Annotated in this window: 50 protein-coding genes, 2 tRNA genes and 1 pseudogene (1 of these 53 running past the window's edge); 17 read left to right on the plus strand and 36 right to left on the minus strand. The window is 62.6% G+C overall.

Going from position 1 to position 57,671, the window contains the following annotated elements; all coding sequences use genetic code 11:
• Positions 1–187 carry the end of a TetR/AcrR family transcriptional regulator gene (locus HWX91_RS19705; protein WP_028198115.1) on the plus strand. It extends 569 nt beyond the left edge of the window, so 187 of the gene's 756 nt are visible here — the last part of the coding sequence; the start codon falls outside the window, past its left edge; the stop codon is at positions 185–187.
• Here the strand turns inward: HWX91_RS19705 and HWX91_RS19710 are convergent.
• Complete coding sequence (locus tag HWX91_RS19710) at positions 143–1,789, minus strand: phytoene desaturase family protein (RefSeq protein ID WP_028198116.1); 1,647 nt, start codon at positions 1,787–1,789, stop codon at positions 143–145. The two genes, HWX91_RS19705 and HWX91_RS19710, sit on opposite strands and share 45 nt — an antisense overlap.
• 194 nt (positions 1,790–1,983) lie before the next feature.
• On the opposite strand from HWX91_RS19710, the gene HWX91_RS19715 reads away from it, so the two are divergent.
• Positions 1,984–3,261, plus strand: coding sequence for a cytochrome P450 (locus HWX91_RS19715; protein WP_028198117.1), 1,278 nt, complete (start codon positions 1,984–1,986; stop codon positions 3,259–3,261).
• An 85-nt stretch (positions 3,262–3,346) separates the two neighbouring features.
• Here the strand turns inward: HWX91_RS19715 and HWX91_RS19720 are convergent, their stop codons facing one another.
• The 7 genes from HWX91_RS19720 to HWX91_RS19750 all read right to left on the minus strand — a co-directional run bounded on the left by HWX91_RS19720 (position 3,347) and on the right by HWX91_RS19750 (position 10,548).
• Complete coding sequence (locus HWX91_RS19720) at positions 3,347–3,670, minus strand: 2Fe-2S iron-sulfur cluster-binding protein (RefSeq protein WP_028198118.1); 324 nt, start codon at positions 3,668–3,670, stop codon at positions 3,347–3,349.
• Positions 3,671–3,746: 76 nt separating this feature from the next.
• A complete protein-coding gene (locus HWX91_RS19725; protein ID WP_028198119.1) occupies positions 3,747–4,871 on the minus strand; it encodes an acyl-CoA dehydrogenase family protein in 1,125 nt (374 codons plus the stop codon).
• Positions 4,872–4,946: 75 nt separating this feature from the next.
• Positions 4,947–5,750 (minus strand): crotonase/enoyl-CoA hydratase family protein, encoded by an 804-nt coding sequence (locus tag HWX91_RS19730; RefSeq protein ID WP_028198120.1) that lies wholly within the window; start codon positions 5,748–5,750, stop codon positions 4,947–4,949.
• Entirely contained in the window at positions 5,747–6,838 is a 1,092-nt protein-coding gene (locus HWX91_RS19735) for an acyl-CoA dehydrogenase family protein (protein WP_028198121.1), read from the minus strand. The genes HWX91_RS19730 and HWX91_RS19735 overlap by 4 nt, the downstream gene beginning before the upstream one ends.
• Positions 6,839–6,843: 5 nt before the next feature.
• Entirely contained in the window at positions 6,844–7,992 is a 1,149-nt protein-coding gene (locus HWX91_RS19740) for an acyl-CoA dehydrogenase family protein (RefSeq protein ID WP_028198122.1), read from the minus strand.
• Between the two features lie 194 nt (positions 7,993–8,186).
• Entirely contained in the window at positions 8,187–9,500 is a 1,314-nt protein-coding gene (locus HWX91_RS19745; protein WP_028198123.1) for an amidohydrolase family protein, read from the minus strand.
• Between the two features lie 313 nt (positions 9,501–9,813).
• A complete protein-coding gene (locus HWX91_RS19750) occupies positions 9,814–10,548 on the minus strand; it encodes an IclR family transcriptional regulator (RefSeq protein ID WP_244144104.1) in 735 nt (244 codons plus the stop codon).
• Between the two features lie 472 nt (positions 10,549–11,020).
• Here HWX91_RS19750 and HWX91_RS19755 point away from each other — a divergent pair, with 472 nt between their 5' ends.
• Genes HWX91_RS19755 through HWX91_RS19770 form a run of 4 tightly spaced genes read left to right on the plus strand, consistent with a single transcriptional unit; the run spans position 11,021 to position 13,912 of the window.
• Complete coding sequence (locus HWX91_RS19755) at positions 11,021–11,251, plus strand: ferredoxin (protein WP_028198125.1); 231 nt, start codon at positions 11,021–11,023, stop codon at positions 11,249–11,251.
• Between the two features lie 21 nt (positions 11,252–11,272).
• Positions 11,273–12,031: an SDR family NAD(P)-dependent oxidoreductase gene (locus HWX91_RS19760; protein WP_028198126.1), complete on the plus strand. Its 759-nt coding sequence runs from the start codon at positions 11,273–11,275 to the stop codon at positions 12,029–12,031.
• 43 nt (positions 12,032–12,074) lie between these two features.
• A complete protein-coding gene (locus tag HWX91_RS19765) occupies positions 12,075–13,031 on the plus strand; it encodes a VOC family protein (RefSeq protein ID WP_028198127.1) in 957 nt (318 codons plus the stop codon).
• Positions 13,028–13,912 carry a fumarylacetoacetate hydrolase family protein gene (locus tag HWX91_RS19770; protein WP_028198128.1) on the plus strand — a complete coding sequence of 295 codons (885 nt, stop codon included), beginning with the start codon at positions 13,028–13,030 and terminating at the stop codon, positions 13,910–13,912. The genes HWX91_RS19765 and HWX91_RS19770 overlap by 4 nt, the downstream gene beginning before the upstream one ends.
• Before the next feature lie 86 nt (positions 13,913–13,998).
• On the opposite strand, the gene HWX91_RS19775 is transcribed toward HWX91_RS19770, so the two are convergent.
• The 3 genes from HWX91_RS19775 to HWX91_RS19785 all read right to left on the minus strand — a co-directional run bounded on the left by HWX91_RS19775 (position 13,999) and on the right by HWX91_RS19785 (position 18,066).
• Positions 13,999–15,411, minus strand: coding sequence for an MFS transporter (locus HWX91_RS19775; protein WP_052660789.1), 1,413 nt, complete (start codon positions 15,409–15,411; stop codon positions 13,999–14,001).
• 117 nt (positions 15,412–15,528) lie between these two features.
• The gene (locus tag HWX91_RS19780) at positions 15,529–16,383 is read right to left on the minus strand and encodes an SDR family oxidoreductase (protein ID WP_028198129.1); all 855 of its coding nucleotides are present in this window, start codon (positions 16,381–16,383) and stop codon (positions 15,529–15,531) included.
• 123 nt (positions 16,384–16,506) lie between these two features.
• Positions 16,507–18,066: a DHA2 family efflux MFS transporter permease subunit gene (locus tag HWX91_RS19785; protein WP_028198130.1), complete on the minus strand. Its 1,560-nt coding sequence runs from the start codon at positions 18,064–18,066 to the stop codon at positions 16,507–16,509.
• 115 nt (positions 18,067–18,181) lie between these two features.
• On the opposite strand from HWX91_RS19785, the gene HWX91_RS19790 reads away from it, so the two are divergent.
• On the plus strand, positions 18,182–18,643 hold the full coding sequence (locus HWX91_RS19790) for a MarR family winged helix-turn-helix transcriptional regulator (protein WP_028198131.1): 462 nt from the start codon (positions 18,182–18,184) through the stop codon (positions 18,641–18,643).
• Positions 18,644–18,710: 67 nt separating this feature from the next.
• Here HWX91_RS19790 and HWX91_RS19795 read toward each other — a convergent pair whose 3' ends face one another.
• From HWX91_RS19795 to HWX91_RS19835, 9 genes are all read right to left on the minus strand, one after another.
• The gene (locus tag HWX91_RS19795) at positions 18,711–19,502 is read right to left on the minus strand and encodes an alpha/beta fold hydrolase (protein ID WP_208459041.1); all 792 of its coding nucleotides are present in this window, start codon (positions 19,500–19,502) and stop codon (positions 18,711–18,713) included.
• Positions 19,499–20,368, minus strand: a complete 870-nt coding sequence (locus tag HWX91_RS19800) for an SDR family NAD(P)-dependent oxidoreductase (protein ID WP_042275783.1) — start codon at positions 20,366–20,368, stop codon at positions 19,499–19,501. Before HWX91_RS19800 ends, HWX91_RS19795 begins: the two co-directional genes overlap by 4 nt.
• A gap of 4 nt (positions 20,369–20,372) precedes the next feature.
• Positions 20,373–21,200 carry an enoyl-CoA hydratase/isomerase family protein gene (locus HWX91_RS19805; protein WP_244144105.1) on the minus strand — a complete coding sequence of 276 codons (828 nt, stop codon included), beginning with the start codon at positions 21,198–21,200 and terminating at the stop codon, positions 20,373–20,375.
• On the minus strand, positions 21,201–22,178 hold the full coding sequence (locus HWX91_RS19810) for a VOC family protein (RefSeq protein WP_028198135.1): 978 nt from the start codon (positions 22,176–22,178) through the stop codon (positions 21,201–21,203). It lies immediately after the preceding gene.
• A 38-nt stretch (positions 22,179–22,216) separates the two neighbouring features.
• A complete protein-coding gene (locus HWX91_RS19815; RefSeq protein ID WP_081833167.1) occupies positions 22,217–24,721 on the minus strand; it encodes an efflux RND transporter permease subunit in 2,505 nt (834 codons plus the stop codon).
• A gap of 88 nt (positions 24,722–24,809) precedes the next feature.
• Positions 24,810–25,916, minus strand: coding sequence for a WD40/YVTN/BNR-like repeat-containing protein (locus HWX91_RS19820; RefSeq protein WP_052660779.1), 1,107 nt, complete (start codon positions 25,914–25,916; stop codon positions 24,810–24,812).
• A gap of 121 nt (positions 25,917–26,037) precedes the next feature.
• Positions 26,038–27,402 (minus strand): DUF1329 domain-containing protein, encoded by a 1,365-nt coding sequence (locus HWX91_RS19825; RefSeq protein ID WP_028198136.1) that lies wholly within the window; start codon positions 27,400–27,402, stop codon positions 26,038–26,040.
• A gap of 106 nt (positions 27,403–27,508) precedes the next feature.
• Positions 27,509–29,209, minus strand: coding sequence for a DUF1302 domain-containing protein (locus HWX91_RS19830; RefSeq protein ID WP_030102809.1), 1,701 nt, complete (start codon positions 29,207–29,209; stop codon positions 27,509–27,511).
• A gap of 720 nt (positions 29,210–29,929) precedes the next feature.
• Positions 29,930–30,277 (minus strand): TetR/AcrR family transcriptional regulator, encoded by a 348-nt coding sequence (locus HWX91_RS19835; protein WP_028198138.1) that lies wholly within the window; start codon positions 30,275–30,277, stop codon positions 29,930–29,932.
• A 106-nt stretch (positions 30,278–30,383) separates the two neighbouring features.
• Between HWX91_RS19835 and HWX91_RS41365 the strand changes: the two genes are divergently transcribed.
• Positions 30,384–30,827: an AMP-binding protein gene (locus tag HWX91_RS41365; RefSeq protein WP_375792416.1), complete on the plus strand. Its 444-nt coding sequence runs from the start codon at positions 30,384–30,386 to the stop codon at positions 30,825–30,827.
• Here HWX91_RS41365 and HWX91_RS40825 read toward each other — a convergent pair.
• From HWX91_RS40825 to HWX91_RS19875, 8 genes and pseudogenes are all read right to left on the minus strand, one after another.
• A pseudogene (locus HWX91_RS40825) lies at positions 30,770–30,982 on the minus strand (Arm DNA-binding domain-containing protein); the annotation flags it as partial. The gene HWX91_RS41365 and the pseudogene HWX91_RS40825 sit on opposite strands and share 58 nt — an antisense overlap.
• Positions 30,983–31,526: 544 nt before the next feature.
• Positions 31,527–31,814 (minus strand): PAAR domain-containing protein, encoded by a 288-nt coding sequence (locus HWX91_RS19845; RefSeq protein ID WP_028198139.1) that lies wholly within the window; start codon positions 31,812–31,814, stop codon positions 31,527–31,529.
• Positions 31,815–31,823: 9 nt separating this feature from the next.
• Complete coding sequence (locus tag HWX91_RS19850) at positions 31,824–32,780, minus strand: T6SS immunity protein Tli4 family protein (protein WP_028359582.1); 957 nt, start codon at positions 32,778–32,780, stop codon at positions 31,824–31,826.
• Between the two features lie 95 nt (positions 32,781–32,875).
• Positions 32,876–34,813 carry a lipase family protein gene (locus HWX91_RS19855; protein WP_028198141.1) on the minus strand — a complete coding sequence of 646 codons (1,938 nt, stop codon included), beginning with the start codon at positions 34,811–34,813 and terminating at the stop codon, positions 32,876–32,878.
• Positions 34,814–34,823: 10 nt separating this feature from the next.
• Positions 34,824–37,511: a type VI secretion system Vgr family protein gene (locus HWX91_RS19860; protein WP_028198142.1), complete on the minus strand. Its 2,688-nt coding sequence runs from the start codon at positions 37,509–37,511 to the stop codon at positions 34,824–34,826.
• 210 nt (positions 37,512–37,721) lie between these two features.
• Positions 37,722–38,573, minus strand: coding sequence for a tyrosine-type recombinase/integrase (locus tag HWX91_RS19865; protein ID WP_244144106.1), 852 nt, complete (start codon positions 38,571–38,573; stop codon positions 37,722–37,724).
• Positions 38,574–38,778: 205 nt separating this feature from the next.
• Positions 38,779–38,865 (minus strand) — tRNA-Leu (locus HWX91_RS19870).
• Positions 38,866–39,126: 261 nt separating this feature from the next.
• Positions 39,127–39,213: transfer RNA gene (locus HWX91_RS19875), tRNA-Leu, on the minus strand.
• Positions 39,214–39,517: 304 nt separating this feature from the next.
• On the opposite strand from HWX91_RS19875, the gene rnr reads away from it, so the two are divergent.
• From rnr to HWX91_RS19905, 6 genes are all read left to right on the plus strand, one after another.
• Positions 39,518–42,034 (plus strand): ribonuclease R, encoded by a 2,517-nt coding sequence (gene rnr / locus HWX91_RS19880; protein WP_030102819.1) that lies wholly within the window; start codon positions 39,518–39,520, stop codon positions 42,032–42,034.
• Between the two features lie 182 nt (positions 42,035–42,216).
• Positions 42,217–42,960, plus strand: a complete 744-nt coding sequence (gene rlmB, locus HWX91_RS19885; protein WP_028198144.1) for a 23S rRNA (guanosine(2251)-2'-O)-methyltransferase RlmB — start codon at positions 42,217–42,219, stop codon at positions 42,958–42,960.
• A gap of 76 nt (positions 42,961–43,036) precedes the next feature.
• Complete coding sequence (gene rpiA / locus HWX91_RS19890; RefSeq protein WP_028198145.1) at positions 43,037–43,732, plus strand: ribose-5-phosphate isomerase RpiA; 696 nt, start codon at positions 43,037–43,039, stop codon at positions 43,730–43,732.
• A gap of 237 nt (positions 43,733–43,969) precedes the next feature.
• The gene (locus tag HWX91_RS19895; protein WP_028198146.1) at positions 43,970–45,154 is read left to right on the plus strand and encodes a glycosyltransferase; all 1,185 of its coding nucleotides are present in this window, start codon (positions 43,970–43,972) and stop codon (positions 45,152–45,154) included.
• Positions 45,155–45,243: 89 nt separating this feature from the next.
• Entirely contained in the window at positions 45,244–45,474 is a 231-nt protein-coding gene (locus tag HWX91_RS19900; RefSeq protein WP_244144107.1) for a type II toxin-antitoxin system HigB family toxin, read from the plus strand.
• Entirely contained in the window at positions 45,471–45,893 is a 423-nt protein-coding gene (locus HWX91_RS19905; RefSeq protein WP_028198148.1) for a helix-turn-helix domain-containing protein, read from the plus strand. The genes HWX91_RS19900 and HWX91_RS19905 overlap by 4 nt, the downstream gene beginning before the upstream one ends.
• Positions 45,894–45,937: 44 nt before the next feature.
• Here the strand turns inward: HWX91_RS19905 and HWX91_RS19910 are convergent, their stop codons facing one another.
• Genes HWX91_RS19910 through HWX91_RS19920 form a run of 3 tightly spaced genes read right to left on the minus strand, consistent with a single transcriptional unit; the run spans position 45,938 to position 49,076 of the window.
• The gene (locus tag HWX91_RS19910) at positions 45,938–46,888 is read right to left on the minus strand and encodes a glycosyltransferase family 2 protein (protein ID WP_028198149.1); all 951 of its coding nucleotides are present in this window, start codon (positions 46,886–46,888) and stop codon (positions 45,938–45,940) included.
• Between the two features lie 5 nt (positions 46,889–46,893).
• The gene (locus HWX91_RS19915) at positions 46,894–48,297 is read right to left on the minus strand and encodes an undecaprenyl-phosphate glucose phosphotransferase (protein WP_028198150.1); all 1,404 of its coding nucleotides are present in this window, start codon (positions 48,295–48,297) and stop codon (positions 46,894–46,896) included.
• A 44-nt stretch (positions 48,298–48,341) separates the two neighbouring features.
• Entirely contained in the window at positions 48,342–49,076 is a 735-nt protein-coding gene (locus HWX91_RS19920; RefSeq protein ID WP_028198151.1) for a Crp/Fnr family transcriptional regulator, read from the minus strand.
• 220 nt (positions 49,077–49,296) lie between these two features.
• Here HWX91_RS19920 and HWX91_RS19925 point away from each other — a divergent pair, with 220 nt between their 5' ends.
• Entirely contained in the window at positions 49,297–49,539 is a 243-nt protein-coding gene (locus HWX91_RS19925; RefSeq protein WP_127837927.1) for a hypothetical protein, read from the plus strand.
• A 165-nt stretch (positions 49,540–49,704) separates the two neighbouring features.
• Here HWX91_RS19925 and HWX91_RS19930 read toward each other — a convergent pair whose 3' ends face one another.
• The 5 genes from HWX91_RS19930 to HWX91_RS19950 are packed head-to-tail and all read right to left on the minus strand — an operon-like array spanning position 49,705 to position 55,942.
• Positions 49,705–52,248, minus strand: coding sequence for a glycosyl hydrolase 2 galactose-binding domain-containing protein (locus HWX91_RS19930; RefSeq protein WP_052660780.1), 2,544 nt, complete (start codon positions 52,246–52,248; stop codon positions 49,705–49,707).
• Positions 52,245–53,324, minus strand: coding sequence for a DUF1839 family protein (locus HWX91_RS19935; RefSeq protein WP_028198152.1), 1,080 nt, complete (start codon positions 53,322–53,324; stop codon positions 52,245–52,247). The genes HWX91_RS19930 and HWX91_RS19935 overlap by 4 nt, the downstream gene beginning before the upstream one ends.
• Positions 53,321–54,394 (minus strand): amino acid--[acyl-carrier-protein] ligase, encoded by a 1,074-nt coding sequence (locus HWX91_RS19940; RefSeq protein ID WP_028198153.1) that lies wholly within the window; start codon positions 54,392–54,394, stop codon positions 53,321–53,323. The genes HWX91_RS19935 and HWX91_RS19940 overlap by 4 nt, the downstream gene beginning before the upstream one ends.
• Position 54,395: 1 nt before the next feature.
• Positions 54,396–55,694, minus strand: coding sequence for an acyl-CoA dehydrogenase family protein (locus tag HWX91_RS19945; RefSeq protein WP_028198154.1), 1,299 nt, complete (start codon positions 55,692–55,694; stop codon positions 54,396–54,398).
• Positions 55,691–55,942, minus strand: coding sequence for an acyl carrier protein (locus HWX91_RS19950; RefSeq protein WP_028198155.1), 252 nt, complete (start codon positions 55,940–55,942; stop codon positions 55,691–55,693). Before HWX91_RS19950 ends, HWX91_RS19945 begins: the two co-directional genes overlap by 4 nt.
• 263 nt (positions 55,943–56,205) lie before the next feature.
• Here HWX91_RS19950 and HWX91_RS19955 point away from each other — a divergent pair, with 263 nt between their 5' ends.
• Together HWX91_RS19955 and HWX91_RS19960 are read left to right on the plus strand one after the other, a co-directional pair.
• Positions 56,206–56,739: a GNAT family N-acetyltransferase gene (locus tag HWX91_RS19955; RefSeq protein ID WP_028198156.1), complete on the plus strand. Its 534-nt coding sequence runs from the start codon at positions 56,206–56,208 to the stop codon at positions 56,737–56,739.
• Complete coding sequence (locus HWX91_RS19960) at positions 56,739–57,401, plus strand: flavin reductase family protein (protein WP_244144108.1); 663 nt, start codon at positions 56,739–56,741, stop codon at positions 57,399–57,401. The genes HWX91_RS19955 and HWX91_RS19960 overlap by 1 nt, the downstream gene beginning before the upstream one ends.
• Positions 57,402–57,671: the final 270 nt, after the last annotated feature.

Here is a 57,671-nt window from a genome sequence, read left to right on the forward strand (position 1 = left end):
CTACACCGTGTCCGCGGTGGCGGGTTTCGATACGACATCCGCTGCGGGTGCGGCGGCATGGCGTGAATTCTCGGTGGACTTCGTGCTTTCCACGTTGCTCGCCGGCGACCGGCCACCGCTCAAGCGGCCGGCTTCGACGGCTTTAGCAGACGCCCCACGCGGCCAGAATCGCCATCACGAAGCTTGATTGGGTTGTGCCGCGCCGCTCGGCTTTGCCGAGATAGCGTTGCACGCGTTGCGCGGCGATGCGTCCCGGCATGCCGTTCACGCCGCCGCCCGGATGAATGCCGGCGCCCCCGAAGTACAAACCGCGTACCGGCAACGTCGCGCCACCCAGCCCGTAGGCAGGCCGGAATTTGTTCGAGCGCATCGTGCTGGTGTCGATATGCACCACGCAACCGTTGACGGTGTTAAGCCGCTGCGTGAAGTCGGGCGCTGCCTCCATGCGGCGGGCAATCTCATACTCTTTCAGACCGTCCACGTACTCGCTCGCCTGGTCGATGACCTGCTGCGTGACGCGTTCGCGAATCGCATGCCAGCCTTCGCGTGGCTGGGTCGGCATGGCAGGCGGGTAAAGATACACCGTGTCCTGTCCAGCAGGCGCCTGTGACGGATCGACTGCGCTCGGCGCCGTGATCGTCAGATAGGGCAGGGTGGGAACTTCTCCACGCGCCGAAGCACGGAAGTTTTCCAGCACCGCCTCCGTGGTGCCGATCAGCAAGCAGCTCCTGCGCAGATCGAGGCCGTCGCCGCGCTTCGCCTCGAAGCGCTTGAGCGATATCTGGCCGCGCAGTGCCATGTCGACCTTCAGCGGCGACGCGCCGTGCGCATTGGCCGGTGCATGCGCCATGCGCGTCAGCAGGCGCTTGTCGACCCGGCCGGGCGTAACCAGTTCGAGCGCGACCTTGGGGTGACAGCTCGCGATGACCGCATGCGCATAGAACGTGCGGCCGTCGGCGAGACGTACGCCACGCGCCGCGTGGTCGTCCGCGATAATCTCCGCGACGCTTGCCGAGGTCATGACTTCGCCGCCCAGTTCGCGCAGCCGCGCGGCCATCGCATTGGACAAAGTCTGCATGCCGCCCACCACGCGGCCCACGCCGAAGCGGTGCAAAAAACCGAGCAGTGCGTAATAGATGCCGCTGCCGTCTGCCGTGATGGGACCGGCGAGGCCGGTCAGGCAACACATCGCGGAGATCGTCACCGGGTGTTCGAAATGCTCCTGCGCAGCCTGATAAGCCGAGCCGGTGAGCAGCGCCATCAGTTCGGGTTTCAGCTTGCGATTGCGCAGCGCCGCCTTGAAGGCCGCGAATTTCGCGCCGAGGTTTTTATCCGCCGGGTCGACGCGCATCATCGGCACCGCCATGTCGATGAAAGCGAATACGACCTTGATGAAGGAGAGAAACGCGTCGGCGTCTTTCGGGCTATAGCGGCGAATCTCGGCTGCGGTCTTTTCCGGGTCGCGCCAGAACACCAGCGAGGTGCCATCCGGATGCAAATAGACGTAACCCGGTGTCAGTTCGATCTGGCGAAAGCCGTGCCGTTCGAGCTGCAATTCGGCCGGCACGCGCGGATGCACGCGCATCGACATCATGTCGAGCGCACACGGATGAACCATGTGCTGTGGCGCGCCTTCCAGCAGATAACCCGACGAAGCCATGCCGCCCACCTTGTCGAGCGCTTCGAGCACCAGCACCTGCTTGCCCGCCTCGGCGAGATAGCAGCCCGCCGATAGTCCGTTGTGGCCGCCGCCGACGATCAACGCGTCATAAGTCTTTTCTGTTGCCATGTGTCTCCGTCCTTTTTGTTGTCAGGGTGCATGGGCGTTTGCGCCGATCGCAGTGCGCGCCTTTTGTCTTGCCTCCGTGCCTTAAGTGGATCACAATCGACAAATCTGTTCAATATAATGCGCTGACTGCGGGTCAAACGGTTATCAGGCCGATCCCTGGGTCCGCGCGCCGAATATCAACGATGGAGACAGGCATGAGCACACCCGCCGCAACAACTTCGCTCGAGAGCGCCTTCGCGGGCGTCGCGGATAACTACAAAGGTAGCGACGTCGATCTGCATGCGATTTATCGTGACATGCGCCGCAATTCGCCGGTCATCGCGGAAGACTTCATGGCGCGCCTCGGCGTACCCAACATTGCCGGTCTGGACGCAAACCGGCCGACGTTTACGCTGTTCAAGTACAAGGACGTGATGTCGGTGTTGCGCGACGCCACCCACTTCACGAGCGGCTTTATCGCCGAGGGGCTCGGTGCGTTTTTTGACGGCCTGATCCTGACCGGGATGGACGGTGAAGCGCATCGCCGCGCGCGCTCGCTGTTGCAGCCGGTCTTCATGCCCGACGTGGTGAACCGCTGGCGCGAGACGAAAATGGCGCCGATCGTGCGCAGCGAATATATCGAGCCGATGGTGCCGAAGCGCCGTGCCGATCTGATGGATTTCGGTCTGCATTTCCCGATCCGTTTGATCTATTCGCTGATCGGTTTTCCCGACAATCGTCCCGAGCAGATCGAGCAATACGCCGCATGGGCGCTGGCGATTCTGGCGGGCCCGCAGGTCGATGCCGAAAAGGCCGCCCAGGCGCGCAAGGCGGCGATGGAAGCCGCTCAGGCGCTCTACGACGCGGTCAAGCTCGAAGTGATTGAAGTGCGCAAGAACGGCGCGCAAGGCGACGATCTGATTAGCCGGCTGATCCGCGCGGAGTATGAAGGGCGCTCTCTGGATGACCACGAGGTAGCGACTTTCGTGCGCTCATTGCTGCCGGCGGCAGGTGAGACCACCACACGCACGTTCGGCTCGCTGATGGTGGCCTTGCTGGAACGGCCGGAACTGCTCGAACGGGTGCGGGCGGATCGCAGCCTCGTGCCGAAAGCGATCGACGAAGCCGTGCGTTTCGAGCCGGTCGCGACGTTCAAGGTGCGCCAGGCGGCACAGGACACGGAGATCGGCGGCTTTCGCATTCCGAAGGGCGCGATGGTGCAATGTATCGTGTCGTCGGCGAATCGCGACGAGGAGGTGTTCGAGAACAGTGAGAGCTTCGATATCGATCGCAAGCTCAAGCCGTCGTTTGGCTTCGGCTTTGGTCCGCATATGTGCATCGGGCAGTTCATCGCCAAGGTCGAACTCGCGGTGGCGGTGAATACCATCCTCGATCTGCTGCCGAACCTGCGGCTCGATCCGGAGATGCCGAGGCCGCGGATTGTCGGTGCCCAATTGCGTGGCCCGCACGCGCTGCATGTGATCTGGGATTGACGCAAGAATTGACGCAAGAACGCGCGTCGAAGCAAGAAAGGCGACCCTCAAGTCGCCTTTCTGACTGCCCAAAGAAGATCGCCGCTCAGATCTGCGAAGCGGGCAGATGCACGACAAGACCGTCGAGTTCCGCGCTCATGGTCAGCATGCACGACAGGCGGCTATTTGCCCTGCGCGGCTCGGCGGTGCTGTCGAGCATCGCATCTTCCATATCGTCGATCGGCGGCAATCTGTCTTGCCACGCCTGTTCGACGAACACGTGGCAGGTGCAGCATTGGCATGCACCGCCGCAGTCGCCGTTGATCCCGGCGATGTTGCGTTCGAGCGCGCTTTGCATCACCGTCGCGCCAACGGCTGCATCGACGTCGATGCGTGTGCCGTCATGCATGATGTACGAGAGTCTTGGCATGGTTGTCTCCTCTATAGCGTTGTTGATGCGCCGGTTTTCGATTCCTGCGGGTCCGCGTGCAACGTGAATGCCAGACCTATAGCGACCGGCTGATGATTTCCTTCATGATTTCCGAGGTGCCGCCGTAAATTCGCGCCACCCGCGCATCGACCCATGCCTTACCGATCCGGTACTCGCTCATATAGCCGTAACCACCGTGCAATTGCAGCATTTCGTCGAGCAGCTTGCCTTGCAATTCGGAGCCGACCAGTTTGCACATCGCGCCGACCTCGGCACTCAGTTCGCCGCGCATCGCGCGGGCGAGGCAATCGTCGACGAATGCGCGCAGCATGGTGGCTTGCGCCTTGACTTCGGCCAGCTTGAAGCGCGTGTTCTGAAAATCGAAGACGGGTTTGCCGAACACGCGCCGGTCACGGGTGTACTGGATGGTCTCTTCGAGCAAGGCCTCGATCGAAGCCGCCGCGCGAATCCCTATGATGGTGCGTTCCCATGCGAGCTGATGGGTCAGGTAACCGAAGCCCTTGTTTTCCTCACCGAGCCGGTTGCCGACCGGCACGCGCACGTTGTCGAAAAAGAGTTCGGACGTATCCTGTCCTTTGAGGCCGATCTTCTCCAGCAGCTTGCCTTTGGAAAAGCCTTCGGTGTCTTCTTCGACGCAGACAAGGGTGAGGTCGCGCGATTGCGGATCGAGCTTGGTCGCCGTGACGACAAGGCCGGCGTTGCCGCCGTTGGTGATGAACGTCTTCTGTCCGTTGATCACGTAGTGGTCGCCTTCGCGGCGCGCGCCGGTGCGCATCGAGCGCAGATCGCTGCCGATGCCCGGCTCGCTCATGGCGATCACGCCGATCAGTTCGCCGCTCGCCATGCGCGGCAGCCAGCGTTGTTTCTGTTCTTCGCTGCCATATGCGACGAGGTAGGGCGCGACGATCTCCGAGTGCGTCGTAAAACCGATGGCCGTGGCGTTGACGCGCGCCAGTTCCTCGATCATCACCGCGGAATGGCCGAAGTCGCCGCCGCTGCCGCCATACTCTTCGGGCACGGTCGAGCACAGCAAGCCGATTTCGCCGGCCTTGCGCCAGAGCGATTTCGGCACGATGCCGGCCTGTTCCCACGCGTGCAGATTCGGCACGATCTCGGTTTCGATAAAGCGCCGGGCCTGCTCGCGAAATAATTCGTGGTCTTCCCTGAAAACGGTCCGCATGGTCATGTCCTGCGATTGTCGCTCTGCGTTTGGATGGAGTGGGGGTGCGCTAGTGCGCGTGACGTGTCTGCCCGTTCATCTGTCCATGTAGCGGGGTGGGCGTTTGTCGAGAAACGCGTTGACCGCTTCCAGATGATCTTCGGTGTGATGCGCGAGCGCCTGATAGGCGGCGGACAACTCCAGCAACGAATCGAGCCGCATATGCTGGCCTTCGCGCAAGAGCCGTTTGGTCAGACGTAGCGCGTGCGACGGGTTGGCCGCGATGCGCTGCGCCATGGCCTGGCAATGCGCGACCAGCGAGTCAGCCGCGACGACCTCGGCCACCAGTCCCCATTCGAGCGCTTTGGCCGCATCGATCGTGTCGCCCGTGAACGACATCACGCTGGCGCGCTGCATGCCGATCACGCGCGGCAGCAACCAGGCGCCGCCATCGCCCGGCACGATGCCGACCTTCACGAAGCTCTCTGCGAACAGCGCTTTCTCCGAGGCGATGCGAATGTCGCACATGCAGGCGAGATCGAGCCCCGCGCCGATCGCGGGACCGTTGATGGCGGCGATCACCGGCACGTCGAGCTCATACAGCGCGAGCGGGATGCGCTGGATCGTATTGCGGTAGCTGTCGCGCACTTCCTGTGGTGAACCGGCGAAGATGCCGCCGCGCTCGCGCATGTCTTTTACGTTGCCACCGGCGCAAAACGCGCTGCCTGCGCCGGTCAGGACGAGTGCTTTGATGGTGCGATCGCGGCGCACCTGCCGGCACAGATCGACCAGCTCGTCCATCTGCGCGGGTTCGGACAGTGCATTGCGCGTCTCTGGACTATTCAGGCACACGGTCAGCACGGCGCCCTCGCGTTCGACCTTGAGAAAGGCTTCGCTCATGCCGCGACTCCTTGCAGTTGCACCGCTGCTGCGGGCCGCTCGAGCGTCGCGAGACGCCCTGCGCTCAGCGCCGGCCATAATCCTGCGGAGCCGGCCGCGCACACCGCGGCGCCGAGCCGTTGCGCCCACACGGTCGCGTTGCCGAATTCGCTGCGCCATGACCACAACCGCCGGGTCGAGTGATGCAGCGCATGTTCATGGGTGAAGCCGATCGCGCCATGCACCGTATGCGCCGCTGCCGCCGCGAAACTCGCTGCCTCGGCGCTGCACACTTTGGCTGCGGCGATCGGCAGCGCGGCGAAGCCGCCGGCGCCGTCGAGTGAGGCGCTGAACGCGCACTCGGCGGCCACCGCTGCCGCCGCTGCATGTTCGGAGAGGACGGCGATCTGTTGTTGCAGCGCCTGAAATGCGCCGATCGGCTTGCCGAACTGCACGCGTTCGGTGGCATAGAGAACCGTCTGGTCGAGCACGGTCTGCACTGCACCCGCGATCTGCGCGCTGCGCAGCATCGCCGCGCCCAACTGCAGCGCGTCGGCCTGCAGATCGGTGGCTAAGGGCACGCAGCTCACACAGGCGGCGCGCTCGAAATGCAGATCGTCGCGCGGTTCGCCGGCCGTGTTCAGCCGCAATGTCGTCCTTGCATCGGCAGCGTCGAGCAGCACAAGGGTCGGCTCCTTGCCTGCGGTGATTGCAACTACGTGGCCGACGTGGCGGCCCCAGGGTACGTCCACCAAGGTACCGCTCACGCGTGCCTGTTGCAGCGTCACCGAGCCGCCACCCGCGATGCCGAGCGGTGCGTTGATTGCTTCGAGCCCGCATTCGCCGAGCAGCGCATTGGCCAGCAGCGTTTCGGCGAACGGCAAGGGCAGGTTGTGACGGCCCGCCGCGCGCACGACCACGAACAGGTCGGCCCAGCTCGCGCCGGCGCCACCTTGCGCTTCTGAAGCGGCCGCCACGGCAAAACCGGATTCTTCGATGGCGCTCCACACAGGCGCCGGCCAGGCGCCTCCTTCACTGTCGCGCAGCACCTCGGGAGTGACGGTGTCACCGAGCAGGCGCTCGATAGTGGATTCGAAAATTTCTCTCATGGCGATTACCGCAGTCCAAGTCCGCGCGCGATGATGCCGCGCAGGATTTCGCGCGTGCCGCCGCGCAGTGAAAAGGAAGGCGCCATCTGCATCAGATAGGCGAGTACTTGTGCATGGTCGCTGCCGCCGCCGGTGCTGGGCAGCGTATCGAGCAGCAATTGCGCGACCTCGGGAATCTCCTGTTCGAAGGTCGTGCCGAGATCCTTGACGCACGACGCGGCCCACGCGGGGTTGTGCCCGGCCGCAAGTTCTGCCGTGACCGAGAGCGACATCTGCCGTAACGTAAAGAGCCGCGCTGTCAGGCGGCCGATTTCGCGCGCCTGCAACGCATCCGGCCGGCGGCCGATCGCATCGATCAGCGTATGCAGCAATGCGATGCTGCTGAGAAAGCGCTCGGGCCCACTGCGCTCGAACGCGAGTTCAGCGGTGACCTGGTCCCATCCCTGGCCCTCGGTGCCAACCAGCGCATCGGCGCCGAGCTCGACATCGTCGAAGAACACTTCGTTGAAGTGCTCGCCGCCGGCGAGGTCGCGGATCGGGCGGATCGTCACCCCCGGCGCTTTCAGGTCGATGATGAATTGCGACATGCCCTCGTGGCGTGCGCTGGATTTTTCGCCGGTGCGCACGAGCGCGATCATGTAGTGCGAGTAATGGGCGTTGGTGGTCCACAGTTTGTGGCCATTGAGCAGCCAGCCGTTGCCTTTGCGTTCGGCACGCGTGCGGATCGACGCGAGGTCCGAGCCGGAATTCGGCTCGCTCATGCCGATGCAAAAATAGCTTTCGCCGCGGCAGATCGCCGGCAGATAGCGCTCGCGCTGCGCTTCGGTCCCGTAGCGCAACAGCAGCGGAGCGCTCTGGCGATCGGCGATCCAATGCGCGGATACGGGCGCGCCTGCCGCGAGCAGTTCTTCGATCACGACATAGCGCGCAAACGGGCCGGCCTCGCTGCCGCCATAGCGTTTGGGCAGCGCCATGCCGAGCCAGCCGCGCCGGCCGAGCTCGCGGCTGAACTCGGGATCGGCGCCCATCCACGATTCGGCGCGCTTGAGCGGCGAGCGCGTTTTCAAGGTGTCGGCCAGGAACTCGCGCACCTGCTCGCGCAGCGGCTCGGCGTCGGTGGGAATGCGGTGATAACGAAAGGCGGTAGCGGACATAGTTCGGATGGGACGCAAAGGAGCGGGCAGCGGGTCGCGCCGATCATGGCCGAGGATTCGAGCGCATTCGAATACATGTGGCAGGCCGCACCGGCCGCATCGCTCGTCTGAACCCGAAGCCGATACGTGCGGCGCGGCCCGATTTGTGTTGCAGACGCCGCGGCGGCGTGCTGCCGCGGCGTGAGTGGACCGCTTTACAGCGCGGCCTGTGCGTCGGCGGCGGCGAACATCCGGTTGATGTCGCCGGAGGTCACCGGCTTGTTCGGATCGCGCACCGGCGCGGCGCCGCCCATGCCGAGCGCGGGCTCGATGCTCACGTGCTTCGCTTTGGCGCGCAGCGCACCGACCGTGCAGTTTTCGCGGCCGAGGATCGCGAACGGATCATAGGAGAACTCGCGCATCGCATTCAGGTGCGTGATCTTGTTGATCACTTCATCGGACACGTTTTGCGCCTGCGCCTGTTCCCAGAACACGTCGGCCGAATTCGGCCACGTGCAGTCGGAGTGCGGGTAATCGCATTCCCAGGTGACTTTGTCGAGGTTGATCGAATCGAGGTTCTTCAGGCCGAACTGATCTTCAATGAAGCAGGTGATGATGTGCTCGTTGAAGATGTCGCTCGGCATCTTGCCGCCGAAGTTCGACATGGTCCACGCATGGTGGTGACGATGCGTGAAATCAGCGCGTTCGAGCAGATACGGAATCCAGCCGATGCCGCCTTCCGACAGCGCCATGCGCAGCGTTGGGTATTTCTTCCACATCGGCCCCCAGATCCAGTCCGCGGCCGAATTGGCGATCGAGATCGGCATGGAGGTGATCCACGCGTCGATCGGCGATTCGTCGGAAGCGTGGTCGGCCTTCGCGCCGGTGCCGATATGGCAGCAGATCACCACGTTGTTGTCCGCACAGGCTTTGTAGACCGGATCCCAGTGGTCGTTGTGGATCGACGGGTAGCCGTGCAGCGACGGGTTGTCCGAAAGCGAGAGGGCATGTACGCCCTGTTTGGCCATCCGTTCGATTTCGGCTGCGGCGGCTTGCGGATCCCACCATGGCGTGATCATCAACGGCATGAAACGGCCCGGTGCGGCGTTGCACCAATCATGCAGATGCCAGTCGTTGTAGGCCTGAATGGCTGCGAGCGACACGCCGCGATCCGCATAGGTCTGAAAGCGCTGACCGGCGAAGCCGGGGAATGTCGGAAAGCACAGCGAGCCGAGAACGCCGTTGGCGTTCATGTCGTCGACGCGGGCTTTGATGTCCCAGGTGCCGCGGCGCATATGCTCATAGCCGAGCGGTTCCATGCCGTACTCTTCCTTCGGCCGGCCCACGACGGAATTGAGGCCCATATAGCCGGTGGCCTTTTCTTCGAATTCCCAAACATCGCGGCCACTGCGTTGCACGACTTTCGGTTCGCGGCCCTTGTATTTGGCGGGCATGTGGCGCGCGAAAGCGTTAGGCGGCTCGATCGCGTGATCGTCTACGCTGACGAGAATGAGGTCTTCCAGTTTCATCGGGGGTCCCCGTAGTGAAGGGCTCACCTGCGATTCGGCGAGCCGGGTTTGGAGCGAGTTGGTATTGAGATAGTAGATAACAAGTTGAACACAATCAACGATAATGTTCACTTAAAAGCCGTCGGCGTAGCTTTTTTAGGGTTTACAGGGAGAAGGATGAGGGGATTTCTCGCGAACGGCGTGCGCTGTCGGCGCGTTCGCGGCGCAGGGGCTGCGCTGAGTTTGTGTTGAGTTTGCGTGCAGAAAGTGCCGTTAGAGGCGAAGGTGACACGGGGAGGGGACTCGAACCCCTACACCTCGCGCAAATACAGAATCAGAACAGGACCGACTCCAGCCGGTGAGCCAGATCGCGAACCGCCTCGCCAAGCGCATCCACCTGCGCCTCGCTGCGATCACCTCGAATCATGACCGTAGAGACGGTAAACGCGATGTTGTCGCTCTTGTCGCAGACAGCAGCGGCAATCGCCATCACGCCGGTAGCGAAGTACCCATCGTCACTGGCCCAGCCGCGCCGCCGCGCGCGATTTACCTCGCGCAAATAGGTTTCGAGCGAGATGGGCCGCGCCCAGCGCAACTGTTCAAATTCCTCCCGCAACTGCTCATCGGTGAGCCCGAGGCGCGCGGCGAACAGGCGTCCGCTGGCCCCCATCAGAATGGGCAGCCGCTGGCCGGCCGGCATATCGATGTGCAAATCCGTCGGACTTGATTCCGAGCTCACCAGCACGATCCGGTCCGCGCCGAGCCGGCGCCATAAGGTCACGGTGACGCCGAATTCCGCGGCAAGATCCTGCATCAGCGGCGCGGCCAGTTGCAGCCGCTGCCCCTGCGTGACCAGCTGCTCGACCAGTCGCGCTAACCCGAGGCCTGCCGAATACGTTTTCGACAATGCGTTGAAATCGACCACGTCCTCGGCGACGAGTGTGCGCAGAATATTGAAGCAGGTGCTCGGATTGATCGACAGATGCCGTGCGATGTCAGCGGCTCGCTCCGGCGCACCTGTCTGCGTGAGATAACGCAGGATACGGATTGCATTCGCAACGGGCTTCACCGTGACTGCGCTCGTTGCGCCACGGCTTTTCGGCGCTGGATCAGCGGAGCGGCGCGCCACGCTCGCTCGGGTTCCTACGGACTCGCTTGCAGCAGTGTTCTTCTTTGTCGTCATGGGTGGCGGTCTCTTGGTTGCCGTCCGGGCACTGGCACGTGCCGTTCATTTTCTATTCTCGCCCGTAAAGAAACGCGGCGCCAAAGGGTGTTCACGGTGTTCCGGAAGCGCTCCGGAATCGTTCTACGGGCAGTGATTATATTCTGTAGCCAGAATAGTCCCGGCGCAAAGCCTTTGTTCATAGTGGCTTACCCGATCAAACCGGCGCGATCGCCGCTTCGATAATCGACGGCCCACGACCTCCATCTACTCTTGCAGCCAGGGTCAACCCGGACCATAAAATAAACACAATCATAAAATCTGTGCATATAATTTCCAGCCAATGGCCCCGGATGGCCAAGCGTCCAAAGGAGGAGACATGAATTCGGAAATCAAGGCATCAGTGGTGCTGCGCGTGAGCGCCGATCGGAGCCGCTGCTGCGGGTATGGCCTGTGCGCGCAACTGTGTCCGCAGGTCTACAAGCTCGATCAGGACGGCCTGGTTTATCTCGAAGCGGAGACGATTCCCGCCGAACTCGAGGCTGACGCACGCGAAGGCGCGGCCGCCTGTCCCGCCGAGGCGCTGAGCGTCGAAGCGATCGCGGGCTGAGCCAACCGGAGAACGCATCATATGGGACGGCTCGAAGGAAAGGTCGCGCTGATCAGCGGCACCGGCGGCGGCCAGGGCAGGGCAGCCGCGCTGCGCTTCGCACGCGAAGGCGCCAGGGTGTTCGGCTGCGATCTGAACGCGGCGGCGCAGCAGGAAACCCTCGCACTGCTGCACGGCGAGGGTCTCGACATGGCCGGCGTGGGCAGCGTCGATCTGGGTGATCCACAAGGCGCCCAGGCGTGGATCGAAGACGCGATTGCCACTTACGGGCGCATCGACATTCTGTACAACAACGCGTCGGCGGCGCGCTTCGGTCCGGTCAGCGAGATGTCGGTGGACGACTGGCGCTACACGCTGCGCAATGAACTGGACATCGTGTTCTATCCGACGCGCTTTGCGTGGCGCCATCTCGCGGAACGAGGTGGCGTGATCGTCAATATCTCGTCGGTGGCGGCCTGGGGCGCCTCGGCGGCGACCGGTATCGGTGCGCATTCGGCAGCGAAGGCCGGCGTGGTTGCCCTCACGCGGCAACTCGCCGTGGAAGGCGTCAAACACCGGATTCGCGCCGTGAGCATCAGCCCGGGTGTGGTCGTCACACCCGGCACCAGGCCGTTCCTCGATAACCCGGCCACGCGCTCGATGCTGCTCGCCGGCATCCCGATGGAACGCGCCGGCGAAGCGGAAGAAATCGTCGCCGCCGCTTTGTTCGTGGCATCGGACGAAGCCTCGTACATCACCGGCACCGACATCGTCGTGGACGGCGGCATGCTCGCGCTGTAGCAGCGCAACGCATGCCTGGCAGATCACCCTATCAGGAGACGTCGTGGATATTATCGGCATCGGCTACCTCGGCTTCGAGACGGCCAACATGGATGAGTGGCGCACGTACGGCCCCGAAGTATTGGGTTTGCAAATCGGCGCGTCGCCAGAAGCGGATCGCGATTCGCTGTACTTCCGGATGGACGACCGGCGTCACCGCTTCGCGTTTCATCCGGGCAAGGTCGACCGGCTCGCGTATATCGGCTGGGAAGCGCGCGGCAAGCTCGAATTTCAGGCGGCTGTCGCGCGGCTGCGCGAAGCGGGTGTTGAAGTAACGCAGGGCGACGCGGAACTGCGAGGCGTGCGCGACGTGGTGCGTTTTCGCGATCCGGTCGGCTATCAGCATGAACTGTTCTACGCGCAGAAATGGATGCCGCGCTCGTTCATTCCAGGCCGTCCGCACGGCGGCTTCAATGCCGGCGCGCGAGGTCTCGGCCACATCGTAGTGATCACGCCGGAGTTTCCGCCGGAGCTCGAACACTTTCTGACCGTAGTGATGGGCTTTCACTACTACGGCGCCGGAGCGGGCAAGGGCAAAACCGCGTTCTATCGCTCGAAACTGAACACCAGTACGAGTCACGACATTGCATACGGCCTCGGGCCGAACAAGATGGGCATCCAGCACATCGGGCTCTTCGTGAACAATCTGCGCGATGTGGGCGAGACCTACGACATCGTCAGGCAGCGCAAGCTACCGATGATGATGACACTCGGCCAGCACACGCAAGACCCGCACGTGTCGTTCTATCACTTCTCGCCGGGCGGTTTTGCGTTCGAGGTCATCACCGAGCTCGAGCCCTGGCACGGTGACGGCTTCGAGTTGAATCCGGAAAAACTGAGCACGTGGGGCCACGAACTGGTCGGCCCGATTCTGGGTCCCAGCGTGCGCACGCCGGAAGAAGTGATGGATGCCGAGGGTCTCGCGATTCTCGCCGCCAGACGTCAGTTGGCCGAATCGTGAAGCTCGCGAGAGTCCGCGACGCGGCGGGCGAGTGTTTCTGGGCTCAGGTCGATGAAAGCGCGCGCGAAGTGCAGCGCATTCGCGCGCCCTTCGAGGTATGGGCGCCGGTGGTCGCGGACCAGGGGGACGCGGCGCTCGAACTGGATGCACGCCGTTTGCCGCTCGCCGAATTGCAGCTGTGTCCACCGGTCAATCCCGGGGCTCGCGTGTTCGGTGTGGGTCTGAACTATCTGTCGCATCTGGTGCGGCTCGGCCGCAAGCAGGCGCCGCCGCATACGCTTGCCTATATCAAGCCGGCATCGGCGCTGGTGCCGCCGGGCGGCGAGATTCAGTATCCTGCCGTGACCAATCAGCTCGATTACGAAGTCGAACTGGTGGCGGTCGTCGCGCGTGCGTTCGGCGACGAGCCGCAGGCGAGCGCGTGTTTGCTCGGCTATACGGTGGGCAACGACATCAGCGCGCGGGATGCCGGCAAGCAGCTCGGTTCGCTCGACCTGTTCACGCAGAAAGCGCTCGACAGCACAGCGCCGATCGGTCCGTGGATCACCACACTCGATGAGTTCGGTGGCCCTGGCCAGCCGTGCGTAACGCTGAGCTTGCGTATCAACGGCGAGGAGCGCCAGCACGATACGACCGACCAGATGATTTTTCCGGTCGACGAATTGCTGAACTATGTGGATGCACGCATTGCCTTGCGTCCGGGCGATCTGGTCTTCACCGGCTCGACATGCGGGGTAGGGCTCGAAGACGGCCGCTTCCTGCAACCGGGGGACGTGATCGAAGCGCAGATCGAGCGCATCGGTGTGCTGCGCAACCGGATCGGAGCGAAGCGGGTACTCTCGCCGATGCGCGCTATTGGCCGGTTGGGGCGCGGTGAATAGACGAGTGCGATTGATCCGTGCATGAGGCAAGCGGAGCATCGCAACCGCACGGTGGCTGAGCACTTATGCCTGGCCGCCGTTTTCATTTACCGACGCTGTTGCGCATCGTGCAAAGCGGCGAGCGTTCGCGCATAGGGCTTGATGCCCGAGCCAATCAACCACAATCCAAACAGTGCTGCGGGGGCCGCCGTGCATGCTACTGCATAGCCCAAAGCGCCGTCGCGATGAAACACATGATCGGTGACGAGCGCGACGGCGGTCGGCCCCAGTCCGATACCCAGCAATCCCGCGAGCAGCAGATACACGGCGATAGCTTGGCCCCGCATGCGGTTGGGCACGACCGCCTGAATCGCCGCGGGCGCCGCCGATTGGGCAATGCCGAGGCCGAACACGCTGACGAATAGCAGCGCGAACGCGAGACGGGCGTCCGGCATCAGCGGCCACAGCACGCACGGCAGCGCGAACACCGCCGAGCCGAGCAGTGCGACGCGAAAGCGTGCCGCCGTCACGCCGCGCGCCATCCATGCATCGCTGAGAAAACCGCACGCCAGGGTGCCGCCCGCACCTGCAATGGCAATGATGAGACCGAGTACGGGTCCTGAGTGCATCGGCGGCATACCGAAGTTACGTTCGAACAACGCGGGTGCCCAGGCAAGCGCGCCATAGCCGATGATCGACAGCAAGGCCGGGTACGTCAGCACACGGAAAAACGTGGCGGCATGCAGGCGCAGATAACGCACGAAATCGCTTATGGAAGCGTTCTCGTCCGTCTCCATTCCGGTACTTGCCACCGCCACTTCCTGACGCGCCGGCTCGCGCACCGTCAGCAGCAACAGCAAGGCGAGCGGCGCGGCGGGCAACGCCGCCGCGACAAACGCGACGCGCCATGCCGGCACGCTGCCGATACCGGCAATCGCCAGACCGTGCGGCGGAATCGTGGCCAGCAACCAGCCGCCGAGCAGTAACGACGCACCTGAACCGATCGCAATCGAGACGTAATAGATGGCGATCGCCCGGCCACGCTGCGTCGGCGTGAAGCAGTCGGCGATCAGCGAATAGGCGGCCGGCGCGAGCACCGCTTCGCCAATGCCAACCCCGACCCGTGCGAGCAGCAGGTGCGTGTAACTCTGGCCGAACGCGAATAGCGCGGTGGCCGCACCCCAGAACAGCAACGCGACAAAGATCAGATTGCGACGGTTGCCACGATCCACGAGGCGGCCAAGCGGCAAACCGGCCAGCGTGTAAAAGATCGCGAACGCATAGCCCTGCAGCAGGCTGAATGCCGTATCCGAGATGCCGAACTCTTTGCGCAAAGGACGCACCAGCAGCGCGGGCAGTTGACGGTCCAGCTGAGACAGCAACGTGGCTGCGAATAGCACGGCGATGACATATCCGGCATAACGGGCCGACGGATAAACGGGTGTTGTGCCGGCTGACGCTGAAGTGGCCGCCGAGGTGGACGCGCTTTGCCGCGTCTGGGGCGTGAGGACGGTGGGCAAGCAGGACTCCCGGGGCGGATGGACAAGCGCCCGCGCGAGGCGGGCGATGTCGTTCGTCATGGCATACAGTGTGCTGAAAGAAGGGCGGCGCCGTTGCGTGGTGGCGTTCCCGCCCGCTTACTGCTCGACTGCGGCCTCGCCGCGCGCCTTCACTGCTTCGTAGAAATCGCGTTTGAGCGTCGGATAGTACGCAATCTGGCCGCCCATGCCGCCGGCGATATCGATCGATGCCGCGCTGATGAAACTCGCATAGTCGCTCGACAGAAACAGCGCCATGCCCGCGACGTCTTCCGGTTTGCCGAAGCGGCCGATCGGCACGACCTTCAGCACCATCTTGTCGAACTCCTCACGCGTGCAGCCGGGTGGCATCTCGCGATAGTGGCGGTCCCATTGGCCCGTGTCGATCCAGCCCATGTTCAGGGTGTTGACGAGGATGTTGTCTTTCGCGAGCGACATGCCGAGCGATTTCGACATCGCCACGCAGGCCGCGCGATTGACGACCGACGGAATGCCGTCCGGTGTCGGCACGACGCCCGCAAGTGCGTTGATCTCGATGATGCGGCCCCAGCGTTGCTTGCGCATATGCGGCACCACTGCCTGCACGAAGCGGAAATGCCCCATTTGCAGAATGTTGGCGTGTTCGAGGATCTGTTCGGGCGTCAGCGTTTCGAGGTTGCCGCCGCGACCCTGGCCGGCATTGTTGATCAGCACGTCGACGCCGCCCCAGCTTTGCGCCACCTGTTCCACGAACTGTTTGACGCCTTCGGTATCGGTCACGTCGACCGAATGCGCGATCACGGCCGCCGCGCCGCGCGCTTTCAGGTCTTCCGCAACGGCTTCAAGGTCGGCGCTGGTGCGCGCACAAATGGCGACGCGCGCGCCCTCGGCCGCAAAGGCCCGCGCGATTGCGCGGCCGATTCCGCGTGATGCGCCGGTGACGATCACGCGCTTGCTGCTCAGGTCGATCTGCATATGTCTCCTCATGTCGGGGCCCAGCAATGGCTCGCCCGCCGGGTGGTGTCTGATTTTTATAATTTAAACAGAATACAGATAAATGTACAGATAAAACGCAGCAAAGTTCGCCGCGCATGCGTGCTAGTCCATCGCTACATGCGCGTCCGCAGGCGAAGCGCGCGAGCGGCGGGCCGGGCGGATGATGGCGAGCAAGGGAATCACCAGCAGGGTAGCGATGAACATCAGCTTGAAGTCGTCGATATACGCGATCATCGCGGCCTGCTGGGTGATCTGCATATCCAGCAGCGCAATCGCGCCCGGCGAATGCAGATCGACCTGGCTCTGCACCACGGGGTCGTACACCGACACGTGCGCGACGAGCGATGCATGCGCCACCTGAGTGTTGCGCGTGATGAAGGTCTGGACCACCGAAATTCCGATGCTGCTGCCGATGTTGCGCATCAGGCTGTAGATCGCGGTGCCGTCGCTGCGCAGTTCGCCGGACAGCGTGGAGAAGGTGACGGAGCTGAGGGGCACGAACACGAGACCCAGGCCGAATCCCTGCACCACGCCCGGCCAGACAATATCCGACTTTGACAACACCAGCGAGTAGTGTGTCATCTGCCACAGCGCGAACGCCGAGATCAGAAAACCGGTGACGAGTAGCACACGCACATCGAACCGGCCGATCAGACGGCCCACGACCATCATGGCGATCATCGTGCCGACGCCGCTCGGCGCACTGACGAGACCCGCGGTGGCGGCATCGTAATTCATCAGCGATTGCAGCATTGGCGGCAGGAGTGCGCGCGTGGCGTACATCACGGCGCCGACCACGAAGATGAAGAACACGCCCGTGACGAAATTGCGGTCCTTCAACAACTGATAGCGGAAGAAAGAGCGCGGCCCGGCGGTCGCCGTATGGGCAATGAAGAAGGCAAAACTGATGACGGCCACCAGCGTTTCGGCGCGGATTTCCATCGAGCTGAACCAGTCGAGCTGCTCGCCGCGATCAAGGAGCGCCTGCAATGCGCCGACGGCCAGACTCAGGGTGGCAAAGCCGAAAAAATCGAAGCGCTCGCCGAGCTTGCGACGGTTTTCCGGCAAATAGGCGAGCGTGCCGAACAGCGCGAACGCGCCCACCGGCAGATTGATGAAGAACACCCAGCGCCAGTTGTAGCTTTCGGTCAGCCAGCCGCCGAGCGTGGGCCCGAGAATCGGCCCGACCATCACGCCCATGCCCCACACGGCCATTGCCTGCCCCTGCTTTTCGCGCGGGTTGATATCGAGCAGGATGGATTGCGACAGCGGCACCAGTGAGGCGCCGAAGATTCCTTGCAGCAACCGCGCGATGATGATCTGCGGCAGCGAGTCCGCCAGACCGCAGAGGCCGGAAGCGATGGTGAAGCCCGTGATCGACGCAGCCAGCAGATGCTTCACGCCGAAGCGGGTGGCAAGCCAGCCGGTGAGCGGCGTGGCAATCGCCGCGGACACGATATATGAGGTGAGAACCCAGGTGATTTCGTCCTGCGAAGCGGACAGCGCGCCCTGCATATGCGGCAGCGCCACGTTGGCGATCGTGCTGTCGAGCGATTGCATCAGCGTGGCCAGCATGATCGATACGGTGATGAGCGGCCGGTTGAGCGCCGCGCCGGGTTGCGGCGGTTGAGCCGATGCCGTGGCCGGTGAGTTGGCTGCCATAAAGTAGAGGTCCCAGTCGCATAGCGCGCAAGATTGATAAGCGTGCTTATTGTAATTGAGACACATATCAAATGTGTGTTCACATTAGAGGGATCTGGCTCGTATAATCGCCGGCATGGACAAAGGCTACGACAACCGCTTGGGCTTTCTGATCACGGACGCGGGCCGGCTGTGCGGCCGGCTTTTCGATGAACGGGCCAAGGCGAGCCTCGGCTTGACGCGTGCGCAGAGCCGCGTGCTGGCTTACCTGTCCTGGTATGGCGAGACGAATCAGGCGAGGCTCGCCGAGATGCTGGAGATTTCGCCGATTTCGTTGACGAGGCTGTTGGACAGAATGGCCAAAGGCGGCTGGGTGATACGGGTGGCGGATGCCAGCGACCGGCGGGCTTACTGCGTGAAAACGACCCGGAAAGCACGGACAGCACTTGTCCATGTTCTGGATGTCGGCGACCGGATTGCAGACGAAGCGTTAGCCGGCTTCGATGCTCGCGAGCGTGAAATGTTGATGGGGCTTTTGCATCGTATGCGGGCAAACCTGGCCCACGCGTTAGCGAGTTGCGGCACCACCGAAGTATGAGGCGTGCTGCTCCTGTCCAGCCCATGCAATGAGCAGGAAGAGCCGCGAGAAGAGCGGCTCGTCATGCTCAGCACCGGCTCAACAGAATCTCCGCCAGCTTCACCGGCTCGCTGATCATGGCGTTATGGCAGGTATCGAGTTCGATCACTTCGTCCACGCCGCCCAGGTTGCCGATGAATTCGCGTTGCACCTTCGGCCGCAACGCGCGGTCGCGTTGAGTGAGTACCCAGCTCATCGGCACGCGCGGCAATGCCGAGCGATCGACCGGTTCGGTCGTCACCCGGGTGCTTTCGGCGCACAGACCTGCCACGACGCGTTGCTTCTGCTCCCGCGTCATGCCGTTGGCAAATACCCAACGCGCGATAAACGCGGGGAACGGCGCACTGACGGCGGTGCGTCGCGCGGCTCGCGACGCGATCACGTTCATCGGCGCGTGCAGCGTATCGAGCACGGTCTTACCGTCGGGCGGGATGCAGCAGGCGATGAAAACCATCCGTTGCACGAGCGCGGATCCGAGCCGCGCAGCCACACCGGGTAACGTGATCCCCGCCATCGAATGACCGACCAGCATCACCCGCTCAGGCCGCGTCGCGAGAATCTGCGCCGTCACGCTCTCGACGCATTGCGCGATGGTCAGCGTTGCCAGGTTGCCCGGTTCGTTACCATGGCCGGGCAGATCGACGGCGAGCACCCGCGCTGACGGATCGCGCGCGCGCAACGCGTCGACGGTGGGCTGCCAGCAGGCACCGCTATGCTGGCCACCGTGCACCAGTACGATAGTCGGCTTGCCGGCGGTCTGCGTCTGCGCAATGGACGTATCGAAAACCGGCAGCGCCCGGGACGACGGTTGCGCGCTCAATATGCTTCTCTACCGCGCGCGGCGAACAGCGCACGCATCGGCGCCAGAGTGGGCGCATGGCTGGTGAAGCCGCCATCGACGGGCAGGGTTGCGCCGGTGATGAAGGCGGCTTCGTCCGACGCGAGGAAGCACACCACGTCCGCCACGTGCTTCGGTTCGCCGAGATAAGGCGTCAGGTGGCCGTCGAGAATCACCGCCTTGATATCGTCAGGCAGTGGATGCGCGCCACCGTTCTCCGCGACCACGAGACCGATCTGGATCGTGTTCGAGCGGATCCCCTGCTTGCCATACTGCGCGGCAATCGACTTGCTCAGAATCGTCAAGCCGGCCTTCGAAGCCGCATACGCGCTCAAGGTGAAATCGCCCTGCGCGCCGAAACCGGACGACGCATGAATGATCGAGCCGCCGCCCACCTTGAGCATCGCGGGAATCGCGTGCTTCGAACACAGCATCGGGCCGCGCAGATTGACCGCCATCGCGCGATCCCATGCTTCGACTTCGACGTTGCACACATCGCGATCGCCGCTGCGCTGCGCGGCGTCGAGCACGGCCGCGTTGTTGTGCAGGATGTCGATGCGTCCAAAGTGCTCCAGCACCGCCGCGATCATCGCCTTGACCTCGGCCTCGGACGAGACATCGGTGCGCAGGCCCAGCGCCCGTTCACCAATCGAAGCGGCCACCGCCACCGCAGCCTCGCCGTTGATATCCACCACTGCTACGCGCGCGCCCTGTGCCGCGAGGCCACGGGCGCAGGCCGCGCCGAGGCCGCCGCCCGCGCCGGTGACGATCGCGACCTTGCCTGCGAGTTTGCCGGCCGTCGTTTGCGTCGTGCCAGTTCCTCCAGAACCGCCGATATCGCTAGTCATCTGCTCAGTCTCCAGTGAAAACAGGGGTGCGCTTTTCCTTGAAGGCAAGCGCGGCTTCCTTCACGTCGTCGCTCGGGGCGAGCAGCGCGAACAGATCGAGCTCGCGATCCAGGCCGCGGCGCAGATCGAGTTCGAGCGCGGCGCGCGCCGCCTGCTTGACGTAGATTGTGGCCGCCGGCGATTTCGCGGCAAGCCGGTCCGCCAGCGTTTGCACTTCGGCGATCAGGCTCTCGGGCGTCGCCGAAATCCGCGTGACGAGTCCGATTTCCTTTGCTTGCTGCGCGCTCATCCGGTCGCCGGTCAGGAGAATGTCGAGCGCGCGGCCGTGGCCGACCACCCGCGCGAGACGTTGCGTGCCGCCGCCGCCCGGAATCAGGCCAAGGCCGGTTTCCGGCAGCGCAAGCAGGGTATCGGGCGACGCGAAGCGGATATCGCAGGCGAGCGCGATCTCCAGCCCGCCGCCCATGCAAAAGCCGTGCAGCGCGGCGAGCACCGGCTTCTGGACCTGATCGAGCGCCTCGATCCAGCGCGAGCGTTCCATGCGCCGCCGCACTTGCAGCGACGACTCGGAGCCGCGCTTTTCCTTGATGTCCGCGCCCGCGCAGAAGCCGCGCGTGCCTTCACCGCGCAGCACGATCACGTGAACGTCGGGATCGGAGTCGAGGAGCTGCAGCGCCTGCGGCACGCCACGGCGAATTTCGTCATTGATCGCGTTGATCTGTTCCGGCCGGTTCAGCACGATCCATGCGGTCTTGCCGCTGCGCTCGATGCGCACGGTAGGGTTGATCGTCAGCCCATTCATGGTGGAGGTCCCCTCGTGGGTAGTCAGCATTTAGCGGGGCGCCTGAAATTCTTCGAACTCGAACAACTGCCCGTCGAGCTCCGCGGGATGGATGCGAATCAGCGAACGGCCGCCCACGGCCTCGGACGATTCGACCCAGTCGAAGCCAATACCGCGCGCCTTCAGTTCTTCGGCCTTGACTTGCAGGCCGTTTACCGCGATTCGCACGAAATACGGGCCCGGCCCCCAGCTGTTCAGATAGCGGCCTGCCGCGCCGTCCCAGCGGGTCGCCTCGAGCACGTCGAGCGAGGCGCTGTTGGGCAGCGTGAAGCCCATGCGCGCGCGCCGGTAGCCTTCGCCGACCAGCATTTCCACTGCGCCGACCGGCTCCCAGTCGAGATTCGCCGAGCAACGGCGCAGCGTGTCGTCGAGATCGCGCACGAGAAAGCCACGAGCGGTGACGCGCACCAGTTGGCCCGGTTGCAGATCGCGTGGTTGCGGCGCGGGCGTCGCGAACGTTTCGGGCGGCAGTTGCAGCGGCTCCATCGGCATGATCTCGATGCACAGGCCGCCGTCCACGGAAGGTTCGTACTCGGGGCGCTCAGGTGTCACGCCGACCCACAGACGGTCGAAGGGCATTTCCGGCGTGCGCTGCGCCATCCGGAACGGCAGGCGGCGGCGCATCAGACGCTCGACGGTCTGTTCGAACTTCGGACCGTGCGCCGCCACCACGATCGAATGCGTGAGGATGGGCCGATGCTTGCCCTGAAATGCTTCGAGGCTCTTCAGAAAATGATGGAACGACGGGTCGCCGGGGTTCGGCCGATCCAGATGCACTTGCGGCTCGACGCGTGTCGGCGCCACCGCCAGCGACTTGTGCACGCGCAGAAAATGGGCGATGTACGGATGGTTGTCGAACGCCTGGCGCCAGTTCGGATGTTTGTGAATCCCCAGCTTACTGACCAGCAGTTCGGTCATTCCGTCCGGGTCCGGAACCATCATGTCGGCGGTCATTAGCAGATCGAACATATCGGTGAATCTCCAAAAGGTGTTGGATGAACGGCGTGTCAGGACGCCTGGCGAGGCACGGGTGCGGCGGCGCGCAGGCGAGTGGCGGAGGTGGCGTTGACGGGTTGCGCGGCCTCGGCCGGCTCGGTGCCGGAGCCGCCGCGCAGGCGCTCGGCCTTCGGCCGCAGCAGGAAATAGGAGAGCGCCGGAATCAGCACGAGGGCGCCGACCATGTTCCACAGGAACATGAAGGTGAGCAGGATGCCCATGTCGGCCTGGAATTTGATCGGCGACCAGACCCATGTGACCACGCCACCCGCGAGTGTGAAGCCGACCAGCATCACCACCTTGCCGGTGAACATCAGTGCGTCGCGGTAGGCCTCGCGCAGCGTGGCGCCGGCGCGTTGCCGCGCGAGTTGCACGGAGAGCAGATAGAGCGCGTAGTCGACGCCGATCCCGACCCCGAGTGCGATCACCGGCAGCGTGGCGACCTTCACGCCGATGCCGAGCAGCACCATCAACGCTTCGCACAACACCGAGGTGAGCATCAGCGGAATCAGCGCGACCACCACGGCGCGCCACGTACGGAAGGTGATGAAGCAGAGGATCGCCACCGACGCGTAGACCAGCAGCAGCATCTCGCGATTGGCCTGCTCGACCACGATATTGGTCGCCGCGTCGATGCCGGCCGACCCCGCGGCGAGCAGGAAATGCCGCTCGGGGGTGTCATGCGCCGCGGCGAAATCGTTCACCACTTGCACCACGCGCGTCAGCGTCTCGGCCTTGTGGTCGCTCAGGAAGACCAGTAGCGGTGCGACTGTCCGGTCGGCGTTGGTCAGCTCGGGCATGGCCACCACGACGTTGGAAAACGCGTCACCGGAGATGAACGGATCGCGGTTCAACGTCAGCCACTTGGGCGAGCCTTCGAAATTGCCGGCCGTGTATTGCCGCACCACGCTGGCCGCCGACACCGTGCCGCGCACGCCTTCGGTCTCGCGCAGCTTAGCTTCGAGGCGGTCCATCTCGGTCAGGGTAGGGAAGCTCTCCACGCCACCGGCCGGCGTCTTGACGATCACGGCGAAGACATCGCTCGACAGGTTGTAGTGCTGGTTGATGAACGCGTTGTCGCGGTTGTAGCGCGAGTTCGTCTTGAGTTCCGGCGCGCCGGAATCGAGGTCGCCCACCTGCAGATGCGTGCTGATCGCAAAACCGCCGACGAACAGCAGCAGCGCGCCGACCATCGCGCCAATGGCCCAGCGGCGCGTGGAAAAGCGGTCGAAGGCCTGGTAGCTGCGCACCACGAAACCGCGCTTTGCTTGCGGATCGGCACTCAGGCGCGCGCGGCGCACCGCGGAACGGCTCACGCCCGTGTACGACAGCAGCACCGGCAGCAGCACGAGGTTCGTGAAGATCAGCACGCCCACGCCGATGCTGGCAGCGAGCGCGAGATTGCGGATCACCGGCACGTCGATGATCATCAGCACCGCGAAGCCGACCACGTCGGCCAGTAAGGCGGTCAGGCCGGCGAGGAACAGGCGGCGGAACGTGTGGCGGGCGGCTGCATAGCGATGAACGCCGCGTGCGACGTCGCGGGTAATGCCGTTCATTTTCTGCGCACCGTGCGAGACGCCGATGGCGAAGACAAGGAACGGCACGAGAATCGAATAGGGGTCGATCGAAAAACCGAGCCACTGCACGATGCCGAGCTGCCAGATCACAGCGGCGGCCGAGCACAGCACGACCAGACCCGTGCTGCGCAGGCAGCGGGTGTAGGCGTAAAGCGCGAGCGCGGCGATCAGCGCGGAAATACCGAAGTAAATCAGCACGCCGTCGAGACCGTCGATCAGATCGCCCGCCAGCTTCGCAAAGCCGACGATGTGAATCTTGACATTGGGCGTTTCGAGCGAACGGATCTGTTTTTCCAGATCGTGCGACAACTCGCGATAGTTCAGCGGTGCGCCGGTAGCCGGGTCCTTGTCGAGCAAAGGCACGAACACCACGCTCGAACGTTCGTTGTTGGCAACCACCGAGCCGCCGATGCCGGCCCGCGCCACGTTGCGGCGCAGTTCATCGAGGCTTTTGGTGGAACCGTCGTAGGAATCGGGCATGACCGGGCCGCCGCGAAAGCCGTCCTCGGTGATTTCGGTCCAGCGTACTGACGGCGTCCATAACGACTTCATATACGCGCGGTCCACGCCGCGCATCAGGAAAACCTTGTCATTGATTTTCTGTAGTGTGCGCAGATAGTCGGCGTCGTAGATCGAGCCTTTGGTGTTTTCGACCGAGATCCGCAACGAGTTGCCGAGCGAGCGCAGCGAAGCGGCATTGTCGAGATAGTTGCGCACGAACGGATGCGACTGCGGAATCATGTTCAGGAAGTTCGCGTTGACTTCCAGACGCGTCGCGCGCACGCCGAATAGCGCCGTCAGAAACACGCAGACGATCACGATGAGCGCGCGATGATTGAAAATCAGCCGCTCGACCGGGCCGCCGGAGCGGCGGTCGAACGGCTGCGCCGGTTGCGGTTGATCCTTCGCCGCGGACTGATCGTGTGGGTTATCCATGTTGAACACCTGTAGTGATGCAATTCAATGGCGTCTCTCGCGCCCGCTGCACTTACTGCATGTACTGTGCTGATCGCGGCTGCCCGGCTCAGCGGCGTGGGCCGATCGCCTCGACGCTCATGCCGCTCGAACCGCCGAGCGCGACGCGATCCGCGCCGTCCGCGGCGATGCCGGCGAACAGCATCGGCGTATCGGCCGAGACGCGCTGGAAGGCGCCGCTAACCGGGTCGACAACCAGCAGCATCGCGCGGCTGCCGCAGATCACGATGCGGCCATCGCCCAGCACGGTGGCGCCGTTCAGCGTCGAATCGGTACCCGTGTCGGTTTTTTGCCAGCTGGCGCCCTGATCGGTGCTCTGATAAACGGTGCCGCGCAAACCGAAGGCAAAGAGCCGCTGGCCGCTGCCGACGATGCCGAAGAAGCTGCCGCTGTAGCCCGATTGCAGCCGCTTGAACTGGCCGCTCGCGCGATCGAGCCGGAACAGGGTGCCGCGTTCGCCCGCGATATAAACTTCGCCGCCAATGCCACGAATCGCGTTCAGGTTCAGGAAGTCCGGGTTGTCGATGTGTTCGAGACCGGGCTGCCAGGTCTTGCCGCCATCGGTCGTCATGGCGAACGCGCCGAACGAGCCGACCGCATAGCCTTGCATGGCGTTGTCGAACCACACATCGAGGTAGGGCAGTGACGGCCCCGCCTTGGCGTTGTTTTCTTCCTGCTTCTGATAGGCGGCGGCATGCGCGTCACCGCGTGCCGCGGCGTCCCGGTAGTAGGCGACGAAGCGCTCGTTGGAGATGCGTCCGTCGAGCTGTTTGCTCCAGCTCGTGCCGCCGTTCGACGTATGCAGAATCACGCCGTCCTGACCGACAGCCCAGCCTTGCGACGGTGTGGGGAAGCTCACCGCAGTCAGATCGCTCTGCACCGGACTGGGGACCTGGCGCCAGTTGTGCCCGTGGTCGTCGGACACGACGATCACGCCACGCTGGCCGACGCCGACGAGGCGTTGACCCGCGCTCGCCACCGCGGTCATCGGCCGGGTGGCGGGTGAGACGGCGGTTTCGGCGGCCGCGTCGAGCGGATCGACAAAGCGCGACGCGTGGGCCGCCGGCGGCTCCGTGCCGGCCGTCGCGGCGAGCGCCGCCGCACCCGTTAGCGTCGCGACGATGGCCGCCAGACATTGCACTGACCGGAAAGTCATGGGTAAGTCTCCGCACACACAGGTTGCCAATGCATTGGCAACGTATTGACCATTCTTCGACCATGCAGGCAGCTTGCTCGCCGGATCGATGTCCTGTTCCAGCGAGCCCGCGCCGCGCCGTTTAACGCACGCCCGCGCTTTGCAGTGCTTGCGGCGTGTAGTACGCCTGGTTCGGCAATTCGTCGTACGGGATCATGTGGGTGACCGGATCGCCCTGGTCGGCGATCACTGCGTAGTTGCCCTTGGTCAGGTCGTAGACCACCTGGATCGGCTGGCCGACGCGCGGCTTGTCGTAAGGAATGATGTCCAGCGTATAGGCGGTGCGATAGAGCGCATTGCTCTGGTCGTACGCGTCGTATGCCACGATCAGCCACGTGTCTTCGTCGATGTAATACGTGCGATGGCTGTAGACATCACGCTGGCCCGGCTTGAGGGTCGCCTCGACCACCCATACCCGGTGCTTCTCCCAGCGTACGACGTCCGGATTGGCAAACTTGTCGCCCACCAGATTCGGCGACTGATACGCGCGGTAGTTGTTGTACGGCACAATGATTTCCTTCTTGCCCGCCAGCTTGAAATCGAAGCGGTCCATGCGCCCCTGGAAGCCGCCGATTTCGTCGAACAGCAGCGTACCGCCGATGCCCGCCATCGGCGTGTCGTACTTCAGTTCGGGCGCCACACGCACACGCCGCTGGCCCGGCATGTAGATCCAGGTGGTGTCGTCCTGCTCGCCGTTATTGACGCTGTATTTCGCCAGATACAACTGGCCGACCTGCGACGAAGGGCCGAAAAAGTTGGTGTAAGTGAGGCGGAAGTACGGTTCGTTCAGTTTGGTCGCATTGCGGTCGTAGAACGGATAGATGAACTTCGATTCCTGATCGCCCATCAGCGTCTTGTGACCGGCTTCGTCCACGAAGATGGTGCGGAAGCGGAAATCGGTGCGCACGCCCTGGTAGCGCATATTCTGATTCCACATCACTTCATAGCCGTCTTTCGGGATCGGGAACGGAATGCAGCCGAATGCGCCTTCCACGCCATCGCCCTTGATCTTGCCGACCAGCTTCGCCGTGGTTGCGCAGCCCACCGTGTTCTTCAGCACCCAGTCCGGATAGCTCATCGTGCGCCGCGTCTTGTAGACGTCGACGCGAAAACCCGGGAAGCGGTCGAGCAGCGCCTTGGTGCCGGGCGTCAACGCATCGGCGTACTTCGCCTGATTGGCCTTGGTGATCGATTCGATCGGCTTGTCATCCTTGAACGGATCGGGATAGCGGCCGCTGCCGGGCTTGAAATCGGCGGGGATGGTCAGATCCTTGACGCCGCCTGTGTAGGCGGGGATCGAACCGTCCGCGCTGGCGGCTTGCTGTGCGCCGAATTCGGTGAGCTTGCCGCCCAGCTCTTTGGCTTCGTCGGCGCTGACCGCCGCGAGCACGGGCCCACTGGCGGCGACTGCCGCCGCCATCGTTGCCAGTACCATTGCGAATTTCATGCTTGTCTCCAGAATGTGTGTCGGAAAAACCAGCTGGTGCGAGACGGCTTTTTATCCGGCGCCCGCGAGGGCGTCCGTGACAGAAAGCGGGCGCGACCGTCGCCCGTCAGAATGAAGAAGAAAACGTCAGCGAAACCCAATTCTTGTCGTTGTAGAAGTACGGACCGTTGCCCGTTGCGTAATACGAAGGGCCGCCGCTCGGCAAACCGTTGGCGGCACCGAAGTTGGTCTGGCCGCCCGTGTGCGAGTGATAGCCGTTGTATTGCAGCGTGACGTTGTATTTGTTCTGGATCAGCGCGTGCAGGCCGAAGGTGTAGATCATCGAACCCTGGTTGGTGCCGCCCAGACTCGGCGTATTGCCCCACAGGCCGTACTGGATGAACATCGGCGCGTCTATGTCGACGCCCGGGAACACCTGCAGCCATTGCGGATCGAATTGCACCGCCAGCGCCACCGAATTGTTCGTCGAGCAACCGGCCCACTTACTGCCGCTCGGACATTCGGCCGAGTTGTTCACGCCGTTGTAGAGCGCGCCGTTACTGGTGGTCTTGACCTTCTGCGTGAAAGCGATTTCGGCCAGCGCGCTGCCGGTGTTCCAGAACGGTGTGCGCGACAAGCCCGCCAGCACGTTGCCGATTACGTTGACGACGTCCCCGCGCGCGCCTTGCTGGCCGCTCAGGTCGCTCGCAAGGGGACCGGTGCCGCTGTTCAACGCGGTGTTATGCCGGTACGACACTTCGAAACCCGTGCTGAAATCGCCGATCTGCCGGTCAAGGCTCATGCCGTACAGCTTCACGTTGGAGCCATAGGCCAGGTGATAGTTGGCCGCGCCGGTTGCCGGATTCACGCCCATCAGCACCCACGGCTGCGTTTCCGTCAGATTGCGGTAGTAGAAGCCGAACGTGCCGCCGAGCCATTGCGGCGCCCATGTGACCTTTGCGCCGTAGTCGTTATGAAAACCGTTATTGGGCATCACGTCGTTGCCGCGCGGAATCGAGCCCTCCAGGAGATTCGGCCCCTGGAAGCCGAAGCCAACCGTGCCGAGATAAGTGCCGCCTTCGGGCAGACGGGTGGGCATGTATTCGGCGAAATACTGCGCGGCGAGTCCGACCGTCGGTGTGAGCTGCGTCTCGAACAGGATCTGGGCGCGCGGAATCGCCAGTTCCTTGGCCTGGGTGCCCGGCGAGGCGGCGCCCTTGATGTTGTCCGAGGCGTTCTGACCGTAGTTGATCCCCTCCGTGCCGAAGATCAGCGCGTTGCCCCAGTACTGGGTCAGACGCCCGACCTTGATTGCACTCGGTTGGCCGTTGATCTCGAACTTGTAGAACACGAACGCATCCAGCAGATCCGCGCCTTGCTGGTAATAGCGTTCGGTGTAGCTGCTGTAGTGATTGCCGCTATACGAGTTCAGGCTCGAGTAGGGCACCCCGGGGTAAGCCATTCCCGGGTTGTTGTTCACGCCGCCGCCGTAGGCGAAGTCCTTCCACAGCGAAGCGCTCACGCGGAAACCGAATTTGTCCCGATAGACCGCATCGAATTCGCTCAGGTCGGACACGCGGTTGGTCACGATGTCGCCCGCGTGCCTGAACTTGTAGTCCGATTCGCTGTAGAGCGGATTGTTGCCGATCCCGTCGTTGATGCCCTGCGCACGCATGCCCAGGTTGTAGCTGATCGTGTTGTCCCAATTGATGTTCAGATCGGGGTTCGAACTGAGTTGCACGGCGCTGGCCGATGCGGCCCAGCATCCCAGAGCCATCGCGATACCGAGGCTCATCCGGCTTTTTTCGAATCTGGCGCAGCTGCTCATTCCCTTCATCTCCTTGTCTCCTTAGCTCCCTGGCGGGGCTGGGTTTTTGTCTGACGCTGGTGACGGCACGGTGCTGCTGGCCTCGTGGGTTCCACGCTGCCGCCCAGGGAATTACACACAGTGTTCAACTCTGTGCAGTCTGCTCGTCGGGACTCGTTAGATTCGCCTGGATTCGGAATTGAATTCTATAGATAGAATTTCGACTCCGACTCTCTCGTTTTCCCCTATTCGAGACAAATTTGACGAAGTTGTTCATATCCATGTCGATGACAAGGGTAAGAACACTGTGTGGCATAACGTCAGAAGACGAAGCGTCGACCCTTTTTCGCCGGTGAAAGATGCGCCGGCAGGCAAGGAAAAGGGACGGGAATTTTTGATCGGATCATTCTGTGACAAGGCATTCCGGGCGATGACGGGCATCGGATGCACGCGCGCGGGGGCCGCGTAGCGCGCAACCTGGCGCAGGGCATCAACGGGTCGACGCACGGAACAGACAGCGGGAAGTGTGATGATGCGTGGGGGTTGCATGCTCGACAGTCGGGAGGTAACGCCGGCCAGCCGGTCTGTCCGCTGGCGTTTTCTTAAATTGATCACCAGAATCGAACCTGTTCAACTTATCCGCTATCAGGAGTTACCCGGCCCCGCCGGAGCCTCGTGAGCCCAACCTCCAGAGTTACCCTGGAGATGCCTCTGAGTACGAGACACATTGTCGATATGTGTTCATAATATTTCGGGTGCTGACCGTGTGAGTTCGAAACGGCATGATCGCGGCACCGTACAAACGGATGGTCCTGGAACGGGGGCGCACAAGTGCAGCGCGAGCACGATCTTCGCATCGGCCGTCGTGTCGACCCATGTGTCGACGACGGCGTCGATACCTTGGCCCTCGACCGCCAGGAATGCCTGGCCGTACAGATTCATCAGGTGTTCGCAATGGCGCTTGATCAGTTTTTCGATCAATGCATCCTTGCTGGTGAAATACTCGTAGAGCGAGCCGATGCTGACGCCGGCCGGGTCGGCGATGCGCGTGGTGCTCGTCGCTTCGAACCCGTCTCGTGCAAACAGCATCTTTGCCGCTTAGAGGATCGCGTCGACCGTCATCACAAAGCGACTTTGGCGCGGCCGGCGTCTGATCGCGATCTGTGAAGTCATGCGCGTGTTTTTGCCGAATGACATGACTGGCTCCTTTTATCTATCCCGTCTTTCCCGCGATGCCGTCTGGCCGTGCATCAACGAGGACCAGATTTGCGGCCGTAGCTATACGTCGGGCACGACTGGCGACACGAAAGGCGTGTGCTATTCGAATCGCTCGACCGTGCTGCATGCGTTCGCGGCCGCGCTACCCGATTCCTTCGGCCTGCCGGCGCGCGACTGCGTGATGCCGGTCGTGCCGATGTTTCATGTCAATGCGTGGGGGGGGCGCCGTATGCAGCGCCGATGGTCGGCGCGAAGCTTGTGCTGCCTAAGACGTCTTTTGCGACGGCACGAGACGCGGATGCGGTGTGCGCAGACAGATACACAGATCATCGCTCAGTGCCAACTGCGGGCCGTCTGGTTCTGTCAGGTTTCGGCCGCCGCCTTGAACGTGTCGTCCTCGACGGCCTGGTCGGATTGCTGAACCTTGGGATTGATGCCGCTGGCGAGCAGGAGCTGGGCTTGTGCGCTCAACTCGCGTGCCTTTGCCGGGGAGATTTTCGGGAACATACCGAATGAAATGCGCGCCTGCTGCTTCTCGTCGAAGCTATGCCGAAAGTGCCAACTGGTACCGGTCTTCGCAACGAAGAGACGCTGCTGCCGGTTTTAGGTAATCTTCGGCGGAGCCGGATGAAAGCTCAGAAAACAAAAAAGCCCGCAGTAGCGGGCTTTTCCGGCGGGTCAGAGGACTTTGATGGAAGTCTCTGGAAGCTTAGATGGTGCCCAGGAGAGGCGCCGAACTAACGATGTAATGTATTGTTTTTATTGGATTTATATATTTTTAATTCCAATGATGTACTAGCCAATGGACTAGTTTGATCCAAGTGCAGGAACGTGAATGCCGGTGGCCTTTGATGGAATTCGAATTGACGACGGCGGAATGTTGCACCACTACAACAAAGGAGTCCACGGAAGTTTGGGGCCCTTGCGGGGCACCAATATCTGGGACGATGCCGGCAGCGTGCCTCAGAACGTCAACAGGTCGGAATGCATTTCAGCGACGCACAACCCGCCGTGGTTGCCACGATCGCCAGCAGCAGCATCAGGCTGTATATTCGCTTCCTCATCACGTCACCCTCCCTGATATTCGTTATCGGTTCGCTGCGTCAGCGTGCCGCGGCGCCTACACGTCCGCGTAAGACGTGGTTTGCGACGGCACAAGACGCGGATGCGGCGTGCACAGACAGACACACAGATCATCGCTCAGTGCCGCCTGCCGTCCGTCCGGTCCGGTCGTGGAAATGCGCGCGCCGTCGCACTTGATCAACCCGACGGTCTTGCAGACCGGGCACAGGACGGGATCAGTTTCGTAGGCTTGCTCGCGCCCGCCGACCAGGTCGTTACCGTCACCCGCCTGCACGATGCCACCCACCGTCGTTTTGTCGCCTTTCACAATGTCGTAACGCCGCATCTTACGCTCCTACACTGCCCCCGGTCGCGGCCGGAGGCTATTCAGCAGGGCGTCCCATGCCTGCAGCGCTCCCGCCTCATCGACCGGCGACGTTGCCTGATCCGGCGGCAGGTCACTTCGTGAAGACGTGCCCAGCAGCAACTCCACCGAGGTATGCGGTTGTGCCAGCGTGGCCGGATTGCCCGGCGCCAGCAGATAGAAACGGTAGACCGTAATCGGACCGTCCTGAAGCGCAAACAGGACCTCTTCAGCGTCCATGCCAGCCACCACGCGCTTGCCCTTGCGCAGGATGCGATAGCTGCCAGGCATTCGATCGAGTTGTGCGCGAAGCTCGGACAGATTCTTGGTGAGCGGCTGACCTTGATCCTGCTCGACCGCATCTCGCATCTTGATCAGGAGTAGGGCAGGTCGGCCCGGCAGCAGCGCAAACGACTGGCTGACTTCTTCCGTGTAGGTCGACGATCCGGTGACGATCCCGCCGTCGAAGCAAAACCCCGACTCCGTCGGCACGGCCCAGTTGTCTCGCGCCTTGATGCGCCTGTAGGTGTCGCTGTAGATATTCTCGGAGTTACCGAGAGCAGACGCTCCCATGAGGCCGGCGGTGTGAAAGAGTGTGTGGTCCGCAAAGAGGTAGCCATCCGTTCTGAAAGGCATCTCGACTTTCGCCACGCCTTCCTGGTAGATAAAAAACCGCGAATCGTTGACCGGCGAAAATGCCTTCTCAAGCCAGGCCTTCCCAGTTTTCTCATCCAGGTTGACGGGGTTATAGCGTTGCTTCGTACGCAACTCATTCTCCCGGGCCTCGACTTTGGTGCGATAGGCATCAAGTGAGACATTGTGAGTTGTTTCGAGTTTGTCTCCCCTGTACGCGTAATGTTGATTCGAAATCTCGCTCGACGCGGGCCGGTCGAATACGAGGCGGCCGATGCACCACGGGCGCATTTTGGACAGCAGCGGATTGTTCATCGTTGGTTCCACGGAAAGCGCAAGAGAGCAGGCGCAAAGACCTGCCAGTAGAATAAGGGGGCGAAAGAGGCGAGCCATTAATTTGTTCCCGGCACCTAGATGTCGTTGACGATCTGGACCACACTGTAAAGTATCGCCCAGTGCGTCCATGGGTGCGCATAGCTGGTCATGTGCTGGTATCCGCCCTGCACGAACGCCATCTGAACTCCTTTGGCCGGGTCGCCAGGCACATCCGGCTTTAAGCCACGCGCCTGCGCATCGGCCGACCACGCGGGCACCGTACCGTCGCCGCGAATGATCCCCGTTTTGGTCGCGACCTGTGACCAGTCCGTCTTGGCATTCACGTCCGGCAACGTGTTCGTCTTCTGGACGGTGAACGTGATGCTCAGTTTGCGTTGCTCGAGAAGCACGCGGATCTCGCCCTTGCCCGAGTCGTGCAGCAACGTTGCGGCCTGAAGTTCAGGCGCCTGCACGTCCGATGGCACATCTCCGGTCCAGATTGCGTTGCCCCACGTCAACAGATTCTTCGTCGGGTCTCCTTTTTCGATGCCAGGCTTGCTCTTGTCGCTGGCCTCGGTCGTCGTGCTCGACTGTGGTGGCCTGAAGTCGAGGCCGCCCTCGCCGTAGGCTACATATGTCTTGCCATGGTAACGATTCTTCAATTGGCTCTGGTTCTTTACGACGGTCTCCATCGTCGATCGATAATAATCCGATAGGCTTGTCTGAAGCCCGCCAGCATTGAGCCGCGTCTTGACGATCCCAGCGGGATCGAGCTGTTTGTCGGGCGGCTGCAAACCGTACCACTTGGGATTCACATATAAATCGTTATACGGATCGCCGTGCTCCGGGAACTGCATGACCACCTGTCCGTCGGGCCGCGCAAAAATCCACCACGGCGCGCCATTGTGATAATCCGGCATCGGTGTCAGCTCCATCGGTCCCGGCGCGTTCGCCATTACCGCCATGAATTCATCTGCGTCGCGCCCCAGCAGACTGCCATTGATGAAACCATTCATACCGCCTTCGGGACTGCCCCCTGTCTTGAAACGCTTGGCCGCCAGCGGAGCACCGGTGGCCGGTTGACATCCATGAAATACGCCGTGCGCAAGACCTTCGAGCCCATGGTTTAACACCGCGAAGCGGGCCACCAGCCCACCCATCGAGTGCGTCAGAATAATCGCCTTGCCCGTATCGTTTTCCTTGCAGATCTCGGTGACGCCCATCAACCGTGTCGTCTTCTTTGTCTGCGGATCGGGGACATCCAGACCATTCACCACGTCACGCCCCGAAAGGTCATTCGACTGCAGCCAGTTGTATCCAATCGCATAGACGCGATAGCGAAACTTGGCGAATTTCTTGAATTCCGCGGAGTCCGGTGCGATCACCTGGCCTTTACCTGCAGCAGCAATGGCGCCGTAGGTCTTTGGGTCGGTGCCGAGCACCGGATGGAGTGCCCATTTCTCGCCCTCGGGGTCGGGGTTGATCCACGCGCCTTCGGGCTTGCCGAGCAGCATCGGGTTGTTCAACTGTTGCTCGAGCCAAAGCAGGACAGGTTGATAGCCGGTCCTATAGACCGAACCCCAGCCGCGGCGTCGCGCCTCCTTCTCGGTAATCGGGTCTTTCTCCCCAAGGTCGACGATCGGGCCGAGCGGCGTCACCATGACGCTCTCGGGATCGAAAAGTGTTTCGCGCGACGACGCGCTGCGAAACCATCCCGCGATGAGCGAACACAACGCGCCGAGTGATGCACCTATCGTGTCTGTATTTGGTGCGGACCATGCCGCGTCGCCACTGTCCTTGGCGGCCAGTGGCGAGCCCATCACGCCCGGTATGAAAATCACGGGAATGATGGGGCGCAGATCGTGCAAGGTCTCCTTGGCGCGAGTGTCGTTGGCCGGCGTTAAGGGCGCCTGGGCGGAAGAGTGGCCGTCCTCATCGGTCTGCGACGCGAGGCGGACGACTTCCTGTTCGGCATCATCGTCGCCGGACGTCTGGCCCGACGTACCCGAATTGTCGGGCTGATTTTCGCTCATGGATTCTCGCTTATGCGTTGCTCGTGCCCGGCCGCAGCGCCCGGATCACCACAGTTTCGATATCGTCGCTTTTCTGCTCGACCGTATGGCCCAGCTCGTCCGTGACACCGCTCAGGCGTGTGCCATCCCCACGCACGATCTCGTAAGGGTGGTTCTTGAGTGGGTCGCCGGTGATCCGGTCGCGCAAGAGATACTTGTCGTTGAACGCCGGCTTCTCAAGGCTATTCATATGCTCGGCCACCGAACTCGGACCTTGCCGGCTGAATGACGCCGACTTGATCGTGCGTGCGCCGCGCGTGCCGTCCTCAATTCCTTGGGGGGTAATACGGATGTATGAGCCCCCGCACTTGAGCATCAACTCGGTCTTCGCGTCGATCTCAATGCTGCCGTTATTGCTCTTGAGCGTCAGGCCGAGTTCGGAGAGTAATCGCAGCTGATCGGTGAGCGCCTGGATGTCGATCGCACCTTTCCCGGCGATCAGTTTCATACCGGCACGTTGGACGAATACGCTGATTTTTTCTGCGACGCTTGCAACCAGCGATTTGCCCACGGCCCAGTAGGTGTCCTTGCCGCTGACGAAATTCAGATGGTCGTCCGCGACCATCTGCGCCGACGCGTGCGTGGTAAAACCCATGCTCTCTGGACTCGATCCGAGCATGACGGGTTTGGCAAAGGCATTGGCGTTTCCTGTCCCACCGCCTGCCGTATTGCCGCCTTTGGCCACGCCCGCCTTGCTGTGCTGGGTCGCCTTCGCGAACTGTGAAAGCGCTTCGCGGCCAGGCTTCATATCCTCGGCCTTGGCGGTCGAACTTGCGGAGGACAACGACTCGACGAGCAGATCCGCACGCGCCAGGATCTCGCGCGGCGCGGTGGTATCGAGCGGCTGACCGTCGGCACTGATTTGATGTGTGCTGAAATACAGTCCCTCACCCGCATGGACCGCACCTGCATAGTCGGTGCGCAAGGTAAAGCCGCTGCCGGTGTACGCGCCACGCGAATTGCCGTCTTGGACGATCTGGTAGCCGAGATGGAGACCGCTCATGCCGTGGCTGCTCATGATCCGCATGCGAGGCTGCCCCGTGGAATCATCCATGACGTACTGGTTATAGCCGCCGCCGCCGTACTCCCGGGACTGATAGCCAGAAAGCAGGCCGTTCGAATGCCACTGCGGTTTCGCCGCGCCGTTGTACACACGATGAAGCGCAATCGGGCGGTCGATGTCATTGCCGATGTGGCCGATCAGGAGTTCTTCGCCCGCGCGCGGCATGTGGACGCCACCATATCCATCGCCGGTATCGGACTGCGCCACGCGCACCCAGCACGATGCACGTTCGTCACCTTCATTGAGCCGGTCCCAGATGAAGAGCACCTTCACCCGGTTCAGTTCATCGGTGTAGCACTCCTGTCCCTTCGGTCCGGCCACAATCGCCGATTCCAGTTTCGCTTCGGGCTTGTGATGTTCGAACGGGCTCCGGTACGGCACCGTCGTACGCTGCGCTTCGATGGCGACCCGGTAGAACCCCGTGGAGCCGTCTACGTGGCTCGCGCTGAAAATCTGACCAGAGTCGTCGGCGCGGGCCTGTGCGAGCTGATGATTCAGGCTGTGTGGGTAGTTCGCTTCGTGCCCGGCGAGCGGAAGATTGTTCTCGATGACCCACTCGACCTCGATGCTCGCGAATTCGTTCTGGTCGGCGGCGTCGTGGTCATGTTCGGGATGACCGGTCAGTGTGAAGCGCCGGCCCGCGTCCATGGCGCGTAGGCTACCCACGCCGTGAAAGCGCTTGGCCTGCGACTCCCATTCCTCCATGCGAATCTTCGACAACTGATCACCCCGGTCCTGTTCCGGGTACGTATAGCCACCGGTATATTCGTAGACTTCGGTTTGCGCGGGCAGCGCGCCTTGATTCGCCATCGTCGGTATCGACGTACCTTTGGGGCTGGAGGGCGTCGGCGGGCTTTTGTAGTCGAAGGTACGCGTCGACAGCAGCACGGACTGCAGCGTCCGCGCGCCTGACCACTGGGTGAGCGCATCGGCTTCCCTGCTCACGCCGGCACGATAGAATCCGACCGTTGCAGGTGAGAGCGGTTCGAGCGTCTCAAGGCGATCGGTGATGACCAGCGTGTGTGATTTGCCGTCCGCCGCCTGCTGCCAGATGCCATACAGGCCCTCGGACTCGAGAAGCCGGTGCACGAAGTTCCAGTCGGTCTCGTCCTGCCGGCAGTAGGAACGCTTCGGCAGCGGCTTCGAGAGCGCGAAGCGGTACATGCCTTTTGCCTGCGGATGCTGGTTGAATGCGTCCGAGACGATTTCGTCCGCTGCCTTGTCCTGCCAGTGTCGCTGGTCACGCCGGAACTTCAGAAAGTGCATCCACGAGGAAAATCCCAACTGGTAACTTGTGAGATTTCCGTCGGCTCCCAGCCGACGCGCTGTATGTATATAGCCATGGTGGGGCAGGTAAGACCGATCGGCCTGTTGGATCCAGAGCGTAACGGTCTGGGCGATCAGCGTTTTGAGCTGCACGTCGCCCTGAGTCGACACGCAGTCGAGCAGAAAGGAGAAGTCACGACCGATCCGCGAGCACCCGGTGACACGGTGGGGCAGCAAGACGTTATTGCCGGCCGACGTATCCAGTTTCAGAAGGCGGTCCTGCTGCGACAGTCCACCCGCAATCGCCCCGATTATGTCCTGCGTGCCCATGCCGCCTCTCGATCTGATTAATCCTCTTTCCCGCGCGATTTTACTTCGAAAGCAATCTGATAATGATCTGAAATTGAAAAGCGGAAATCGATTTAATGCGAAATGGATATTCGGATGAATATCGAATCTCAAAACATGATGCGGCATGGGCCGCAGGCGGACGGCCGCGAACAACATCAAATTAGCGATTCGATCATCTTTGTCCGGCCCCTAGGGCCGAACTGCAGCGCTTTTACTCTGCTTGGTTGACTTGGAGCGTAGAGGAGTGCCCGGTGTTCTCGAATAGACATTGACCCGAGCCGCAAATTGCGCCGTCAATTTCGGAGTAATCCCTGTCGTTTTTAAAGCGTCCAGATAGTCGGCACACCATTGCATCATCGCGATTCGTTGAGCCAGGTACTTGGCTTGATTGTAGTCACCCGCTGTACCTTCTTCGATGTGAGCGAGCTGCATTTCGACGTGGTCCTTTTCCCAGCCATGTTCGCGCAGCAAGGTGCTCGCGGTGTGTCGTGTGCCATGACCGACCATGCGGCCCTTGTATCCGATCCTTGCAAATACACCGTTGATAGTGTTCTCGCTGATGACATCGTTCTTCCAGCCAATGCCGGGGTAGAGATATCTTTGCTTACCGGTTTGCTTGTACAGTTCCCGCAGTTGTGCCACGAGTTGCGCCGGAAGAGAAATGACGATGTCTCGGCGCATCTTCATCTTTTCTCTAGAAATTTTCCACAGGGCGGAGTCGAAATCAATTTCTGTCCATTTGGCAAAACGGACCATGCTAGGGCGGCTTGCCGTCCAGATAGTCATCCATGCGGCAGTGCGTTGTATGAACCGGCTCGTTGATCGGTCGAGAGCCTTTAGAAAATCGGGAAGTTCAGGTTCAAGCAGATGCGGATAGGGCTTGGCCTTAGGCGCTTCCTTGGCAATGACTTTCAGTTCTGACGCAGGGTTGTTTTCGCATTTGCCTCGGGCAATGGCCTGGCTGAAGATCTCGCGTAACCATCCGCGTACCTTTTTCGATACGTTCAGTGCGTTGCGCTTTTGATGGCTTGGCTGACTCAACCTGCTTGATTGTCAGTGGCATGACCGTCACCTAGTACATTGGAGGAACTCGAACTTTCAATGTACTGGCTAATGTACTACTTTGCTGCTGGTTTTTAGGTAATCTTCGGTGGAACCGGATGGAAGCTCAGAAAACAAAAAGCCCGCAGTAGCGGGCTTTTCCGGCGGGTCAGAGGACTTTGATGGAAGTCTCTGGAAGCTTAGATGGTGCCCAGGAGAGGACTCGAACCTCCACGGTGTTGCCACCGCTAGGACCTGAACCTAGTGCGTCTACCAATTCCGCCACCTGGGCACGTCTTCAAGCTAGACCGACATTTTAGCGTGATGATGCAGCGTGTCAATCCCTACATGCAAACAAACTATCGCTTCATCAACCGCCCGGTTGTGCCATGCAGCAGAGCAAAACTCTACTGCCCGACAATGGCCGATTCACATCAACCCAACCGTCCTGCTAACCACGTTATCCGCTCGAAAAAACTGAACCGGATCACGTAGCCTCACACAAAAAGTAAAGCCGCCTATGTGAAACATCAGGCGGCTTTACTTTTGAATCTGGTGCCCAAGAGAGGACTCGAACCTCCACAGTGTTGCCACCGCTAGGACCTGAACCTAGTGCGTCTACCAATTTCGCCACCTGGGCAGGTGATGAACAGCAAAGACCGCCATTATAGCGACAGATTCAGGGCTGTCAAGCCTTTCTCAAAAGTCGCTTAAACATTGCCGCGGCGAGTCTGCAGGCGGCTCACAGCGATTCTCGACGGGCCGCTTGGCGCGCGAGACGGGTGTTAGAATGCCTCGCAGTAGTTCGTTGGCACGGTGCACACGCCCGTCGGACTCAGATTTGAACGAGCCGGACCCGAGCAGCCCTTTCAGTGCAATCGCAAGTGCAACTTAAGCGCAACCCAAACGCTTCTTAAGCCGAGCCACATCGCCGACCGACGTCCATGCAACGAGAAAAAATCATCGATAAGCCCTTGAGCAAATTCCCGTATCCGATCCCAAGCCGCGAAGAAATCCTGGGCGTCCTGCGCACGAGTGAAGCGCCGCTTGCCGCGAACGACATCGCCGAAGCCCTGTCGATCAAGCGCCAGGAGCGCGAAGGATTTTTCAAGCGGCTGGGCGCCATGGAGCGCGACGGCCAGATCCGGCTCGATCAGCGCAATCTCTACCAGCTGACCCATCCGTCCAACTTTGTCGCGGGCCGCGTACAGGGCCATCGCGACGGCTACGGTTTTCTCATTCGCGACGACGGCCAGGACGACCTGTTCCTGCCCACCGGCGAGATGCAGAAGGTCATGCACAACGATCGCGTGCTGGCGCGCATCGTCGGCTACGACCGCCGCGGCAGGCCGGAAGGGCACATCGTCGAAGTCACTGATCGCGCCAACAAGCGGGTGATCGGCCGGCTGCTCAACGAGAACGGCGCATTGATCGTGGCGCCCGAAGACAAGCGCATCGGTCACGATATCCTGATCGCGCAGAACACCAAGAAGGCCAAGGTCGGCCAGGTGGTGGTGGTCGAACTGACCGATTTCCCGAGCCGTCATTCGCAGCCGCTCGGCCGCGTGGTGGAAGTGCTCGGCGATATCGACGACCCCGGCATGGAAATCGAAATCGCGGTGCGCAAGTACGGTGTGCCGCATGAATTCAGCCAGGCCGCGCTCGACGAAGCCGCCAAGCTTCCGGACGAAGTACGCCCGGCCGACGCGCGTCATCGCATCGATCTGCGCGATGTGCCGCTCGTCACGATCGACGGTGAAGATGCCCGCGACTTCGACGACGCGGTCTACTGCGAACCGGTTCAGGTCGGCCGCGGCGAAGGCTTCCGCCTGATCGTCGCGATCGCGGACGTCTCGCACTATGTGCATCCGCAGAGCGGGCTCGACGCCGATGCGCTCGAGCGCAGCACCTCGGTGTACTTCCCGCGCCGCGTGATTCCCATGCTGCCGGAAAAGCTGTCGAACGGACTGTGTTCGCTGAATCCGCACGTCGATCGTTGCGTGCTGGTGTGCGACATGATCGTCACCACCCGTGGCGAAGTGAAGGCGTATCAGTTCTATCCGGGCGTCATCAACTCGGCCGCGCGCCTGACCTACACGGAAGTGGCGGCGGTGCTCAAGAACACCAAGGGCCCGGAGGCGGCGCGCCGCGCGGCGTTGCTGCCGCAACTGCAGAATCTGTACGGCGTCTACAAGTCGCTGTTCGCCGCGCGCCAGAAGCGCGGTGCGATCGACTTCGATACGACCGAGACGTACATCGTCTGCAATGCGCAGGGCAAGATCGAACAGATCATTCCGCGCACCCGCAACGACGCACACAAGCTGATTGAGGAATGCATGCTGGCCGCGAATGTCTGCGCGGCCGACTTCCTCAAGCGCAACAAGCACCCGGGGCTGTTCCGCGTGCACGCGGGGCCGACTGCCGAGAAGCTCGAGAATCTGCGTACCTTCCTGCGCGGCATGGGCCTTACGCTGGCCGGCGGCGACAAGCCGCACGCCAGCGACTACGCCGCGCTGATGGCGCAGATCCGCGATCGGCCGGACGCGCAGATGCTGCAGACCATGCTGCTGCGCTCGATGCAACAGGCCGTCTATAGTCCGGACAACATCGGCCACTTCGGTCTCGCATACGAGGCGTATGCGCACTTCACGAGTCCGATCCGCCGCTATCCCGACCTGCTTACGCACCGCGCGATCTACGCGATTCTGCAAGGCCGCAAGTATCAGCCGGAGCCGCCGCAGGGCGTCGAGTTGAATACGGCGCTGTCGCCGCGCGCCCGCGCGATGCAGCAGGCCGACGACGAAAAGCGCGGCCGCCAGCGTGGCAACAACGTGGCGATCTGGGAAGAGCTCGGTCTGCACTGCTCGGCCAACGAGCGCCGCGCCGACGAAGCCTCGCGCGACGTCGAAGCCTGGCTCAAGTGCTACTTCATGCGCGACAAGCTCGGCGAAGAGTACGGCGGCATGGTTAACGGCGTGACGTCGTTCGGCATTTTTGTGCAGCTCGACTCGCTCTTCATCGAAGGCCTCGTGCACGTTACCGAACTGGGCTCGGACTACTTCCAGTACGACGAAATCAAGAACGAGCTGCGCGGCGAGCGCACCGGCATTCGCTACCGCCTGTCGGATCGCGTGCGGGTGCAGGTGAGCCGCGTCGATCTCGACGCGCGCAAGATCGACTTCCGCCTCGTGCGCGATACGCCGATCAAGCCGCCCACGGGCCGACCGGCGCTTGCCGACAAAGCTTCAAGCGAAAGCGGCGGGGCGCGCGTGCGTTCGTTGCCGCCGGTGGACGGCGGGGCAGGCGGCGCCGCGGCGGGCGCGGGTGGCCGGCGCAAGAAGGCTGCGCCGGCACAAACCGCGGCCGTCAAGGAAGCGCGCGCGGCACGCGGCGCGGCGAAGAAGCACGGCGGCGCGGCGGCCAAGGCGGCCTCGAAACCGCAGGCCCGCAAGAAGCGCTGAAGTCGCCTGGCGGCTTGAACCGCGCGCATCGGGTACGTGCCAACGTATCGGGTGCGCGCGGTCTTCGTTTCATCGCAATCAATCCGGGTATCGAAGCAGATACGCCGGCAATGCAGTAAGCAGACTCGTATTCATCACCGTAGCGCGTATTCCAGGGCGCGCTCAATCAAAGGTTTTCAGTCATGTCACGTCTCAAGGTTCTATACGGTTTCCACGCAGTGACCGCGCGTATGCGGCACGACGCGTCGTCGGTCGAAGAGGTTTATTACGACGCTACGCGCAAAGACCGGCGCATGACCGAATTCCTGCATGCGGCGAAAGAGGCCGGTGTGCGTCTGATCGCTGCCGACGAAACGCGTTTGTGGGGGCTCGCGCATACCGAGCGTCACCAGGGCGTGGTCGCGCGTGCGGGCGACATGCCGCTTGCGCAGAATCTGGCCGAACTGCTCGACGGTATCAATGGTTCGCCGTTGATTCTGGTGCTGGACGGCGTGACCGATCCGCACAATCTCGGCGCCTGCCTGCGTGTGGCCGATGCGGCCGGCGCGCACGCGGTGATCGCGCCGCGCGACCGCGCGGTGGGTTTGAACGCGACCGCGGCAAAGGTGGCGAGTGGCGCAGCCGACACCGTGCCGTACATCACCGTGACGAATCTGGCGCGCGCGCTGCGTGAGTTGAAGGACGCGGGGGTGTGGGTGGTCGGCACTGCCGGCGAAGCCACCAAGAGCCTCTACGAGACCGAGCTCGACGGTCCGGTCGCGCTGGTGATGGGCGCCGAAGGCGAGGGCATGCGGCGCCTCACGCGCGATACCTGCGACGTGGTCATGCAGATTCCGATGGCGGGTACGGTCGAAAGCCTGAATGTTTCGGTGGCGAGCGGCGTGTGTCTGTTCGAAGCCGTGCGGCAGCGTTCGGTGAAGAAGTAAGCGCCAATAAGCGAAAACCGGCGACCGCTCCCGACTCCGGTAAACTTGTCGTTTTTTACGCTCGCCAGCATTCCCCATGACTCAAGACGAACTCAAGCAACTGGTCGGCCAGGCCGCCGCCGACTATGTGAACGCCAACGTGCCGGAGGGCTCCGTGATCGGCGTCGGCACCGGCTCCACCGCGAACTGTTTCATCGACGCGCTGGCCGCCAGCAAAACCCGTTATCGCGGCGCGGTGTCGAGCTCGCTCGCCACCACCGCGCGTTTGCAAGCGCACGGTTTCAAGGTGCTCGATCTCAACGAAATCGATTCGCTGCCGGTGTATGTGGACGGCGCCGATGAGATCGACCACGGCGGCGCGATGATCAAGGGCGGCGGCGGCGCGCTGACGCGCGAGAAGATCGTCGCCTCGGTGTCGGATGTATTCGTTTGCATCGCCGACGCGAGCAAGCTGGTCGACACGCTCGGCAACTTCCCGCTGCCGATCGAAGTCGTGCCGATGGCGCGCACGGCGATCGGCCGCCGAGTGACGGCGCTCGGCGGCGTGCCGGTGGTGCGCGTGACCAAAGAGGGCGTGCCGTTCATCACCGATAACGGCAACGAGATCATCGACGTCAAGGGTCTGCGCATCAGCGACCCGCGCACGCTGGAAATGCACATCAATGCATGGCCGGGCGTAGTGACGGTGGGCCTGTTCGCGGGCCGCGGCGCCAATCTGTGCATGCTCGGCACGGACACCGGCGTCGAGACGATCGACTACAACAAGAACTGAGCACGGCGCTTCCGCCAGCCGTTTTGTCGTCGGTTTTATCGTCTTACGCGAGCCCGCCGCAGCGGGCTCGCTCTCCCTCCCTTGCGCATCCCCCCAGTTCACAATAAGCGAATCGCGAAGCGCGGCGATTCGCCGACTGTCGCGCGTCGAATGTGGGCATACGCACGCACAGTCGGTGATCTGGCACATACACTCGTCGATATGGCCGTTGGGCGTTTATCTACAGGTGGGAAGATCATGAGAGTGGCGATCGTGCACGACTGGCTCGTCGCGCCCGGCGGCGCTGAAAGGGTGCTCGAGCAGATCATTGCGTGTTTTCCCGATGCTGATCTCTTTAGTCTCGTCGATTTTCTCGAAGACCGCCGGTTTCTGGGCGGCAAACCCGTTACGACGTCGTTCATTCAGAGTCTGCCGTTTGCACGGCGGCGCCATCGCGCGTATTTGCCGCTGATTCCGCTGGCGATCGGGCAGTTCGATCTTTCGGATTACGACCTGATCGTCTCGAGTTCGCCGCTGGCTGCCAGGGGCATATTGACAGGCCCCGCTCAGATACACGTGAGCTACGTGCATTCGCCAATGCGCTACGCGTGGGATCTGCAACATGAATACCTGCGCGAAGCGAATCTGACGCGCGGGCCGAAATCATGGATCGTGCGGGCATGGTTCCATTATCTGCGCGGATGGGATTCGCATTCGGCGAACAGCGCCGATCGTCTGATCGCAAGCTCGCGTTTGGTGGCGCGCCATGTGATGAAAACCTGCCGGCGCGACGCAGCGGTGATTCCGCCTCCGGTCGACGTGCACAGGTTCGAACCGCGCATGCAAAAGGAAGACTTCTACCTGAGCGTCTCGCGGATGGTGCCTGACAAGCGCATCGAACTGATCGTCGAAACCTTCAACGCAACACCGCACCGCAAGCTGGTCGTGATCGGAGACGGGCCGGAGATGGGGGCGATTCGCACCAAGGCCGGTTCGAACGTGACGATTCTCGGCGCGCAGCCGTCCGAGGTTGTCGAAGATCACCTGCAACGCGCGCGCGCCTTCGTTCTCGCCGCCGAAGAGGACTTCGGCACCGTCGCGCTCGATGCGCAGGCGTGCGGCACGCCGGTCATTGCATTCGGCAAGGGCGAAGCACTCGAGACCGTGGTGCCGCTCGGCGATATGCGTCCTACCGGCGTGTACTTCGCCTGCCAGACGGTCGCGTCGCTGCTCGGCGCGATTAACCGCTTCGAGCGGCACAGCGGGCGGATTACGCCGGCGGCATGCCGCGCGAATGCAGAGCGGTTTTCCACGACGGTATTCCGCCGCGCCTTCATGGCCGAAGTGACCCGCACGATCGCGACATCGGGCGGGCGGACGCGAATAGCGGGCGAGCGGCTCGAGCACGATCTGGCAACCCGGGATATCGCATGGCCAGGCTAGCGCCTGCCAGGGCGCGGCCGGAGATGCTCGCAGAAGCGAATAAATAGCTGTTCTATATAAAGCAACATCCGGGGGCGCGCAGTGCGCTGTTGACGTGGTATGCGCTGGCGCAGGCTTGCCTCGCATATGGCTATAACGACCTGAAGAAAACGCTCGCGGGCGTGGACTGCGTGCCGCCGCCAGACACTGTATTCGAGGTGGGCGGCAAGCGGTTCTGGATTATCGCGGCGATTCACTACAACAGGCAGTCGTGGTTCGTTCGTCATGTGTTGACGCATGCGGAATCCGACCTTTGGACGAGGAAGAATTTAAATTCATGAATGCCGATCGCCTTCCGGGAACCTTTCCCGACATCGCTCAAACCTGGGCCACACTGCAAGCCCAGTTGCCGATCACGCCTATTCGTAATGAGCAGGATTATCAGACGATGGCGCGGCTCGCCAGCGCACTCGCCGATCACCTGAACGGTAGCGGGGAAAATCCGCTAACCGATCTGTTTGCGATCGTCAACGATCTGATCGAAAACTGGGAAGCGAGCAACGTGACGATCCCGAAAGCGGAGCCGCGCGAGGTGCTGCGGCATCTGCTGGAGACGCACGGACTCAAGCAGAAGGATCTGATCGGTATCGCATCACCCACGGTGGTGAGCGATATCCTCGCGGGCCGGCGCGCCATCAGCAAAAAGGTGGCGAAGGCGCTGGCGCTGCGTTTTCATACTGACGTCAGCGCGTTTCTATAAGCACGCCGCAGCGCACAGCCCCGTGCTGAGCGCTGTGACCGTGTCTAGCGCATCGCCGCCCGCCACGCTCCGCGCATCGCGCGCAAACCGACTCGCCATTTGCGAAGCGCGAGCGCCATGCCGCCAACCTCGAATACTTGCGACAAGGCGCGCAGAAACCCCGGATCGGCACGCTCGCCGATCAGCGTCGAATACACGATGAACGCCCAACGGCCGGGGGGCGTCAGGTATTCGCACATGATGAGCCGGAGGTTGAATGACGCGTTATAGAAGGCGGCGTCGTTAAACGCGAGGCGCGGGCTTTCGTGGTACGCGCGGGCGGGGAAGTGCTCCACTAGCAGCGACGGGTCGTAAATCAGGGTCCAGCCGCGCCGTTCTATTTTCAGACTGAAGGCCATCTCGCAGTGAACCTGCGCGCCGGTGCCGCGCAAGCGCCTGTCAAAGCGCAGCGTGCCGATCGCGTCGCGGCGAAACGCCATGTTGACGCCCTTGAGCACCTGGACTTTGCGCGCCGCGCCGCAACCGATATGGTGATTTCCAATGGCCCGGCCATACCAGCGCACGAGGCCCACCGGCGGTTGCCGTCCCTGCGCAATGCCATTGCACCCATGCACGATATCGCGTCCGCCCAGGCCGCCGAGCGCCGGGTCGCTTTCGAACGCCCGGGCGATTCGCGCGATCCAGTCGGAATGCGGCGCGGCATCGTCGCCGGTGAAGCAGAGCACGTCGCCGAGAGCGCTTTCGATGCCGAGATTGTAGGCCGCGACCACGCCCGGCTTGCGGACCAGCATGATCCAGCGGCGCGGGTCGGGCCGGTTCACTTCGCATGTGCGCAGCCAGTCGAGCGTTGCGTAGTCGTTATGGCGCGCGATCACGATCACTTCGTCGGCGCGGCGCTCCTGGGCGTCAAGTGCCGCGAGGCAGCGTGCGAGGTCGGCGGTGCGCCGGTAGGTCGGCACGATCACGGAGACTTTCACGCACGGCTCCCGCGGCAGCGTGCTCAGAAGGCATTGCGGCCGACGAAACCTTTGAAGATCGTGATGAACACGATTTTCATGTCGAACCAGAACGACCAGTTATGGATGTAGAAGAGGTCGAACTTGACGCGCGCCTCCATCTTCTCGACTTTGGTGGTGGCGCCGCGATAGCCGTTCACCTGGGCCCAGCCGGTAATGCCCGGCTTGATCCGGTAGCGGTGCATATAGCCGTACACCTGATCCTTGTAGAGATCGTCGTGTTCCACCGCATGGGGACGTGGACCGACCACCGACATCTGGCCGAGCAGCACATTCAGAAATTGCGGCAGTTCGTCGAGACTGGTGCGACGCATGAAGCCGCCGAGCTTCGTCACACGGGTGTCGTTGCGCGTGGCCTGCGTGAGCTGGCCGTGGGCTTCGTGGTGCACGGTCATCGAACGGAACTTGTAGATCGCAAACGGCTGGCCGTCCACCCCCTTGCGGATCTGCCGGAAGAACACCGGCCCCGGCGAGCTCAGCTTGATGCCGATCGCGAGCACGAAGAACACCGGCGCGAGCGCCAGCAGCGCGGCTGCCGCGAACAGGCGGTCGAAGATCAGTTTGGGCCACATCTGCGGCGACGAGACGGGTGTCGCGCTCAGATTGAGCGTCGGTAAGCCGACGACATCGACCAGCGCGTGATTGAAAAGCGAGAGGCTGCGTACATCGGGAATGAAGCGCAGGTTCACGAAATCATGCCTGAAAATGCGCGTGAAACGATAGATCGTATGTTCTTCCGAAAGCGGTAAGGCGAGCCACACTTCGTTCACGCGCTCTTCGCGCACCCTGGTGGCGAACGCATTCAGGTCGGTCAGCACCGGCAGGCGATTCAGCCGCCCGCCGCGCGTGCCGGCCGGGTGGATGCCGGTGTCGCTGCTGGCGCTGGTGTCGAACATGCAGACCGGTTTGAAGCCGGCTTGCGGCGCATGGTCGAGGTGCGCGAGCAAGGTACGCGAGAAGCCGGGCGCCCCGACGATCGCGACCGTGCGGAAGTTCATCCCCCGTCGGCGCACGCTGCGCAACGCTACATGCACGAGACACTTGGTGAGGATGATCAGCGCGCCGGAGATCAGCGTCGAGTAACCGAACCACAGCCGCGAAACCGCATCCATGCGGTGCAAGGTGAACGCCAGCACCAGAGCGGTGGCGACCACCACCAGCCACGCGGCGGCCACTCTCAGCAGCATCGCAGGCAGCGCCTTGCCGCGCCACGGTTCGTAGACGCCGAAGCCGGGAAACATCAGCAAGACGAGCACACAGTTAAAGGCGATCAGGAGGCGCTCCGTGTCCGATAACGCAATCGGCGTCGAAAAACGCAACCAATGAGCGATCAGCCCGCCCGCAATCACGAAGAGTGCGTCGAGAAATCGCGCAGTATTCCTGAACATAGTGATCTACCCTGTGATCGAACGATGCAGCCTTGGGGGGCTGCTTACTCGACGGTTTCGGCCTGGCGCAGGCGTGGCAGCAGACGGTCGAATTCGCGTTTGACGAGGCCGTAGCATTCGCAGGCGCGCGCCTCGAGACCCTTGCGGTCGAGTATCTTGATATGACCGCGGCTGTGATGAATCAGCCCTTCGTCGTGCAACTTGCCGGCCGCTTCGGTGATGCCTTCGCGGCGCACGCCGAGCATGTCGGCGATCAGTTGCTGGGTGACCGTCAGGTCGTTCGATGCCACGCGATCCACTTCGATCAGCAACCAGCGGCACAATTGCTTGTTCAACGCGTGGTGGCGATTGCAGGCCGCGGTCTGCGCAACTTGCGTGAGCAGGGCGTGCATATACAGCAGCATCAGGCGGCGCAGGAAATCGGAGCGTGCGAATTGCTGCTTGAGGGCCTGCGCGCTCATCCGGTAGGCGAAGCCGGCGCATTGCACCTGCACGCGGTTCGGCATGGTTTCGCCGCCGGTGAGCACCGGCACGCCGGTCATGCCTTCGCGGCCGACCGCGGCGATTTCGACCGAGCTGCCGTCTTCCATCGTCGAGAGCATCGAGATGATTGCGGTGGTCGGAAAGTAGACGTGATGGATGCGTTGACCTGAATCGCACAGCAGTTGTTCGGTACGCAGATGAACCAGTTCGAGATGAGGGGCAAGCGCTTGCCATTCGTGGGACGGCAACGCGCCGAGCAAATGGTTACCGTGCAGATCTGATTGAAGTGTCAACATGATCGGTCCTCGCTGAAGCCACGCGCTGCGTGGTTTCGTGTCTTTGATCCGATGCCTGCATCCCTGAATTGACTACGTGCTGCCTGGCGAGCAGCGAAGGGATAAACAGGAACGGCCCCGTATTGGCCTGACGCGTCACCGCCATTCTTGTGAATCACGTTGCGGTGACAGTGCTGCGCTTCTCCTTTAGCGAGGAGTGTGCCAAGCGTAGGGAAAACCAGTGCTGGTGCGGCGCAGCGAAAAAAGTCTTAGCGGTGCGCGAAGCCAAATGCGGTTTTTTGTTTCAATTCTGCACAACGCCGATTTAACGGGCGGTTCCGTCGAAAGGTATTTTTATTCGAGCCAAGTCATTGATCGGATTGAGTTAGCGGTTGATGAGCAGCGCTTTGCCGCAGGTATCGTGGCGCCGCAATCGCCTTTGCAGGTGCGTTTCTGGGGGCCGTCCGGGGTGTGTCGGAATTGATTCAGATGTGTTCTATACGCTGCGTGCGGAGTAGTACGAAGTGTCTTTCCCGAGGCCGGAAATCCGTAGATCAACCCGTTGTGATTCCGCTGACCAGACAGATAAATTCGCGCAGCGCGAGGTTTTACGCGCTTCGCGAGGTGATAGCTAGTGCAGGGACGACATTCAACCGTAGAAGGTGGCGGATATCGCATTGATCGCGCGAACTTCACCGGCGGGTGCCGCGCATGTTGCGTCTGCTTTAAACATCGCGTTCGATGCGTGTGCAACCAGTTTCTCGACGGGCAGGAGCGGCACGGTGTGAGCACGGTTCGGCGGTAGATAAAACCAGTCCTGCGCGGCGCGGTAATTCGCGTCAATGATATGAACGAAGCGCGCAAAGCGCTGCGCTTCAATGACCAGTTGCCAGCCGTCGGCGGTGCGCTCGGGGCGTACCGTCAGGCCCAGGTCGTGACGAACGTCCGCGCGCCGTTCCGGCAGATGAATCGCTTCTGAAACGATCCGGCCGCTTGCCGTGTCGCGCAGTGTCGCAATCGTTACGTCGTGGGCGCGCGGCCCAAAACGGTAGGCGTGCGTGAAATCGAAGAACTGGCCGAGGCATTCCCCCGCGCCGATTCGCTGCGAGCTGTGCGGCGGCAGTTCGACCGTGCGGCTGGCCGAGACCACCTTGACGCTGCCGTCGCGCAGGCAGGCCAGTTCCAGTTGCGCGAGCAGTGGCTCCGCGCGCTCGTTCAGCAGATGAATATCGAGGCCGTTGAGACCCTCGTCGGTCAGCAGCAGCTGGATGGGTTGCAGCGCCCGCGCGAGCCCGTGCAGGGCGCTTTTAGGCCGTCCTGTGGCGTCGATCAAGCCCCAGCCCGCGCCGGCTCGCAGATCCTGAAGCTGCCAGACCAACGCGCCGCCGCAGCTCGAACCGGTGCGCCGCCATTCGACGAACACGTCGCTCATCAACTCGGCGACCACGGCGCGCGACAGATCCAGATAGCGTTCGGGGTCTTCGTAACGCAAGCGCGCCGGCTCGACACCGTAAAGCGTCTGAAGATAATGGTCGCGTACGTCGTCGAAATCCCAGCCGGCGCCGGGGTCGCGCGGTACGGCCGCTTTCCAGCGCGGATCGTGCGGGTGGATCGTGCCCAGCGCGTCGCGCAAGGTGGCGTCGTCCGGCACGTTGGCGAAGGCGAGACATTCGGCGGCGAAACGGACCTGCGAGCGGCGTGCGTCGTCGAGCGGGCGTTGATAGGCGCCCACGCCGTAGTAGTGCGTAATGCCTTCATTAGTGGAAAACGGCCACGCACCGCCCGAGGGCGAATTGCTGACATACGGTACATCCGACCGCTCGCGCGCCACGATGGCGGGTAGCTGTTCGGTAAAAAGTGGTTGCGCACGCATCGAATCGGGCAGGCCGAACATGGCCGCCTGCTGGTCGACTTCACTGCCCCCGCACAGCACCGCAAGCGACGCGAAGCGCCGTGTGCGGGTCAGAAATTGCGTCGCTTCGCGTTCGATGGACGCGCTGAAGGCGGCGTCGTTCGGGTAGTCGAAATTCGCCAGCGCGAAGTCTTGCCAGATCAGCAGCCCATACTCGTCGGCAAGCGCGTAGAAGAGATCGGACTCGTACACCATCGTGCCGCCGACCCGCAGCATGTTCATCCCGGCATCGCGCGCGAGTGCGAACGCATGGCGCAGCTGCGCCTCGCTGCCGCTCAGCGTAACGAGATCGGCGCTGGTCCAGCAGGCTCCCCGGCAAAACACCGGCATGTCATTGACGCGCAATACAAAGCCTGTACCCTGCGCGCCGCGATCGACGTCGATGCTGCGAAAACCGATCGATCCCAGTGAGTGGGATATCGATCCGGGTATGGTGTGGCTGATCGAGCCGGATATCGCGCGCTCGTCATCAAGCTGCAACGTCAGAGGATATAGAGTCGCTTCGCCGTGCGTGTGTGGCCACCAGCGTTTGGCACGCGGTACGCGCACGCTGCCGGTCAGTGTATATGCATCGCTCCATTGCAAAGACGAAACATGGTCACCGCAATTCAACGAGGCAGTGCACGCGTCGGCGTCATGCGGATGCACGAAACGTAACGTGAGCGATACAACGCCGTCGCCGTCTTCGATGCGGCTGCTCAGATCGAGTGTGTCGAATGCGTGCGGCGCGTCGCTCAGGATTTCAATGGGCCGCCATGGACCGACTGCCTGCACCGCCGGACACCATCCGGGCATGTGGCCGAGCAGGGTGGTGCGCACGTTGCGCAAGGTGGGCGGCGTGACGAGCCGCGGCCGCCAGCGGGCGCGCGAACGTTTGGCCGCGAGCGCCGGCGTCAGCGAGCGAAAGCACAATGCGAGTGTCGCGCTGCCGTGCAGTTCGATCTCGAGATCGTGCGCGATAAACATCGAATCGGAGTCGAGGCGCCTGCTGCCGTCGAGCCAGACTTCGGCGAGCGAGGCGAGGCCCGAGAAACGCAGGCGGCGTGTGCCCGTGCCGGTCAGCGTGAGCCGGTACCAGTGATCGTCGAAAGCAAGCGGCGGCGGATTCGCGATGTCCAGCAAACCGGCGGCACGGCGCGCGCTCGCCACCGTGCCGGGCACTTGCGCGGCGAGCCAGCCCTGCGTGGGCAAATCAGCGGGTGATGCACATGCACCGGCCGGCGTGCTGACACACTGCCAGCCTGTGTCGAGTGGTTGCGGCCAGAGGTCCGGACTCGTCACAGCACGAGTGCGGCGAGCGGGGGCAGCGTCTTTTCATAGGCGCTTTCGAGCACGTCGAAGCAGTCTTCACACGAATCGCGACGCCTACGCGCGATGGCCCGCACAAGCCGGAACTGCATCACCATCGACTCCGACGCGATCCGCTGCGCCGCTGCCGGGATCGACTCCGGCACATCGAAGCCTTGCGCGGCCAGCCACGTCAGATACTTCGAGAGAAACTCGAAGTTCGCGCCGAGCTGCCGCATCAGGTTGAATGAATAGGGATGGAAGAACGCCTCGCCGCGTTCGAGCAGCATGTCGAGATGCGCGGGAAAGGCCTCGCGCCACTGCGAGATCGGATTGACCAGCGGCCGCCGCGCCAGATGGGCGCACAGCAATTCCGCCGATGCTTCGACAAGGGCGGTGCCTTCCAGCGCGGGTCGAACCTGCTTGGCGAATTCGACATACGGAAACAGCAGATCCGCTTGCTGCGCGAACTGTGGCAGCTTGCGAAATACGCCGTCGTAGTCTTCGCCGTCGAGCAGGTGATAGCCGGTATTGTGGAAATAGCCGAGGCGCCGTGCCGCGGGATCGATGAAGTCGATCCCGATCGTGGTTTTCGGATGCTCGCGCCGATACGACGTGGCTCGTGTATTAGGCAGGTAATAACCGTCCACTTCCACCAGCACCGTATGGCCGCGCAGCGTCTGCGCGTGCACGCGGGCTTCGAGGGAGTCGTAGATCGCCAGTTCCTGCACCTGGGTGCCATATAGGCGCTCGAGGTCGTCGAGCGGGAATTTGAAGAAGGTGAACTGATCGCCCTCGAAGTCCTGCGTGACCGTAAAGCCGAATGCCGCGCGCGGATCGAGCCCGAAGCCGTGCAGCAATTCGATCCACAGATCGACGTAGCAGTTGGTCTCCTGCCACACCCGCTCGCCTTGATGCAGCGCGTGCGGGGCGTGCTGCCGCAACGGAGCCGCGGCCGCTGTGGATGCTGTGGGTGCGGCCGTGCCGCCGAGAGGCGGCAGATCGAGCCGGCGGGACATTGGGAAGGCCGCCTGACCTTCCTTTGGCGTAGGGACCGGGGATGGATTCATACGCGCTCTCCGGCATCGTGCGACGCCGTGGAGGCCGCCTGCATGGCTTGCATGCCTTGCGCGACGCGCGCCTCGGTGTCTCCCCATAGCAGCGCGCGCACGTCGTCCGGCCATGCGGTGACGTCGAGCCCGTGGTGACGGAACAGGGCGAGCGTGATGCGCTCCATGCCGAAGCCGACGCAACCGGTGTGCGCGACCGTACCGTCTTCGCAGGCGATCTTCCAGATCGCGCCGAAGTGGTCCATGTGATAGTTGAACGAGAGGCACGCGGTCTTGCTGTCGGCGTTCGCCACCGGAATCAGCAGTTCGAACTTGAGCGCCTGGGCGCGCTGGCTATCGGCGACGATCTTGCCGCCGCGGCCGAAGAACGGGTCGTTGGCGAGATCCACGTCGACCGGCAGTTGCAGCAGCGTAATCAGCAGCGAACCGCGTTCGATCCACATCTGCCGGAATGCCATCACCTGTTCGGCGTTGCCCAGACGCACGTATTCGCGTTGCCGGAACATCTGCATGCGACCCGGATCGAGCGACGGTTCGTGGCGGAAGCAATACGACAGCACGTCGATGGTGCGGCCCCCGGCAGGCAGCGGGCCGCGCCGCGCCATGACCGGATAGATCGGATAGCAGGCGGCCGGCGTGAGTACCACGCGGGTCGGTTGCTGTTGTTCCATCCATTCTTCGCTGCGCTCGTCGTCGCGCTCGTCCATGGCCTTATCGAGCGCGCGCAGCAGGCGCTGATGCCCCATGTCGTTGCCGCAGAACGAATGGATCGTGCCGGCGAGGTTGGGAAAGCTCTTCAGATATTCGCTGTCCTCGAAATCGGTGCGGCGCATGGCGGGCGGAAAGCGCAGTACCTCCGGCTGCTGGTCGGCGCCGAGATGCGTGATTGCCACGTTCAGGCGCTCCACCACGTCCTCGAAAATCTGGCTGCGGCCGTACAGGCCGTTTTCGCCGGTATCGATCAACAGGCCGGCGGCCAGCAATTCGTCGCGGAAAGTCGGCGCCGCGGGTTGCCGGGCGGCAGCGGCCGTCTCAACCGCCAGCGCTGCGGTGTCGGTCATCGTGTTCATGTCAGGCTCTCCCCGGAGCGGCAGGACGTTGCGCGAGCAGCAGGCTCGCCGTATTCTGCGCGATACGGTCGTTGTTGATCATTAGCGGTGCGGAGTAGAGGTCGCGCAAATGCCGCCCCACGCTGTATTCCGTGCCGTTCTTGTAGCCCGCCATGCCGCAGATCATCAGCACTTCCTGAACGACCTGCAGGGCGGTGTTCGAAACGCTGGTCTTCAGCGTGTTCATGTCGGAGGCGAAGCCGAGCATCGCCGAAAGCGGCGCATCGGCCTGGCAGCCGCCATGCCGCGCGTGATGGGCGGCTCGCGCCGCGTCGAAGGCAACCGACAGGCGTGCCTGCATCATCTGCAGCAGGCCGACCGCTTCGGCGAGGCGCAAACCGGCCGGTGGGATCGAGCCCGGTTTCGCGCGGGCCTGGGCGCGGAAGAAAGCTTTCGCGCGATTCACCGCGTCGCTGGCCACGCCGGTCCATACCGAGGCCCACAGCGTGTGCGAGACCGGCAGCATGGTCTGATCGGCGATATCGGCGAAGGGGGTGGGCAGGATCTGCTCGGCGAGCCCCGTGGCGACGAGCCGGAAGCCCTCGCTGCAAGTACCGCGCATGCCCATCGAATCCCAGCCGCCGCGCTTTTCCAGTTGTGTTTCTGCGCGTAACGCGACGATCAGCACCTGGTCGGCCGCGGCCGATTCGGCGGTGCGCCGGGCGGTGACCAGAATGCCGTCGGCGTGGGCGCCGTACGAGATCGTCGGCGCCAGTTTTTCAACGCGAAAGCGCTGCTGGCCGGGCTCTCCGTCGAGCTCGACCGAGCAGGCGCTGGTGCGCATATTGCCGCCGATGGTTTCTTCAGACGTAGCCGAAGCCAGCAGCCATTGATGTTCCGCCAGTTGCGCGAGCAACTGCCGTTGCCACGCCGACTCGCTGCCGTGCGCCTCGATGCAGGCGACCTGGATCTGATGCATCGCATACACCATCGCAGTGGAGGCACATCCCTGCGCGAGTATTTCGCAGATCGCGCCGACATCCGCGAGCGAAAGTCCGGCGCCGCCGAACGTGGCCGGCACCATCGCCGATAAAAGACGTTCGCGTTTGAGCGCCTCGAAAGCTTCATGGGGAAAGCGCGCTTCGCGATCCACCGCATCGGCGAACTGCGCGGCCACGGCGGCGCAGCGCTGCGCCGCGGCGCGCCAGCCAGGCTCGGTTTCCACCGCGCTCAGCACGACACCCGCAGCGGCGGGTTGCACCGCGGCGGACTGCGCGAGTGGCGCCGTCACCGTGGGTGTGTCCGGCAGCGGGGCGTTCATGCTGCCGCCTGCGCCTGTTGCAGCTCGGTGATCGCGGCGGCCATCGAATCGATGCTTGAGAACAACCGGCGCGTCAGCATCCGGTCTGGGATTTCAATGCCGAATTCATCTTCGATAGCCAGCATCAGATGCACGGTCGCGAGCGAGGACAGACCTGCGGCGTAGAGATCGGCGTCATCGGCCAGGGTGTCTGGCGAGACGTCGAGACGGGCTGATTCGGAAAGGATGCGGCGCAGTGCTGTTTTCATCTTGGGGTGTCCCCTTGTAGGTGAGCAGTCTTTCGAACGGTGCTGACGTGAAACGAACGGATGTCGCCGTTCTGGTCCCGACGTTTCGTATTTAAGGATCGGCAAAGCCCAGCGTCAGTGCGATGCCGCACGGAAACGCGTGTTTCGCGGACGTACCGTGTAGGCCTGAGTACAGGCAACTACAGGCCGGCGTGTCGGGTCAGGCCGTCGGGGGCGGCGCGTGATGCCGTCCTCGCTGAACGTATTTACCGCTGGGGAAAGTGATGAACTGGAAAACGCTGGATTTCGAGCAGTTATCCGCACGCGAGTTGTATCTGATCCTGCGGGCACGCAGCGCGGTCTTCGTGGTCGAGCAGTCGCATGTCTGTCTGGATGCCGATGGCCGCGACGAAAGCGCGCTGCACATCTTCGCGGTCGAGGATATGGCACGGCCCATGCCGATTCTGGCCTATGCACGCTTGCAACCCGGCGACGCCGAAGATCCCGAAATCACCATCGACAAGGTGCTGACAAGCCCGCTGCGGCGCGGCGACGGCACCGCGGAACTATTGCTCGAACGGGTGCTGCAGGCGATCGCCGAGCGCTGGCCGGGACACGCCGCGCGTGTGAGCGCGCCAGTCGGGCTGCGCGGTTTCTACGAGCAATTCGGCTTTCGCAAGACGGAGGGGCCGTATCTCGATCACGGCGTGCCGTTCATCGGTCTGACGCGCCAGTTGCGCGGCAAGCAGCCGCTCTTTGCCACGCGGCGCCGCGAGCGCGACGGCGCGGCGTTCGTCAACACGTTCGAGCTCCTGTAATGGCGCGCGTGCTGAGCGCGCCTTCCACGCAGATGGGACGCATGGCGCCACAAACCCCGCAATCGCGAGGTTCGGCGGAAGGCTTCGATATATACAGGAATCCTGATGAGGAGAGGGTGCCGTGTGCGGACCCGGCATGCGCAAACGCGGGCGCTTCGGGCGCGGCGGACCAGAACGTGTCGAGCTTCGACGAGCGCCGTTTTCGTCATGCGCTAGGGCGGTTTGCAACCGGCGTCGTGGTGATTTCGGCCGGCAGCGGCGACGGCATGCATGCGATGACCGCCAACGCCTTCATGTCCGGGTCGCTCAGGCCGCCGTTGATCGTCGTATCGGTCGGGCACCGCGCCCGCATGCACGAGCGTTTGATGAACAGCGCGATGTTCGGCGTGAGCGTGCTGTCCGATGCGCAGGAGCGTCACAGCCGGCACTTCTCCGGCGAACCGCAGAGCCGGTTTGCGCCGCGCTTTGCCCAGGTGGAAGGCTTGCCGGAGGTGGTGCTGCTTGAACACGCGGCAGCCCGTTTCGCGGCGCGCGTGGTGGACCGGCATCCGTGCGGCGATCACACGCTCTTTGTCGGCGAGGTGCTGGTGTTCTCGCTCGACGAACATGCACCGCTGATCTTCTTTGGCGGGCGCTATGCGTCGATGGCGACACCGCTTTGAGACTCCGCCCGCCTCGCCGCGTGTCATGCCGGCCACCGCATCGCTCCCCGCGCCTGGTTGCTGTAGCGGCGTGTTCGGCGCGCTTCCTTTCAATTCGCCCTCGTTCATTGCGTTCCATGGCCGACGATATTCGGCGTCTGACCGGCGGTCCCGTCCGGCCCGGTTTTCTGTACCTGTCCGGGTCCGTTCAAAGTATGACGATCAGACAATTCGGTCCATTACGTGCGTCTTCGCACTATGCAAATTTTCCAACGCAGGCACGCTTGAGAC

Source organism: Paraburkholderia fungorum (assembly GCF_902833645.1).
Lineage (GTDB): Bacteria > Pseudomonadota > Gammaproteobacteria > Burkholderiales > Burkholderiaceae > Paraburkholderia > Paraburkholderia fungorum.

What these genes read in the sequence shown, in the direction of transcription:
- HWX91_RS19710 (WP_028198116.1), bottom strand. Translation starts at nt 1,789, where the DNA reads ATGGCAACAGAAAAGACTTATGACGCGTTGATCGTCGGCGGCGGCCAC.
- HWX91_RS19715 (WP_028198117.1), top strand. Translation starts at nt 1,984, where the DNA reads ATGAGCACACCCGCCGCAACAACTTCGCTCGAGAGCGCCTTCGCGGGC.
- HWX91_RS19720 (WP_028198118.1), bottom strand. Translation starts at nt 3,670, where the DNA reads ATGCCAAGACTCTCGTACATCATGCATGACGGCACACGCATCGACGTC.
- HWX91_RS19725 (WP_028198119.1), bottom strand. Translation starts at nt 4,871, where the DNA reads ATGCGGACCGTTTTCAGGGAAGACCACGAATTATTTCGCGAGCAGGCC.
- HWX91_RS19730 (WP_028198120.1), bottom strand. Translation starts at nt 5,750, where the DNA reads ATGAGCGAAGCCTTTCTCAAGGTCGAACGCGAGGGCGCCGTGCTGACC.
- HWX91_RS19735 (WP_028198121.1), bottom strand. Translation starts at nt 6,838, where the DNA reads ATGAGAGAAATTTTCGAATCCACTATCGAGCGCCTGCTCGGTGACACC.
- HWX91_RS19740 (WP_028198122.1), bottom strand. Translation starts at nt 7,992, where the DNA reads ATGTCCGCTACCGCCTTTCGTTATCACCGCATTCCCACCGACGCCGAG.
- HWX91_RS19745 (WP_028198123.1), bottom strand. Translation starts at nt 9,500, where the DNA reads ATGAAACTGGAAGACCTCATTCTCGTCAGCGTAGACGATCACGCGATC.
- HWX91_RS19755 (WP_028198125.1), top strand. Translation starts at nt 11,021, where the DNA reads ATGAATTCGGAAATCAAGGCATCAGTGGTGCTGCGCGTGAGCGCCGAT.
- HWX91_RS19760 (WP_028198126.1), top strand. Translation starts at nt 11,273, where the DNA reads ATGGGACGGCTCGAAGGAAAGGTCGCGCTGATCAGCGGCACCGGCGGC.
- HWX91_RS19780 (WP_028198129.1), bottom strand. Translation starts at nt 16,383, where the DNA reads ATGCAGATCGACCTGAGCAGCAAGCGCGTGATCGTCACCGGCGCATCA.
- HWX91_RS19785 (WP_028198130.1), bottom strand. Translation starts at nt 18,066, where the DNA reads ATGGCAGCCAACTCACCGGCCACGGCATCGGCTCAACCGCCGCAACCC.
- HWX91_RS19790 (WP_028198131.1), top strand. Translation starts at nt 18,182, where the DNA reads ATGGACAAAGGCTACGACAACCGCTTGGGCTTTCTGATCACGGACGCG.
- HWX91_RS19800 (WP_042275783.1), bottom strand. Translation starts at nt 20,368, where the DNA reads ATGACTAGCGATATCGGCGGTTCTGGAGGAACTGGCACGACGCAAACG.
- HWX91_RS19805 (WP_244144105.1), bottom strand. Translation starts at nt 21,200, where the DNA reads ATGCTGACTACCCACGAGGGGACCTCCACCATGAATGGGCTGACGATC.
- HWX91_RS19810 (WP_028198135.1), bottom strand. Translation starts at nt 22,178, where the DNA reads ATGTTCGATCTGCTAATGACCGCCGACATGATGGTTCCGGACCCGGAC.
- HWX91_RS19815 (WP_081833167.1), bottom strand. Translation starts at nt 24,721, where the DNA reads ATGGATAACCCACACGATCAGTCCGCGGCGAAGGATCAACCGCAACCG.
- HWX91_RS19820 (WP_052660779.1), bottom strand. Translation starts at nt 25,916, where the DNA reads ATGACTTTCCGGTCAGTGCAATGTCTGGCGGCCATCGTCGCGACGCTA.
- HWX91_RS19825 (WP_028198136.1), bottom strand. Translation starts at nt 27,402, where the DNA reads ATGAAATTCGCAATGGTACTGGCAACGATGGCGGCGGCAGTCGCCGCC.
- HWX91_RS19830 (WP_030102809.1), bottom strand. Translation starts at nt 29,209, where the DNA reads ATGAGCAGCTGCGCCAGATTCGAAAAAAGCCGGATGAGCCTCGGTATC.
- HWX91_RS19835 (WP_028198138.1), bottom strand. Translation starts at nt 30,277, where the DNA reads ATGCTGTTTGCACGAGACGGGTTCGAAGCGACGAGCACCACGCGCATC.
- HWX91_RS41365 (WP_375792416.1), top strand. Translation starts at nt 30,384, where the DNA reads ATGACTGGCTCCTTTTATCTATCCCGTCTTTCCCGCGATGCCGTCTGG.
- HWX91_RS19845 (WP_028198139.1), bottom strand. Translation starts at nt 31,814, where the DNA reads ATGCGGCGTTACGACATTGTGAAAGGCGACAAAACGACGGTGGGTGGC.
- HWX91_RS19850 (WP_028359582.1), bottom strand. Translation starts at nt 32,780, where the DNA reads ATGAACAATCCGCTGCTGTCCAAAATGCGCCCGTGGTGCATCGGCCGC.
- HWX91_RS19855 (WP_028198141.1), bottom strand. Translation starts at nt 34,813, where the DNA reads ATGAGCGAAAATCAGCCCGACAATTCGGGTACGTCGGGCCAGACGTCC.
- HWX91_RS19860 (WP_028198142.1), bottom strand. Translation starts at nt 37,511, where the DNA reads ATGGGCACGCAGGACATAATCGGGGCGATTGCGGGTGGACTGTCGCAG.
- rnr (WP_030102819.1), top strand. Translation starts at nt 39,518, where the DNA reads ATGCAACGAGAAAAAATCATCGATAAGCCCTTGAGCAAATTCCCGTAT.
- rlmB (WP_028198144.1), top strand. Translation starts at nt 42,217, where the DNA reads ATGTCACGTCTCAAGGTTCTATACGGTTTCCACGCAGTGACCGCGCGT.
- rpiA (WP_028198145.1), top strand. Translation starts at nt 43,037, where the DNA reads ATGACTCAAGACGAACTCAAGCAACTGGTCGGCCAGGCCGCCGCCGAC.
- HWX91_RS19895 (WP_028198146.1), top strand. Translation starts at nt 43,970, where the DNA reads ATGAGAGTGGCGATCGTGCACGACTGGCTCGTCGCGCCCGGCGGCGCT.
- HWX91_RS19905 (WP_028198148.1), top strand. Translation starts at nt 45,471, where the DNA reads ATGAATGCCGATCGCCTTCCGGGAACCTTTCCCGACATCGCTCAAACC.
- HWX91_RS19915 (WP_028198150.1), bottom strand. Translation starts at nt 48,297, where the DNA reads ATGTTCAGGAATACTGCGCGATTTCTCGACGCACTCTTCGTGATTGCG.
- HWX91_RS19920 (WP_028198151.1), bottom strand. Translation starts at nt 49,076, where the DNA reads ATGTTGACACTTCAATCAGATCTGCACGGTAACCATTTGCTCGGCGCG.
- HWX91_RS19935 (WP_028198152.1), bottom strand. Translation starts at nt 53,324, where the DNA reads ATGAATCCATCCCCGGTCCCTACGCCAAAGGAAGGTCAGGCGGCCTTC.
- HWX91_RS19940 (WP_028198153.1), bottom strand. Translation starts at nt 54,394, where the DNA reads ATGAACACGATGACCGACACCGCAGCGCTGGCGGTTGAGACGGCCGCT.
- HWX91_RS19945 (WP_028198154.1), bottom strand. Translation starts at nt 55,694, where the DNA reads ATGAACGCCCCGCTGCCGGACACACCCACGGTGACGGCGCCACTCGCG.
- HWX91_RS19950 (WP_028198155.1), bottom strand. Translation starts at nt 55,942, where the DNA reads ATGAAAACAGCACTGCGCCGCATCCTTTCCGAATCAGCCCGTCTCGAC.
- HWX91_RS19955 (WP_028198156.1), top strand. Translation starts at nt 56,206, where the DNA reads ATGAACTGGAAAACGCTGGATTTCGAGCAGTTATCCGCACGCGAGTTG.
- HWX91_RS19960 (WP_244144108.1), top strand. Translation starts at nt 56,739, where the DNA reads ATGGCGCGCGTGCTGAGCGCGCCTTCCACGCAGATGGGACGCATGGCG.